Consider the following 57,671-nt stretch of genomic DNA (forward strand, 5'->3'; position numbering starts at 1 on the left):
AGCGGATTAATCGTGGCCATCTGTTATGCGAATATCGTCGGACGGTAAAAAATGCCCGCGCTAGAGGCATTAAAGTGTGTACTCATTTGATATTAGGGCTCCCAGGCGAAACGTCGATTGACTATTTTAATAGCTTACAAACTGTATTAGGCATTGGTGTAGATGGACTTAAATTACATCCTTTACATGTTGTTGAAGGCAGTACGATGGCGAAGCAATGGCGTTATAATGCTATGCCATTATTGACCCTTGAAGAGTATGCCGCTGAAGCTGCAAAACTTATTCGACATACTCCAAAAAATATTATCTTTCATCGGGTAACTGCTTATGCCAAAAAACCAATCTTACTCGCCCCAGATTGGTGTGCTTTTCGCTGGGATGGCTTGGTTGCGATCGTAAACGAGTTACGTGAATTTGGTGGGCAAGGCAGTGCATTAATCGCTAGCCAACCTAAAACCTCTTGGGGCGAGTGATCGCTGCGGGTCGATTATTGGCAATCAAATAGGTTCAACATTTAGGTCGATTTTTGTGATGTTATATAGGAGTGATAACTATTATCACTAAAAATTTGGCTGAAAAATTATCAATGTGAGGTATTTTTAAACATTGGTAATACCAGTTGAGTAGTTATGTTGAAAAAATGTGATATTTTGTCATTAAATAGCGGTTAAATATTAGCAAGCCTTGCATAGGGTATTTTACTCGGTATCATATTTATAACTTTATAGCGTTATATTTGATAGAGGTGCCTTAATGGCCACAACGCAGTTAGACTCAATATTGGATCTCAATACGCTTGAGCAATATATCAGTGCCATTGGAGCTGGAACGTTATTGAAAAGCGTCGTGTTATTCGAGCAGCTAATGCCTGAATATATCAGCAGCCTAGTGAAAGCGGGTGATGCAAATGATAAAGACACCTTATGTGCAGAAGCTCATAAATTTAAAGGTGCAGCAGGGTCTGTTGGCCTGAAACGCATTCAGCAATTTTCACAGTTATTACAACACGGTGAAGAAGCTAAATGGGAAACCGAACACAAGGTATGGCTTGCTGCAATCGTTGAGCATGCTGCCAAAGATTTACAACAGTTGAAAGTATACTTGGAAGCAAAAGCGTAATTTCCATTATGCTAGTCACTATCTGTTTAGATAAATACCTAGACGAGTGCTGAAAGTCATGCTGTTTAAGTGCCTCTTATTTAAGGGGCATTTTTTATGGGCCTTTATTTCGATTAGCCCATTGATGTCTTGTTTTTTTGGCTTATTTAATTCACTATTTGAATTAACATAGATAAGGGTAATCGTTTATATGAAAAATCTTCCTAGCCTTAAAAACCTTTATTATTTAGTTCATTTACATCAAGAACAAAATTTTAATCGCGCTGCCAAGATATGCTTTGTGAGCCAATCAACATTATCAAGTGGGATTCAAAACCTTGAAGAGCAACTGGGTTACCAGTTAATTGAACGCGATCATAAATCCTTTATGTTTACTGCTATTGGCGAAGAAGTGGTTGAGCGAGCTCGCAATATTTTAACCGATGTCGATGACTTAGTTGAGTTAGTTAAAAATCAAGGCGAACCCATGACTGGAGAGATCCGCTTAGGGTGTATTCCGACCATAGCGCCATTCTTACTCAGTCGAGTGGTTAAATTATGCCAGCAAGATTATCCCAAACTCAGCTTGTTATTAAAAGAAGATACCACTGAGCGTTTGTTGGATGCGTTAGCCAAAGGTGAGTTAGATCTATTGATATTGGCGTTACCCGTGGACACGAGTGGTTTTCATAGTATGAAAGTCGGTATTGACCCATTTAAAATGGTAATGCATAAAGAGGTATCGCAACAATTAGTGCAACCTATCGACTACCAAAAAATGCCTGATGAAAGTATTTTTTTACTCCAAGCTGAACATTGTATTACCGGACACGCAATAACAGCATGCCAATTGGGTGATAGTGCCAAAATTAATCCCTTTGCTGCCACGAGTCTGCATACTTTAGTACAGATGGTAAACAGTAAACTTGGTACTACATTTTTACCCCAAATGGCTATTGATACAGGGATTTTAACGGATACCGATCTGGTTGCTATCGATCCACCTGGCGAAGCCCCTTACCGTGATATCGGTTTAGTTTGGCGTCAAACTACCAGTCGTATTTCAACGTTCAGAACCTTAGGTTTGGCCATTCAGAAAAAGCTGTTAGCACAAGTGTTACCGAATAAGATCGGTTAGAGACTCATTTGGAGAATGTTGAAGCCTCAATAAATGGCAAGTCGTAATACTTGCCATTTTTGTTATTAACTGACTTCAACTAGTAGAGGGAGCTATTTTATTGGAGCAACACCATACACTTCAGTTGGATGCTTTTTACCCTTTAGCATAATAGGCCCTAAGTCAGTCAGTTGATACTGGCTATTTTGCTGTTCAAGTCGATGCACCACATCCCCTGAGAGCAACATTCTTTGACCGAGTGGGTTACATTGATCTTGCAGTCGAGCCAGAGTGTTTAATACATCACTAAAGAAGCTAATTTCTTGCTTATGAACACCAACTACTGCGGCGACAACTTGGCCACAGTGCGCTGCTGCTTTGAATTTGGGCACAAAACCATATTGCTGTTCAAAGTATTTTCTCTGCCACTGAAGTTGCTGACAAAACTCAAAATAAATATTCATGCAACGGTCATGTTTAATGCCTTGTTCTAACGGCCAGTGGATCAATACTGCATCACCCATATAGCGATAAATTTCCGCTTCATTATCGGTCACCGTATCTGCAAGCATACTAAAGCTGTCTTGAATCAAGCGGCTAAAGCGATAGTCACCTAACGTTTCTGCATGAGCGGTTGATGACACCATATCGATAAACAAGAACAATTGTTGCTCATAACGTGGCTTGTGATATTTACCCATGCCAATATTCAGTAATACTTTTGGGCCTACCAACAGCGACATTTGTTCAATAAAAGCTAAGCTGACCCGCACCACAACAAGATAAACCACTAATGCTTGGAATGATGGGCTGTAAATAATTTGCACCGTAAGCATTTGCCGCAATGTCACCATGTGATTCTCTATGGCCCACATGTTTAAAAATTGTGTCACATACGCTAAGGTCGTTGCCCCGAGTAATAGAAACAAGCCTTTAAATACGACTGAAAATAAATAAGGTAAACGACTGATGGCGCTAAAGTCAGCAATCAGGTTCGACATCCAATGCAAACAGCCAAATACAATGCCCATCATCACAGCAAGTGTGGCTAAATCGGCACTTCCAACTGCCCACTCAGGTAGTTGCGATGATTGTGAGTAACGAAAAAAAACGAAAGAAGCCATTGCTACACACCAGGCAAAAATAGCGAACAATAATTTTTGTGTTTGACGGCGTGCTTTCACGGAGAATGTGGTTGCCTAAATGACTTAGTATATAAGAGGGGTAGTCTATAGAAATTTTGCTTACTTGTGATATTTTATTTCTGATTTAGATCAATAGAAGTGAAGAAACTGCTGCAGTAGTACAAGTTTTTTCGATATTAATAATCATAGTCAGCGCTGTGATTGTGGCAGATTATGAGAATGCATTAGCTAAGATCTGTTGCGTAAAGTTAATTTTAAGGTAAAACCCTCGAGGATTGGATAATTGTATACTGCCATCTTCGGCGATGCTTTCTGTGAGTGCTTTGCTATTAGCCGCTTTTGGTCGTAATTGCAGTACCTCTCCATGACGGGCGCTAATTTTATCCACCTTGCCTAAGGCAATAAGCTCCATTATCTCTTCCCAATCTTGTTGTAACTGTCTGGCTTGATCTCTGTTGGGTTGCCACAGTATGGGGGTGCCTATACGTCTTTGCCCAACAGGAATACTCCGTTCACCTTCAACAGGAACCCATAACACTCTCTGCAATTTATGGTAAACCAGACTATTCTCCCAAGTCATGCCTTGAATATTCGTCAGTGGGGCCACTGTGACATAAGTCGTTTCTAGTGGTTTGCCGTTATGATCAATCGGGATCGTTTTCAGCTCAACGCCTAAATGCAGAAAGTCTTGTTCAGGTTTTGAGCCCGCAAGCGCACCTAATTCAGATTCAATAAGTTGACCTACCCAGCCTTTATCTCTTCGCAAAACCACCGGTACTTCTATTTTATTATCTCTGGCAATATCCGCTAAACAAATGCCTGCCATATTGTGGGCTCTTTGCATTAATTCATTGAGGTTTAAGGGCGATGATTTAGCCATTTGATGATAACTTACCTTTGAGAACGTGGGGGGGCGCTGGCGATTAATACTGACACGCTATGCTATCAAGTAATATTGATTGATAACAAGTTTAGTTAGTTGTACCTGGGTTGGTTGAAAAATAACCGCATTTTGTTTGGGTAAAGTTATTCGCTTAAAATCTTCTGTAGGATGCTGTTTTAAAATGAATTTTTTAACTACGACTGTTTTTATAATATACTTGTCCCAAGTTACACTCGTTTTTCCCCTACATTTCACACATACTTATCCACAGATTTAATGGATAAGTACAAGTTTATGGCTCTTTAACTGATTAAAAACCCCAAGTCAACGTAATAAAATGGCTTTTTTACGGGTTTAATTTAAAATAAGCCTTGTTATTTGTGTATAACTTAAGTTGCTAAATGAGTGATTAGCTATCTCAATTAGGCTTGTGTGTTTTTTGTACTATTGCAGCGATCTAGCATTTTTTGAATTTATTTAAAATTTTAAGTTACTGTTTATATGGAATTATAATATAATTCTCAGCAGTTTTATTCAAAAGGATATTAGTTGGTTTTTAGCCTGTTATTAAGGTTTACCAAAGTTTCGAACAGAGATATCCACAGATTTTGTGGATAATCCACAAAGTGGTTTTGTATAATTGTTGATAATTTTGATTTATTCACATTGTTATTCAATTATCCACAGTAAATAGAGGTTTGCCGATAGGCATGCTTTGTGAAACAATCAAACGATATAAAATTTGTTATTTTCGGAGTCCATGTGATTGATAGCGACGGCTTTCGCGCAAATGTGGGCATCATTATCTGTAATAAATTTGGACAAGTTATGTGGGCCAGACGTTTTGGCCAACATTCATGGCAGTTTCCACAAGGTGGGTTGGATGATGGCGAGTCTGCAGAAGAAGCCATGTATCGAGAACTTTACGAAGAAGTGGGGCTAAGACCTGAACATGTTCAAATTTTAACGTCCACGCGCTCTTGGTTACGTTACCGTTTACCTAAGCGTTTGGTACGCCAAGAAAGCAAACCTGTTTGCATTGGCCAAAAACAGAAATGGTTTTTACTACAATTGAAAGGTCACGATAATACCATTAACTTGAATTCTTCAGGTCATCCAGAGTTTGATGATTGGCGTTGGGTCAGTTATTGGTATCCTGTTCGTCAGGTAGTGTCTTTTAAACGCGACGTATATAGAAAGGTAATGAAAGAGTTCGCATCGACGACATTAGCGCTACAAACGCGCGAATTTAGTAAAAAACGAAGCAAACAACGGAGTTAACTGATTTCAAAGAGGATTGGAACAGTGTTAAATATGCTCAGGGATATTACTCAAGCTGTTGCGAGAGCCAACAGCCTTGAAAGTGCATTAACCATATTAGTGTCACAAACTCGATTAGCGATGGCTACCCATTGCTGTTCTATCTATATCCTTGAACAACAACATCTTGTGTTATCGGCCACCGAAGGGCTAGAAAAATCTGCTGTTGGCCGCGTCAGTATGCCACTATCTGAAGGGTTAGTTGGCTTAGTTGCCGAACGTGAAGAAGCCATTAACCTTGCTGATGCCCGTATTCACCCTCGCTTTAAATTATTCCCAGAAGCTGCAGAAGAAGAATATCGGGCATTTTTAGCTGTACCGATCATTTTTCAAAAACAGGTTGTCGGCGTTATTGTGGTGCAACAGCCCGAAGCGCGTCAGTTCAGTGAAAACGAAGAAGCATTTTTAATGACCTTGGCAGCGCAACTTGCTGTCGTTGTGCGAAGCTTAAAGCACAAGGCGGCCATTACCAATGTGCAGCAACAAGTTGTTTTCAGTGGTGAAACAGCGTCAAGCGGTATTGCGATTGCTCATGGTCTAGTGTTAGGTGGTTTGATTTCACTGGAACAGGCCGAGATCCGATGTACTGATGTTGATGTTGAAATTCTGCGCTTAAAATTAGCCGTACAGCGTTGTAAAGACATGCTGACGTCAATATCGCAACGTTTTGAACGCGAAAAATCTGCTGATGTTGCCTCTATATTTACTGCATTTCAATTACTGCTCGATGATTCGAGTCTCGGTGGCGAGTATGCCCGTGAAGTCGCATTAGGCTGGCAAGCTGAGTCTGCTGTCAGTCGGGTGTCTATTCGCTATATTGAGCAGTTTTTGGCGATGGAAGATCCTTACCTCAAAGAGCGCGCCAGTGATATTCGGGAGCTTGGGCAGAAATTGCTTCGACAACTGATAGAGCCTGGCCGACTGGAATTAGAACCGGATAAACCGGTTATATTGGTCGCAAAAGAAGTGGATGCCACTTTACTGGCAGAGTTTCCGCGGCAAAAGTTAGCTGGGATTGTCACCGAGCGTGGTGGGGTAAATGCTCATGCCGCTATTTTAGCGCGTGCGCTAGGTGTACCAGCTATTGTTGGCGTTGATGAAGTCTTATCCATCGATATTGATCAAAAGCTATTAGTATTAAATGCTAATCGTGGTCAGCTATTGGTATCGCCTTCACCCGCTGTGATAGAAGAGTACCAATTACTGATTGATGCTGATGTTGAAAAACAAAAGCAATTTTCTGCCGAGTTGGGTTTACCCTCTATTACCACCGATGGTGAGCGGATCCATTTGTATCTCAATGCAGGGTTACTCAGTGGTATCGCATCTGAAATAGCAGAATGTGCCGATGGTATTGGGTTGTATCGAACTGAAATCCTATTTATGTTGCATCAACGCTTTCCGAGTGAAAGTGAGCAAATCAATGTCTATCGCCAAGTATTAGATGCTGCAGGTGATAGACCTGTGGTGATGCGTACATTGGATGTGGGTGGTGACAAACCACTACCGTATTTTCCGATTAAAGAAGATAACCCATTTTTAGGCTGGCGCGGCATTCGGTTATCACTGGATCATCCTGAATTATTTTTAGTGCAATTACGGGCGATGCTACAAGCGGCAAGTCACGGTAATCAATTGCAAATATTACTGCCAATGGTCAGTAATTTAGATGAAATAGATCAAACCTTAAAATATTTGGATCAAGCATTTATTGAATTAAGCCAAGAGTTAAATACTATTTTGGTTAGGCCAAAAGTTGGTGTAATGCTTGAAGTACCAGCATTATTATACCAGTTACAAGATGTGGCGAAGCGAGTTGACTTTGTTTCTGTCGGTAGTAATGATTTAACGCAATATTTGCTGGCTGTCGATCGTAATAATCCGAGTGTGAGTTCGCTATTTGACAGTTATCACCCTGGTATTCTTAGAGCTCTTAAACGCGCGGTTGATGAGTGTAAACTGTATGATTTAGATGTGAGTGTGTGTGGTGAACTTGCTGGAGAACCCTACGGCGCCTTGCTTTTAGTTGCTATGGGGTATAACAAACTCAGTATGAACCAAGGCAGCTTAGCGAGGATTAATTTTTTACTTAGACGTGTCTCAAAACAACAGTTATCTGAATTGCTGGAGTCTATTTTACAGCAATCAAATGGTAATCAAGTTCGAGGTTTACTCGCTCATTTTTTACAACAGCATGATTTAGCAGACTTAATCAATATGGATTAGTCGTTTGATTTAATCGGCTTGATAACTCGCTGTTGTGGTTTTTGATAATATTGCCAAGTGTCGCTCTTAAGGATGTCATCGTGGATAGTTTACTGCAGGTCTTTTTAATATGTCTTTTGCTGGGATCCGTTGTGGGTTTTTTAGCCGGCCTTCTAGGTATTGGAGGGGGATTAATTATTGTGCCTGCTCTGTTGTATATCTTACCCTCAGTGGGCATTAGCTCGGTTCAACTCACTCACGTCGCTATCGCTACATCACTGGCGTCGATTATTTTAACGTCTATGTCTTCAGCTGCTGCCCATCATAAACGCGGTAATATTCCTTGGGCGTTATTTAAACCTATTTTACCCGGCATTGTGATTGGTTCTTTAGCGTCAGCATTTGTGTCTGAGCAAATTGCATCGGATGATTTACAGCAGGCCTTCGCCATTTTTGTCGTGTTAATGGCTGTACAAATGGCGTTTCCGTTTAAAGTGAAAACGGGAAGTAGTCTGCCTAATTTTGCCGTGCTATTTATCATCTCAATTTTGATAGCGCTAACCGCTGGGCTAATGGGGATTGGTGGTGGAGTACTGCTAGTTCCATTTTTGAGTTATTGCGGTTTACAAATGCGCCAAGCTGTTGGGTTTTCATCGGCCACCGGAATGCTTATTGCTGTATCCGGTACCATTGGTTATATCATCGCGGGATTTGATGTACCGAACTTACCCGAGGGCTCGGTGGGATACATCTATCTACCCGCATTAATCGGGATTATTATTAGCTCAATGTTGTGCGCGCCTATCGGTGTAAAAGCGGCAAGCTCTTGGCCCACGCCAGTGTTGAAAAAAATCTTTGCTTGCTTGCTTGTTGTTGTAGGATTGAAACTACTAACGAGTTAAGCCTAAACAATAACAAAAATGGCGTTGTTCAAGTATTTGAACAACGCCATTTTTGTTATGAGCGAAAGCAGATTATACGGCGAAAGGATATTTAATCGCGTCGTGATGCTGATAATCTTCTACACTAAAATCATCCAAGGTCACCCAAGTTTCAATGTCTTTTAAGGTTTTAATCTGTGGATTAATGATTAATTTAGGTGAGGCAAAAGGCTCACGTTTTAGCTGAATATCGCGCATGGGTTCAAGCTGATCTTCGTAAATATGAGCGTTGACAATTTTATGGTACGCCTTACCGGGTTTGTGGCCCGTTATTTGTGCCATTAATGCCAGCAATACGTAAACCTGTACCATATTGAAGTTCAATCCTAATGGAACATCACAACTTCTTTGGGTGCTATTGAGATACAAGGTATCACCAAGTAATGAAAAGTGATGCTCGTACATACATGGACGTAAGCAACCTAAGTCAAATGCGCCTGGATGATAGAAGGTTAAAATCTCACCGCGATTATCGATACCGTTAGTTAAGTCATCAACAATTTGTTGCAGTAAATCGACTTGGCCACCACCTGCTTTTGGAAAAGCACGCCCCAAGGCTCCATAAATCAGCCCCATATCGTCGTGACCTTTACGGTTTGGGTTATCTAACCAAGCTTGGTTTTCATTGGCATTGGCATCCCATGTTTTGGTGCCTAATGATCTAAAATCAGCAGCATTTTGATAACCGCGTAAATAGCCAAGGATTTCTGCAATGGCCGATTTCCAGAAACTTTTACGTGTAGTCACTAATGGAAATTGATTATTTGCAACGTCATAAACAAGATCGGCATTAATGACGGTGAGGCATTTTTTGTTAGTGCGAGCATTATTGACCCATTCGCCTTCATCGACAATACGCTGGCACAAATCTAGATATTGTTTCATCTGTTTAATCCTTTTTCCTTTTCGAGATTATACCCAAACCAAGGTTAATTAACACGTTCTAATCTGTAGAAAAAGACCCAATCTACGCTATGCTTCACAGTGTCAGCATAACTTGAATAAAGTATAAAGCAGACTTGTTACCGCTTGATACCTCGGAAATACCGAGTTAATATCAAGAAACAAGCGATTATTATAGTTTCAATGATTCAGATAGACTTATCTTATTGTTTTTTTTGGAGTGTTATATGGAACGTGCAATTAAAAACTTTTTAAGCCAAGAGTCTGCCGGTGGGATTTTATTGATGATCGCCGTGGCTTTGGCGATGATTCTTGCCAATTCACCATTAGCTGGGATATATCAAGATTTCTTAGCCACTGAAGTCCAGTTTAGGGTAGGTGATCTTGATATCGATAAGCCACTTTTACTGTGGATTAATGATGGTTTGATGGCATTGTTCTTTTTATTAATCGGCTTAGAAGTGAAGCGTGAATTACTGGAAGGAGCATTGTCTAGTGTCGCAAAAGCATCCTTACCCAGCTTTGCTGCTATTGGTGGCATGGTTTTTCCTGCGTTATTTTACTTAGCATTTAACTACTCTAACCCTGAAACTCAGGTTGGCTGGGCCATCCCTGCGGCAACTGACATTGCCTTTGCGCTAGGTATTATGGCACTACTGGGTAGTCGTGTTCCGGTGGCCTTAAAGGTATTTTTGCTGGCGTTAGCGATTATTGATGATCTTGGCGTGATTGTGATTATTGCGCTGTTCTACAGTACCGATTTATCAATGCTTAGTTTAGTGATTGCGGCGATATCAATCGTGCTAATGGTCGCTTTGAATAGAAAAGGGGTCAGTTCGATTCTACCTTATGGATTACTGGGCTTTATTTTGTGGGTTGCGGTATTGAAATCTGGCGTGCATGCGACTTTGGCCGGTGTGATTATCGCATTTTGTATCCCTTTACGTGCTAAAGATGGCTCTTCACCGTCTGAGCATTTGGAGCACAAGCTACACCCATGGAGCACCTTTATGATTCTGCCGGTGTTTGCTTTTGCTAATGCTGGTTTATCATTAACCAATATGTCATTGGATACATTTGCTGAACCTATCACCCTAGGTATCATCATGGGTCTGTTGTTAGGTAAGCCTATTGGAGTGCTGCTATTTAGTTATTTAGCAGTAAAACTTAAATTAGCTGAGTTACCACCAGGCATTGGCTGGAGGCATATCATCCCTGTTGCGGTTATGTGTGGTATTGGATTTACCATGTCGGTGTTTATTGCTTCACTAGCATTTGAGAATTCACCTGCTGCGTTTGGTGATTATGCAAGGCTCGGTATTTTAACTGGATCGTTATTTGCGGCAGTGATTGGTTATTTTTGGTTAGCCAAGGTACTGCCTAAAAATGGAGGGAAATCATGAAATTCAATACATTAACCTTGGGAATACTCGTGAGCAGTTTAGCTATTCCTGTATCGGCGGAATCATTTAATGTTTGTCTGGAATCATCTGACTCACCCACTTGCCAAAGTTATTTGGAAGGTGTTGTGGATGGAGCATTAATGTTTCAAGATGAACTGGCTAAGAAACGAATTGATCCTAATGATTATGAATCAAGAGCATTGAAATACCGAGCGGGGAAACGTTATCAAACGGCGAATGTGAATTATTGCTCTAGCCACATAATAGTAAAATCTGAAGTTGTCTCAGCACTTACTGAGCAGGTGTCGTTAAACAATGTTAGCAACAGTGATGAGCTGGAATCAGTGATCACGAGTTTAATGGATTGTCGCCGCAGTCAGTAATTTGGTCAATAGATTAACGCAGCCCTTGGGCTGCGTTTTTTATGCTTGATTTTTGGCTAATCATTCAGATGAATTAATCTAGTGGTTCAGGAACTGTTGATTTTTGATGATGAATGTAGCAACCGTTTGTTATGGCGGATTAGCTTTTTAGATCCTGTGTTTCCAAGATTTAGACTGCAGGGTTAAATCACCTGAACTTGAGATGGCAAACCACGCTAAAACAGCCCTCTGCCTTGCTCATTGCGTTGAGTTAACAGGTAGTAAATTTGCTATTGGAAGCACCAATTCGCCTTGTAGGAAAACGAGTGACAAGTTTGATGGTAGCTAAGACTATGATTTTTATTGTTGTATTGTCATATCTTATCCTTAGTTTAAGTTAAATAAACCACTAACGCGTTTTCTCTAACCCACGTTAACCACCTAAGATATACAGCCCAGCTACTATCAATTAATCAACAGCGCAGTTAAGTGTTTATTTGCTATAGTAGCTGTAGTGATTTTTGTAGGGTTAGTAATTGATATGCAGCATTTAAATTATAATCATTTATATTATTTTTGGATGGTACAAAAGAAAGGCTCTGTAACCAAAGCCGCTCAAGTATTATGTCTTGCACCTCAAACCATTACCGGGCAGATCCGTTCATTGGAGGAAAGGTTAAAGGGCGCTGTGTTTAAACGTGTAGGGCGCAATTTAGAGGCTACTGAGTTAGGAGAACTGGTCTTTCGTTATGCGGATAAGATGTTTAGTCTTAGCTATGAAATGCTTGATATCTTAAATTATCAAAAAGATGACTCCTTGTTGTTCGAGGTCGGTGTGGCGGATGCATTATCTAAAGCCCTCGTGAGCCGTGTGTTATTAACCGTTATTCCTGCCGATGGGTCTGTACATTTAGCCTGTTATGAGTCAACTCACGATAGCCTTATTGAACGTTTACGTGAGCATAAGCTGGATATCATTGTATCGGATTGTGCCGGCGGCTCGTTGAAGTATCCTGAGATTTTGTCGAAAAAGTTAGGCGAGTGTGGAGTGAGCTTTTTTTCTGCGGAATCTATCTCTACGCCTTTTCCTGCTTGTCTTGAGCAGAGTAAATTATTAATCCCAGGTAAACGAACCTCATTAGGACAACAGTTACACGGTTGGTTTGCGGAAAAAAATCTTAATGTCAGTATTCTGGGGGAATTTGACGATGCCGAAATGATGAAAGCATTTGGTTACTTTAATCGCGGTATTTTTGTCGCACCGTCTATTTATCGTCATGATATACTGTCACAAGGTATGGTATTGCTTGGTGAAACAACTGACATCAAAGAAGAATACCATGTGATGTTCGCTGAGCGAATGATCCAACATCCCGCGGTAAAATCATTATTAGCAACGGATTTTGGAGAATTATTTGCTGGACGAGATAAACAAGTACAAGATTTTGAGAACCGTATAAGCTAACTTGTGATACAGACATCAGGAGATTTGTGTTGGAATTAATGAATATAGCTCGTGTCCGCTGGGCATGTCGTCGCGGAATGTTAGAATTAGATATCTTGTTTCAACCTTTTGTCGAAACTCAATATGAAGCAATGACCGATGATGATAAAAATACCTTTATTCGTCTATTAGAGTGTGAAGACCCAGAGTTATTTGCTTGGTTTATGGGGCATGAACAATGCCAAGATCCATTGTTAGCCGATATGATAATAAAAGTCCGTGGAAGACCAGCACCTTAATTCAATAGCCGTTTCGTCGTCTAATACTAGCACTCATATGCAGCAATTTGCGTTGAGTGCTTCGTTTTTACAGCGTGCTGGGTTAACAGTATTTTTTGCCGTTATTTTAAGTAGCTTTTTGGCTTGGCCCAGTTATTCCTCCCTGATATACCACATTATCCAAACATTACTTTTTATTGTAGTAATGCTTATTTTTGTTTTTGAATGGCGCAGATTGTCTCATTGGCGTTGTTTATTTTCTTTGGGAAATAAGAGGGCTGGTACTCTATTATACGGTACTGGTGTACAAGCGAGTAATATCAGCCTAAGCAAAAAAGCCTTCATTTGCCCACTAGTGTGCATTATTTTTTTACAGGTGAGTAAATCTGGAGAGCAGCGGTTATTACTGGTGTGGAGTGATATGTTAGACGACACAGCGTATCGTGATCTGTGCCGTCTATTATTGAGCCATCAATGAGCTTATTTAAGCGTAAATCGTCCGATAATGATTAACGATTAGGTTGTAAGATAGTAGGTTTAGGATTGTCGACTTGTTCAGGATAATCAATATTATAGTGAAGTCCTCGACTCTCTTTTCGCTCCATCGCACATCGAATAATCAACTCTGCAACCTGGACTAAGTTACGCAACTCTAACAAATTGTTGCTGACACGGAAATTTGAATAATACTCTTCAATTTCTTGTTGCAGCATTAAACATCTTCTGAGCGCTCGCTCCAATCGTTTATCAGTTCTCACAATACCGACGTAATCCCACATAAATAACCGCAGTTCGTGCCAGTTGTGGGCAATGACCACTTCTTCATCTGAGTTACTGACTTGACTTTCATCCCACACAGGCAATGGACAAGGCATTGGGATTTTATGTAACAGTCCCTCTATATCCTGTGATGCTGCCCGTGCAAAGACTAAACACTCGAGTAACGAATTACTCGCCAATCGGTTAGCGCCGTGTAAGCCAGTGTAAGCCACTTCGCCAATAGCATATAAGCCATTAATGTCAGTTTGACCATGAAGATCAGTCATCACACCACCGCAGGTATAATGTGCTGCAGGCACTGCAGGGATCGGATCTTGAGTAATATCAATACCTAATTCTAGGCAACGTTGATAAATGGTGGGGAAATGTTTAATGATAAAATCAGCAGGTTTATGGCTGATGTCTAGATAAACACAGTCTGCGCCTAAGCGTTTCATTTCATAATCGATTGCGCGGGCGACAATATCACGAGGGGCAAGCTCTCCGCGTTCATCGAAGTCAGGCATAAAGCGGCTACCGTCTGGGCGGCGTAAATATGCCCCTTCACCACGTAATGCTTCGGTTAATAAGAAATTTCGCGCGTTAGGGTGAAATAAACACGTTGGGTGAAATTGATTAAATTCCATGTTTGCGATGCGGCAACCCGCACGCCAAGCCATAGCAATACCATCGCCACTGGCAATATCAGGGTTGGAAGTGTATTGATAAACTTTAGAACTGCCGCCGGTTGCTAAGGCCACAAATTTTGCCTTAACGGTTTCAACATGCTCCTCATCTCGATTCCACACATAAGCGCCAAGTACACGGTTACCCGGTCGATGTAATTTACGAGTGGTGATTAAGTCGATCGCATTGTAACGTTCTAATACTTGTATGTTTGGGTGAGCCATGGCTCGTTCTTGTAATGTGGTTTGTACTGCTTTACCGGTTGCATCAGCTGAGTGTAGAATTCGTCTATGGCTATGCCCGCCCTCACGGGTAAGGTGATAAGGTGCCGCGCTATTATCGACTCCTGCTAAGGTTTCTTCTTTATCAAATGCCACCCCACAATTAATTAACCATTGCATTGCGCTTTTGGCGTTTTCTGCGGTGTATGTCACAACCGATTTATCGCATAATCCGGCACCAGCGATTAACGTATCGTTGACATGTGACTCAATTGTGTCGCCTTCATCAAAAACGGAGGCTATTCCACCTTGAGCATATAGCGTGGACCCTTCTGATAACGGGCCTTTAGAAAGAAGAATTACTTTTGATTTTTCAGCAAGATGTAGCGCTAAAGTTAGTCCAGCAGCTCCGCTGCCGATGATCAAAATGTCACATTGGTGTTCAACTGCTTGTTTCATCAGGTATCATGGTGTGGCTTAGTGGTTTTATTATAGTAAATCAAATAACCTAAGTAGGGTACTTTTACAGCGGGTTTTATTGTGATTTTGCTTAGATATTTTATTGATAAGTGAAATAAATTAACTTTTTTTAATTCAAAATCGAACTTTCTTCATATTGGTAGGTCTACTTATATGAACAGGATTCGAGCGACTGAGAAATCAGTATTACAGATTAGGAGTAGTCGGCTCGGATGAGTGGACAATATAGTGATCAACAATTAGTTGAACGAGTACAGCAAGGCGATAAAAACGCATTTAACCTGTTAGTGCTAAAGTATCAAAATAAAGTGATGAGTTTGATTTCCAGGTATGTTCGCAATCAAGCGGACGTGGCGGATGTGACACAAGAAGCCTTTATTAAAGCTTACAGAGCCTTAGCAAACTTTCGTGGTGAAAGTGCATTTTATACTTGGTTGTACCGTATTGCGGTAAACACCGCAAAAAACCATCTTACATCGCAAGGGCGCAGAGCACCTGCAAACGATGTTGATATAGAAGATGCAGAATATTATGAAGGCAGTGATGCACTAAAAGAGTTTGCATCACCAGAGCAATTATTAATGAAAGATCAAATGAGTAAAGTGATCTTTAATACGCTCGACACTCTGCCTGAAGAATTAAAAATGGCCATATCGCTCAGAGAGCTAGACGGCATGAGTTATGAAGATATTGCCAATATAATGGATTGCCCAGTAGGCACAGTCAGATCGCGTATCTTTCGTGCTCGAGAAGCAATCGACAAACAGCTCCAGCCTTTGCTGGAAAAGTAACAGCCTTAACCTTAGATAGGTGAATAATGCTTAAATCAAGTCAAGAATGGGTATCTGCAGCAGTTGATGGTGAAGTCGATGATAAAACATTGGCACAGCTTTCTGCTGATGTTGATTCACATGATGAATGGCAACGCTATCATATGATAGGCGATGCAATGCGCGGCGAACTGCCTGCGACCATTGACTTAGACCTTTTTGCCAGCATCACTGCAGCGATTGAGCTTGAGCCAACAATTATCGCGCCTCAAGCCAAATCAACTGAAGTTGACCAACAGCGAACTACTGCTTCCAATGTAGTGCCATTTTTCAAGCAGTTTGGCCAATATGCTATTGCTGCAACTGTCGCTATGGTGGCGATTGTTGGTGTGCAAAATTATAACCAAAGCAATGATGCAGAATCGCCATTACCAGTGTTAATGACACGTCCTTTAGTGGGTAGTGTATCTCCGGTAAGTTATCAGACTGGTGCAGCACAAAATCAGCAAAGCTATTCCAACGAGCAAGTGATTGAACAGCGTCGCCGGATTAATGCTTATATTCAAGATCACATGTTGCAACAACGCTTAAATCCAGGTGTTGCTGTTGATAACAATAGCGTGCAAGATGCTACGGTAAATCCATAATAAATTGGAATAAACCTTATCTTACGTCTTACTTTGTTAGGAGTTAGCTTGCGCCTTATCCTGCTAGCACTATTAGCGTTAACCTTTCCAATACACGCTGAAGAAGATTTATCTGCTAAAGCTTGGCTTAATAACATGAGCCAAGCGATGCACGATAAACAATATAAAACCTCAATTATTCAGCTACAAGCTGACCATATTCGTCCGCTCGTCTATATTCATGGCATTGTCGACAACAAAGAAGTTGCTTTACTTGAGTACCTCAATGGCTCACCTAAAAATGCTGTACGAGTTGATAATCGAGTTACGTTTATAGAACATGACCAGCCGGCTTACAGTGTTTTGGCTCCTCGCATACAGGGTATTTGGCCTGCGGCGTTGGCGGGAGATTTAAATCAACTCGAAAAAGGCTATCAATTTGTTATTGGCGGTCGCGCTCGTATAGCTGGACGTCCAGGCCAGATGATCCGTTTATTGGCTAATGACGATAACCGTTATGATGCGCAAGTGTGGATCGATATGGATACCTACCTGCCATTACGTTTTGACACTCTCAATAAAGACAAACAATTGCTTGAACAAACCATGGTTATTGAACTTATTGAGTTAACTGAACCAGCAAATATTTTAATTGAAGCCGCCAAGCAAGAGTGGCCAGCAGTGATGAATCAAGCTGAACGCACTGATGGCAAAAATTGGCAATTTACTTGGTTACCTGAAGGTTTTGACGTGGTTGTTCGCGATCATCATCGTTTAATTGGTATTCATGAACCTGTTGAATATATTGCATTAACTGATGGTTTAGCTAATATTTCAGTGTATGTTGCCCGTGCAGGAGAAAACCCTATGCCTAATGAATTACTTATTCGTAATGGCTTATCAATGGTAGTGGTAAAAGTAGGTACTCTTGAGGTCGTGGCTATTGGTAAGGTGCCTTCAGAAACCTTAGATAAAATTGCTAATAGTTTAGTATTAAAGTAAACCTTATGCTTTATTGAACCATAAGCCGTGACAAGAGCTTCTTGTATCACGGCTTATGTGTTTTCAGGGCCAGCAGAGCGTTATCAATGATATAGCTTAGTGGTAAACTTGCTTAGTCATTGCGCCGCATTGTGCTAAAATTACTCCATTATTTATCGGTTGAGTGTGTAAAATGACGAGTAAAATATCCGAATCAACGGCACCGACTATGATGGAAGAAATTGCCCGAGTGGTTGATTATCAACAAGGTTGGGCAACAGTTGAAGTTGAGTTGAAAAGTGCCTGTAATCATTGCGCTAGCAGTGAGAATTGTGGCACATCAACCATTGCAAAAGCTTTTTCTGTTCAAACGCAACGTTTTTCATTGCCAAGTGATAAACCTTGCCATAAGGGGGATTTACTTAAAATAGGCTTACCTGAAAGCGTTATCATTAAAGCGGCTGCATTAGTGTATTTATTGCCGTTACTAGGATTGTTTCTATCTGCATTAGTGGGGCAAATGTTAGCCGCTGGCCTAGGATTGAGTACTAATGGTTTTGCTATGGTTTTTGGTGCATTAGGCGCATTGGTTGCTTGGTTTATTGGTAAACACTTCGCCGCGCAACTTGAAGCACAAGCTACACCCGTTATCATTGCCTATTTGGGGCAAGAAGTGGGCATTATTAGTGCGAGCCACTAGTTATTATTAAGGATAACTTATTAGCCTGTGGTGCATCTTGTACTGACTGATTGAGTCCGTAAACTCATTAGCCAATGCTTGAAAACAGCATCTTATGGCCAACAATTACACCAAAATAGATACTATTGTTTAATCTGATTGGTATTAACCCCCTAATCAGGTACAATTTGCCACCTCGATTTTCATCATATTTAGTAGTAGTCATTGCAGCATAATGAAACACATTAGAAACTTCTCGATTATTGCCCATATCGACCATGGTAAATCAACTTTATCCGATCGCCTGATCCAGGTATGTGGCGGCTTAACTGACCGTGAAATGGCTGCACAGGTTTTAGATTCAATGGATCTAGAACGTGAGCGTGGCATTACGATTAAAGCCCAAAGTGTCACCTTAGATTACCATGCAAAAGATGGTAACACTTATTTACTCAACTTCATTGATACCCCTGGACACGTAGACTTTTCTTATGAAGTTTCACGTTCTTTGGCAGCATGTGAAGGTGCATTATTAGTGGTTGATGCTGGTCAAGGCGTAGAAGCTCAGACATTAGCAAACTGTTATACTGCACTAGAAATGAATTTGGACGTTGTCCCAGTACTCAACAAAATTGACTTGCCTCAGGCTGAGCCCGATCGTGTCGCTGCAGAGATTGAAGACATCGTTGGTATTGATGCCATGGATGCGGTGCGCTGTTCTGCAAAGACTGGTATCGGTGTTGATTTAGTCCTTGAAGAAATTATTGCAAAAATTCCTCCTCCAGTAGGTGATGAATCTGCGCCTTTACAAGCCTTGATTATTGACTCATGGTTTGACGCTTACCTTGGTGTGGTGTCGTTAGTTCGTATTAAGAATGGCATTCTTAAAAAAGGCGAAAAATTCAAAGTGATGTCCACCGGACAAAACTATAACGCTGATCGTGTTGGTATTTTTACTCCAAAAGAAAAAGACAAAGCAGAGCTTCGAGCCGGTGAAGTGGGTTATGTTATTTCTGGTATTAAAGAAATTCATGGTGCACCAGTTGGCGATACGTTAACTCATGCAAAGCATGGCGCAGACAAACCATTACCCGGTTTTAAGCGAGTTAAGCCTCAGGTTTATGCTGGTGTATTCCCGATTTCGACTGATGAATATGAAAGCTTCCGCGATGCATTGAACAAGCTTAGCTTAAATGATGCATCACTGTTTTTTGAACCTGAAACATCTTCAGCGTTAGGCTTTGGTTTCCGCATTGGTTACCTCGGTTTACTGCACATGGAGATTGTTCAGGAGCGCTTAGAGCGTGAATATAATCTCGATTTGATCACTACAGCGCCGACAGTGGTTTACGAAGTTATCATGAATAACGGTGATACTATTTATGTTGATAATCCATCAGGATTACCTGCGCTGAATAACATCCAGGAAATTCGTGAACCGATTGTTGAAGCCAATATTTTAGTGCCTAAAGAATACCTAGGTAACGTGATTACCTTGTGTATTGAAAAGCGTGGTTCGCAAACCAACATGGTGTATCACGGTAATCAAGTGGCCGTGACCTATCATTTGCCTATGGCTGAAGTGGTAATGGACTTCTTCGACCGTCTTAAGTCTACGAGCCGGGGTTATGCTTCATTAGAGTATAACTTTATTCGCTTCGATCCAGCGGACATGGTACGCCTAGACATATTAATCAATGGCGACAGAGTTGATGCACTTGCGATGATTATTCACCGCAGTAATATTCGTCATCGCGGCTTGGCTTTGGTTGAGAAGATGAAAGAATTAATCCCTCGCCAGATGTTCGATATTGCGATTCAGGCTGCTGTTGGCAGTCAGATTATTGCTCGTTCAAGCATTAAAGCATTACGTAAAGATGTGACCGCCAAGTGTTATGGTGGTGACGTTTCACGTAAGAAGAAACTGCTTAACAAGCAGAAAGAAGGTAAAAAACGCATGAAGCAAGTGGGTAACGTTGAGGTGCCACAAGAGGCATTTTTAGCGGTACTGAAGCTAAACGATTAATAATAATTAATCGAGTTTATGTGCAGAATAACGCCGCATATTGCGGCGTTATCGTTATTTTTACTATATATTTTGTAACACTCAACTGGGTGAATGTTTATTCGTTAATCACCATACTGGATTGAGTTATTCTGAGCTTTGCTCAAGCCATATGGATCCAACACACCCAGCAGGAGATAAATCAGTAATGGCAGCCTATTTTTCGCTTATTTTAGTGCTCGTAACCTTGGTCAGCGGTCTTATTTGGTTAATTGATGTGGTTTTTTTCGCGCCTAAACGCCGTGAAAACTTATTAGCAGCACAAGCTAACTCAACCCAGTTAAGCGCAGACGCTATCGATAAAATCATTCGTGAGCCTGTGCTAGTTGAAACGGCGCATTCTATTTTTCCTGTCATCGCCTTTGTCATGATTCTGCGCTCATTTATTTATGAGCCATTTCAAATTCCTTCTGGCTCTATGATGCCGACACTCTTGGTCGGTGACTTTATTTTGGTTGAAAAGTTTAGTTACGGATTACGTGATCCGGTATGGCGCAGTAAGTTGGTTGAAACTGGTGAGCCTGAACGTGGTGACGTATTTGTATTCAAATATCCTGAAAATCCAAAGATTGACTACATAAAGCGTGTAGTTGGCCTACCAGGAGACAAAATTTTCTATCGAAATAAGCAGCTTATGATCCAAGAGGCATGTGATAGCCAAGTTGACTGTCCTGCGGCTAAAACGATTGAGCATGTCGAAATTAATCGTGGAGAGTTTAGCCATAATGGCGTGCCATTAATTCGTTCGACTGAACAACTTGGCGATGTTAAACACGATATATTAATCGATCCGTCACGACCTGATTTTAGACAGCACTTTTATCCTCAAGCAGGCCTTCCTGCCGGTGAGTTTGTTGTGCCTAAGGGAATGTATTTTGCCATGGGCGATAATCGTGATAACAGTACCGACAGCCGTTTTTGGGGCTTTGTACCGGAAGAGAATCTTGTAGGTAAAGCCGTAGCAATTTGGATTAGTTTTGAATTTGATCGTCAGCCGAGTGATATGTTACCTACATGGGTACCAACCGGTGTACGTTTTGATAGAGTAGGTGGAATACATTGATGGAACCCATTAAAAATTTGCCGCGTTTGTGCCGTACTTTAGGTTATGAATTTAATAATATTGAATTACTTATCCAGGCATTAACTCATCGTAGCGCAGCAAATAAACATAATGAGCGTTTAGAGTTTTTAGGTGATTCGATTTTATCGATAGTCATTTCAGATGCCTTATATCATCAGTTTCCAAAGGCAACTGAAGGCGATTTAAGTCGTATGCGTGCGACCTTAGTTAAAGGCGATACGCTGACTATCATCGCCAAAGAATTCAAATTAGGGGATTATTTATATCTCGGCCCTGGAGAACTTAAAAGCGGTGGATTTAGACGCGAATCGATTTTAGCTGATGCAGTAGAAGCTATTATTGGTGCTGTCTACCTCGATGCCGACATTGAAGTGTGCCGTAAGCTATTATTATCATGGTATCGAGAGCGTTTAGCTGAGATAAAGCCGGGTATTAATCAAAAAGATCCCAAGACTATTTTACAAGAATATTTGCAAGGTTTTAAAAAGCCATTGCCCGATTACCAAGTTGTCGCGGTAGAAGGCGAAGCGCATGATCAAACCTTTACTGTAGAATGTAGCATTAGTGAATTAGATAAAGTTGTCACCGGTGTGGCAAGTTCAAGAAGAAAAGCTGAACAGCTTGCCGCTGCTCAGGTATTGGAGTTACTGAATAAATGACCAAGAAAACAGACTTGCCAGCAGGTGATAATCAAGAACCTAGCTTAGATGAACTGCTAGCAAGGATGAACCAAGCAGCACCTGTCGCCACTGCCAAATACGATGTAACTTATTGTGGCATGGTGGCTATTGTTGGTCGCCCAAATGTGGGTAAATCAACGCTTTTGAACAAGCTACTTGGTCAAAAGGTGAGTATTACCTCGAAGAAACCGCAAACGACTCGTCACCGGATCATGGGTATCCATACCGATGGCCCAAGCCAAATTATATTTATTGATACCCCTGGTCTGCACATTGAAGAAAAACGTGCGATTAACCGCTTAATGAATCGTGCAGCTGCCAGTTCTTTAGCTGATGTTGCTATGGTTATTTTTGTGGTTGATGGCATGACATGGACTGCTGATGATGAGATGGTATTACAAAAGCTACAACATCGTAATGATGCTCGTAAAATCATCTTGGCTATCAATAAAGTCGATAATATTAAAGATAAAGAAGCATTATTTCCTTACCTCAATCAATTAGCACAAAAATTTGATTTTGATGAGATTTTGCCAATATCAGCCAGTAAAGGTACTAACGTACAACGCATTTTGGATATGGCGCGCGAGTCGTTACCTGAAGCACCATTTTACTTCCCTGAAGATTATGTGACAGATCGCTCACAACGTTTTATGGCATCTGAAATTGTTCGCGAAAAGCTGATGCGCTTTTTAGGCGACGAGCTTCCATATGATGCGACTGTAGAAATTGAACAGTTTAAAATGATGGAGAATGGTGTTTACCAAATTAATGCGTTAATTTTAGTCGAACGTGAAGGCCAAAAACGCATGGTTATTGGTAATAAAGGCGAACGTATTCGGACGATTGCGACTCAAGCCAGATTAGATATGGAAACCCTATTTGAGAATAAAGTTTTCCTTGAAGTATGGGTAAAAGTCAAATCAGGTTGGGCTGATGATGAACGTGCATTGAGAAGTTTAGGCTATGGCGATCACTAAATCGACTTTAGCGTTATTGATTGTTAGTTTATAGACATGGCCACTATGAAACGTGGCTATGTGCTTCATCATCGACAATTTCGCGAATCGAGCGTGATTGTTAATTTGCTAATTGAGGGCGAAGGGCGCGTTGATGCCATCACTCGAGTTGGCTCGGGTAAACGGTCGATTAAAAGCATATTACAACCTTTTCAACCACTCATAATCCAGTTTAGCACCAAATCTGAGTCCAAAAATTTAGGGTTAAAAAACATTACCCAAATTGAGTCTGCAGCGCCCGCGATGCCCTTAAGCGGTAATAGTCTTTATTCAGGTTTCTATTTAAATGAATTATTAGTTCGTCTATTGTCCGTGGAGCACCAAGCTGAAGGGATATTTTTAGATTACCACCGCGCATTACTCGCATTAGCTAAACAGTTTTGCTCAAGTCACCTGCGTTATTTCGAAATGGCACTGTTATTAGAGTTAGGTGCGCTGCCTTCTCTTGCCTATGATACACAAGGTGATTTACTCGATAATAATTGTCACTATCGATTTATTGCCCAGAGTGGCTTTATACCTATTTTAACAAGCCAAGAGAGTCATTTTACTCATGGCAAAGGCAGTTTATCGGGGGCCATGTTGCTAGCATTGGCATCGCAAGAGTTACAACCTGAACAGTTTAATCAAGCCAAAGGGTTAATGCGTTATTTACTTACGCCATTATTGGGTAATAAACCGTTATTAAGCAGACAGTTATTCACTAAAAAAACGGATTAGTATAATGTTTTTTTAGATTTAATACGTGAACCAAGCACGGTCTAAACCGTATATAAAGCTTGGTAAGCATAAGTCATTATTGTGTTATTTATTACGTTAAGGAGCTCGATGTGAGCGGAATACTATTAGGCATTAACATCGATCATATCGCGACATTGCGCCAAGCTCGCGGTACTCATTACCCCGATCCTGTTCACGCAGCGGCAGTAGCAGAACATGCTGGCGCCGATGGGATCACCATACATTTACGTGAAGATCGTCGCCATATTCAAGACCGCGATGTGTATTTATTGGCAAAAACATTGAAGACCAGAATGAACTTCGAGTTTGCCGTCACTGAAGAAATGATTGCCATCGCTTGTGATATAAAACCAGCCTATGCCTGTTTAGTCCCAGAGAAACGCGAAGAGCTCACAACTGAAGGTGGCCTTGATGTTGCTGGTCAGTTAGAGAAGATCCGCTCAGCCGTCACTCGTTTGGCTGCAGAAGGTATTAAAGTGTCATTGTTTATTGATGCCGACAAAACGCAAATTGATGCAGCAGTTTTATCTGGCGCACCTTACATTGAGATCCATACCGGTTGTTATGCTGATGCGATCACTGATGCTGAGCAGGCTGACGAGTTAGCGCGTATTACTGAAATGGCACAATATGCTCACAGTAAAGGTTTAGTGGTTAATGCGGGACACGGTTTGCATTATCACAATGTTAAGGCCATCGCGGCTATTCCTGAGCTTTATGAGCTTAATATAGGTCATGCTGTGATTGCCAGAGCCGCTATTGATGGTTTAGATACTGCCGTTAGAGATATGAAGCAACTCATGCTTGCAGGCCGCAGAGGCGAGTAATGGCAATTGTTGGTATCGGCACAGATATTGTTGAGATTGCCCGCATCGGTGAGCAAAGACAGCGCCTTGGTGATAGATTAGCCAAAAGAGTGCTTACAGAGTCTGAGCTTGCGACTTACTTGCAATCAAAGCAGCCTGAGCGATTTCTAGCTAAACGTTTTGCAGCCAAAGAAGCCGCTGCCAAAGCGTTAGGTACCGGAATAGGCAGAGGAGTGTCGTTTCAACATATTCATATCGATAATGATGCTAACGGTGCGCCTCTAATCCGCTTTACTGATGGTGCATTAGCAAGACTAGAACAGTTAAGCGGTCGCTGTGGGTTTATCAGTATTGCCGATGAACAACATTATGCAGTAGCCACTGTGGTATTAGAAAGTTGATGTCACAAAATTAAATGATTTATCAAAGGCGCATTAGCGCCTTTTTTTGTGGTCTTTTAAAATCGGCCTAATTGGAGTAAATTAACAAGATAACAACAATTAAAGAGACTTAAAATGAAATCTGCAGTAGAACAACTTTCAACTTACAAAAGTGTGCATTTAAATCCGCAAAATATTAAAACCCACTTTATTGGCGTTCCGATGATTATTTGGTCAGCATTTTTAATGCTGGGGACCATTCGTTTTGACTGGCAAGATTATCAAATCAGTGTAGCGATGATATTAACAGTGTTGGTGTTGGGCTATTACATGGCGCTTCACATGCGACTGGCGCTTGGTTTAGTGTTATTTATTCTGCCTGTGCTATACACCAGTGAGCAGGTTGTTCATACTTCACACCCGTTTATTATTGCCATCAGTATTTTTGTTATCGGCTGGGTGATGCAGTTTATTGGTCATCATTATGAAAAAGCTAAGCCTGCTTTTATGGATGATCTTAATCAACTTCTGATAGGGCCATTTTTTTTAATGGCAGAGCTATATTTTATGATGGGTTTAGAAAAAGACTTAGCGGCACAAATCACTCCCATTGCACGTGAAAAGCGCCGAGCATTAGAAGCTAAACTTTCCAACTAATGTGGATGAATTAATGGTCATAAAAAAGGCGCTATTAGCGCCTTTTTTATCGATTGGAGTTTACTCAGTATCTTCAATTAACTCTAAATTAGTCGGTAACACTCTGACAGTCTTAATCATGTTATCCGCCACATCGATGACTTCTATTTGGTAATCAACGATACGCAAACTGGTGTTTACAGCAGGGATATCTTCAAGAAACTCAATGATTAAACCGTTTAATGTTTTAGGACCATCTATGGGTAGGTTCCATTTCATTTCTTTATTCAGGTCTCGAATGTTAATCGTGGCATCAATTAAGAAACTACCATCTTGCTGAATATTAATGTCTTCACTGGCAGTGGTCATCATTGAGGTGGTGAAATCGCCAACAATCTCTTCCAGAATATCTTCTAATGTCACTAATCCCTGAATATCACCATACTCATCAACAACTAAGCCAATACGCTCTTTATTTTGTTGGAAATTAGTCAACTGGACGTTTAGTGGGGTGCCTTCTGGAATGAAGTACAACTCTTTTACTGCGCGTAATAATGACGATTTACTGAATTGCTGTTTTGATTGTAGGCGTAATGCATCACGCAAATGAATGAAGCCAACGGCATCATCAATATTATCGCGATACACCAATACTCTAGTATGAGGACTTTGAACCACGAGCTTATTAATTAATCTGAAATCATCATTAACGTTAATTGCGTAAATATCTGAACGTGAAATCATGATGTCTTCGACTGTGACTTTTTCTAAATCTAAAATTGACAGTAACATCTCTTGGTGACGCTGTGGGATTAAGGCTCCGGCTTCATGAACAACAGTGCGCAGCTCTTCTTGGCTTAATGCATCACTTGTTTTGACGGTTTTGATGCCCATCAAGCGTAAAAACAGCGACGTAATTAAATTGATTGCTTTAACAAAAGGCGACAATAAAATTAATAGCCAACCTAATAAAATACTAGATGGGAAGGCAATGCGCTCAGGATGTAAGGCGGCAAATGTTTTAGGAGTAACTTCAGCAAACACTAACACCACAATGGTGAGTACACCTGTAGCAATCGCAACACCCATATCACCAAACAAGCGCATACCAATAATAGTGGCAATGGCTGAGGCAAGGATGTTGACCAGGTTATTACCGATAAGGATAAGCCCAATAAGCCTATCAGGGCGATCGAGTAACTTTAAGGCTCGTATAGCGCCTTTATGGTCATTGGATGCAAGGTGTCGTAAGCGGTATCGGTTGAGGCTCATCATTGCGGTTTCTGAACCTGAAAAATAAGCAGAAATCACGATTAAAACCAAAAGGAAAATAAGGAGTGCGCTGGTAGATATAGCGTCCAAAAAAGGGGCCCCATGAAGTAGTGTGAAATTGGCCTAAAGGCCAAATTGTCATTAATTTAACGGCCATTATTTATTATTGGCCGTTAGAGTCAAGTTATCTCGGTTATTTTTAAATTGTATAGATTAGGCTATACACGTTAAAAATAATTAAAATTAGTTTAATATCAATTCCTTAACAATCCTTGCACCAAAATATGCAAGTGAAAGTAAACTCGCGCCAGATAAGCTGTAAATCACTGCGGTGCGGATCCTACAGCCGACAGTATATTGTTGCCACAACATAACAGCGTAAACCACCCAAGCGATTATTGATAATATGGCCTTGTGCCCTTTACCGTCACCGAACATATCTTCTAAAAAGATAAAGCCAGTTACCAGCGATAAACTCAGTAAAATAAATCCAATAATGATTAGATGATAAAGCTGTTTTTCTACCGTCATTAATGGCGGCATAGCAGGGCTCATCATCATCTGTTTTTTCTTCAGTTTATTCTGGATGAATAACAGTTGAATGGCGTACATAGCCGCTATCATCAATGCGCTGTAGGCCATTAATGATAATACTACATGGGCTAGGAGCTCCGGGTGTATTTCAAAGTGAGTAATAAACTGCGGTGGCACTAACCATAGAAGTGCTACAGAGATAATTGAACAGGCATACACAACGGGTACAACAATGATGACTTTAAGTCGAGGCATTGTGATGGTGAACGTTAATGCAATAATCCAGTTAACCAAGGAGATCACATTAGTTAAACTAAAGTTTTGTCCATCGACGGTAAACACTGCATTCGAAAGCGCAAACCCGTGCATGATGACGGCAATACCAGAAGCCACCATAACGGCCTTACGATTAGGCCCTTCAACATGAAAAAGTCGGCTCGTTACTAAAACCAATGCTAAACAATAAAAAAGCATGGCTGCCGCGGAAAAAATAACCATTTAGAATCAACCTATCTTAGTCGTTAATGCTGAAAAAACTGCGCCTGAGTAATGAACAATACTATTAAAGCATGACCTTTTCATTATTTGTATTAGATTAACATGATCACGGCCTAACATGGCAGTGACCTAAGACCCAAAATTTAACAGTTTCATCGCGTTTTCGATAATTATTTTGTACAAAATTGGCTAGTGTTTGAGTTCTTCACGTTGCAAGTATCGTAATTTAGAGTGGCTTGGGTATAATGGGCGCAATTATTGTTATGCTTAAAAGAGCCGCTCAATGTTTGAGAATTTATCTGACAGACTGTCACGCACACTAAAAAATATTAGTGGCCGTGGTCGCTTAACAGAAGACAACATTAAAGAAACTCTGCGTGAAGTGCGTATGGCGCTGCTTGAGGCGGATGTCGCTTTACCTGTTGTTAGAGACTTCGTTAACAGCGTAAAAGAACGCGCTGTGGGTCAAGAAGTGTCAAAAAGCTTAAGCCCAGGGCAAGCTTTTATCAAAATTGTTCAAAACGAACTTGAAAAAGCCATGGGCGAGGCGAATGAAGCCCTCGATCTCGCGGCCATTCCTCCAGCTGTAATCATGATGGCGGGTCTTCAAGGCGCAGGTAAAACGACCTCGGTTGCCAAATTAGGTAAGTTTTTACGCACACGCCATAAAAAATCGGTACTTGTGGTCAGTGCGGATGTTTATCGTCCTGCGGCAATCAAACAACTTGAAACATTAGCAACTGAAGTCGACGTTGAATTCTTTCCGTCTGATGTGAGCCAAAAGCCAGTTGATATTGCTAAAGCAGCAATCACTTATGCAAAATTAAAATTCATTGATGTGGTTATTGTCGATACAGCAGGTCGTCTGCATGTTGATGAAGCCATGATGGATGAAATCAAGCAGCTACATGCTACTGTAAACCCAATAGAGACATTATTTGTCGTCGATGCCATGACAGGGCAAGATGCGGCCAACACGGCTAAAGCATTTAATGAAGCTTTACCTTTAACGGGGGTTATCTTAACTAAAGTTGACGGTGATGCTCGCGGTGGTGCTGCTTTATCTATCCGCAGTATTACCGGTAAGCCGATTAAGTTTTTAGGTGTTGGTGAAAAAACCGATGCATTAGAGCCTTTCCACCCAGACCGAATTGCTTCGCGTATTCTCGGTATGGGTGACGTATTGTCATTAATTGAAGAAGTTGAACGCGGTGTCGATAAAGACAAAGCGATGAAACTGGCTTCAAAAGTAAAATCAGGTGGCAGTTTCGACCTAGAAGATTTTCGTGAGCAATTACAGCAAATGAAAAACATGGGTGGAATGATGAACATGCTTGAGAAGCTTCCTGGTGTGGGTCAATTACCACCAGAAGCATTAGCTCAGGTTCAAGACGGTAAGATGACTGGACAAATGGAAGCCATCATTAATTCGATGACCGCCAAAGAGCGTAAAAACCCAGATTTGATTAAAGGGTCGCGTAAACGTAGAATCGCTGGCGGTTCTGGGACTCAAATTCAAGATGTAAACCGCTTATTAAAGCAATTTACCCAAATGCAGAAAATGATGAAAAAGATGTCTGCAAAAGGTGGAATGAAGAAGATGATGCGTGGAATGGGTGGAATGTTACCGCCTGGAATGAAGTTTCCGGGCCGATAATATAAGCATCTTTCGAGTGCTAAATTAGTTAATTTTAAATTCAATCAGTTGGTTAGGTTATATTTTTGACTTTATTACAACAAAACGGGTGAGCTAAAAATCATCAGTTTTGGTTGCATTAGTTCAAAAGTCAGGTAAAATCTTCCGGCTTTCTTTCTGGGACTCTTTGCGAACACGGAGTTCCAGTTTTTATTTTTGCTTCTAGCAAATCATTAGAGGAATAAAACGCATGGTTACCATTCGTTTAGCTCGTGGCGGCGCAAAAAAGCGTCCATTTTACAATATCGTTGTTGCTGATAGCCGCAATGCTCGTGACGGTCGTTTCATCGAACGTGTAGGTTTTTTCAATCCATTGGCTCGTGGCCAAGAAGAAACATTACGTTTAGATCTTGATCGTGTTGAGCACTGGGTTGCTACTGGCGCTGCAACATCTGACCGTGTTGCAAAACTGATCAAAGACGCGCGTAAAGCTGTTGCTTAATTGCGTATAAGGTATAGATAGATGAGTAGTAACCAAGAGCTAGTTGTACTGGGAAAGTTAGGCTCCAGTCATGGTATTAAAGGTTGGCTAAAAATCACTTCCTATACCGATTCTGTTGAAGGTATTTTCGATTATTCGCCTTGGCTTATAAAAGAACAAGGCGTTTGGCGTGAAGTTAAGGTTGCTCAGTGGCGTTTTCAAGGTAAAGCTGTTGTGGCTGAACTTGAGGGTGTTGCTACCAGAGAAGATGCGCAAATGCTCACAAATTGTGAGATTGCTATCAAGTCTGAGCAAATGAAAGAATTGGATGACAGTGAATTCTATCATCGTGATCTTATCGGCTGCGAAGTGACCAATATAAACGGCTATAACATGGGTATTATTGAACAGATCGTGGAAACAGGATCAAACGATGTACTACTAGTTAAAGCTAATGCCAAAGATGCCTTCGGCAAAGCGGAACGTATGATCCCCTTTGTCCCTGAGCAGTTCATCAAACAGGTGGATTTGCAAGGGAAACAGATTTTAGTGGATTGGGATCCTGACTTCTAAGTCGAGGTACAACATATGTGGTTAGGGGTAATAACCCTGTTTCCAGAGATGTTTCGTGCTGTTACAGACTTTGGGGTTACGGGTCGAGCCGTGAAAAACGGCCTGCTTGAGTTGCAAACGTGGAATCCTCGTGATTTCACCCATGATAAACACAATACTGTAGACGATCGCCCTTATGGTGGTGGACCAGGTATGTTGATGATGGTGCAACCTTTGCGTGATGCTATCCATGCGGCAAAAGCTGCTGCAGGTGATAGGGCAAAAGTGATTTATCTGTCTCCTCAGGGACGCAAGCTGGATCAGCAAGGCGTTACTGAGTTAGCTAAATCAGAGAGTTTGATTTTAGTGTGTGGTCGATACGAAGGTGTTGATGAGCGCATTATTCAAACTGAAGTAGATGAAGAATGGTCTATCGGTGATTACGTACTTTCGGGTGGCGAGTTACCGGCAATGACATTAATCGATTCAGTGGCTCGTTTAGTACCTGGTGTACTTGGCAAGCAAGCGTCAGCAGAGCAAGATTCTTTCTCTGATGGCCTACTGGATTGTCCTCATTATACTCGCCCTGAACAATTGGATGGTCTTGACGTACCCGCAGTGCTGTTAAGCGGTGACCACGAAAAAATTAGACTCTGGCGTTTACAACAAAGTATCGGAAGAACTTTTTTGAGACGGCCAGAATTATTTGAAAATCTAGCTCTGACTGACGAACAATCGACTTTATTAGCGCAGTTCGTGAATGAAACGGACAAGTCCGCATAGTCAACGCTCAGTTATTACTAGGATGGAGTAATTATGAACAACATCATTAAAATGCTCAACGATGAGCAAATGAAAACAGATGTACCTGATTTTGGTGCTGGTGATACAGTAGTAGTTCAAGTACGTGTTAAAGAAGGTGAAAAAGAGCGTCTTCAGGCTTTTGAAGGTTTGGTCATCGCTAAGCGTAACCGTGGTCTGCATTCAGCATTCACAGTACGTAAAATCTCTAATGGTGAAGGTGTTGAGCGTGCTTTCCAGACGCATAGCCCGTTAATTGCTAGCATCGAAGTTAAGCGTCGCGGTCGTGTACGTCGTGCTAAACTGTACTATTTACGTGAGCGTTCAGGTAAGTCTGCACGTATCCGTGAAAAATTGGCAACTAAGTAATAGTTACCGATACAGAATAAAGATGCAGTGTTCGCACAAAAAACCGCCGAAAGGCGGTTTTTTGTTTGTAGCGCTTTAAAAAAGTAAAGATCAAAAACAGTTCCGGGTTAGCGATAAGAGTGACCTAACCATAATAAGATATAAGCGGATCCCGTAATTAATGTCGTTTAGATGTATCGTTTTGTATAAAAAATCATCGATTAAATGATTTTTAACTTTTTGTATAAATAACCCTTGCCCTAATGCCATGGCACAGGCATAGTTGCTTTTAACTTGTAATGGTGTAGCGTTACAGTGTTACTGAGTTTAGCCATCAGATATCTAGAATATTAATCTATTAGTGACCTTAGGTCTGTCGTCAAAAGAGAGTGATAAGTATGCAACAAGATACCATTAATAATGTGCACATTAGTTCAGAGCAAGTGCTAGTCACTCCTGCAGAGTTAAAGCAAGAACTACCATTATCAACTCATGCTTATCAATATATCCTTAATGCACGCAAGCAAGTATCAGATATTGTTCATAAACGGGATAATCGCGTGCTTGTGGTCACTGGACCTTGTTCTATTCATGATATTGCAGCAGCAAAAGAGTATGCATTAAAACTTAAAAAGTTACATGATGAGCTCAGCGATGACTTTTACATTTTAATGCGAGTTTATTTCGAAAAGCCTCGTACAACAGTGGGCTGGAAGGGCTTGATTAACGATCCTGACATGGATGAGTCATTTGATGTAGAGAAAGGTCTTAGAATGGCTCGTGAGCTGATGATTTGGCTTGCTGAGCTTGAACTACCCATTGCTACTGAGGCACTTGATCCGATAAGCCCGCAGTATATGTCTGAGTTAGTTACTTGGTCAGCTATTGGCGCAAGAACCACTGAATCTCAGACTCATCGTGAAATGGCTTCAGGTCTATCAATGCCTGTTGGTTTTAAAAATGGTACCGATGGCAAATTGGAGGTGGCTATTAATGCACTTAAATCTGCTGCTAGTAGTCATCGCTTTATGGGGATTAACCAAGAGGGCCAAGTGTCATTACTACAAACTGCTGGTAACCCTGATGGTCATATTATTTTACGTGGTGGCTTATCTCCAAATTATGACGCGCACAGTGTTGCTGAAAGTGAGGCTCAAATTCATAAAGCCAAGCTCAGTGCTCGGTTAGTTATTGACTGTAGTCACGGTAATTCATCAAAAGATCATTTACGTCAAAAAAACGTTTGTGAAGATGTATTTAATCAAATTGAAGCAGGTAATAAATCTATCATCGGTGTTATGCTTGAAAGTAACCTCAATCAAGGTAATCAGAGTTCAGATAAACCCTTAGCAGAGCTAAAATATGGTGTTTCTGTTACTGACGCCTGCATTGACTGGGAAACCACTGAAACTATTTTAAGACAAGGCGCTAACCAGTTGTCTGTAGTGTTACCAACACGTTTTGATTCGCTGCAGGTCGTCAACGGTTAATGGATAAACAGATGAATGAAAAAACCACAGCAGGCCTAGAGCATCTTCGTGATTTAATTGATGGCGTTGATCAACAATTACTGCATTTATTACGTAAACGCCTTGATTTAGTTGCACAAGTTGGCGCAGTAAAACATGCCGCTGGTGTGCCTATTTATGCTCCACAACGTGAAGCCTCCATGTTAGCAAAGCGGCGAAATGAAGCGCAAAGCATGAACATTTCACCACAGTTAATTGAAGATATATTACGCCGGCTTATGCGTGAATCTTATTTAAATGAGAAAGATGTTGGTTTCAAGCAGGTTAAACAAGATCTGGGTCATGTGGTGATAGTCGGTGGTCAGGGCAAACTTGGACAGCTATTTAGCCAGATGTTAGTTCTTTCTGGTTATGAAGTTAAAAGTATCGATAAAAATGATTGGCAAGAGGCCGCAGCTATTTTCTCTGGGGCTGGACTGGTGATTGTTACCGTGCCTATAAATGTGACTTGCGAGGTTATTCGCGAAAAATTAACTCAGTTACCTGACAATTGTATTTTAGCTGATCTTACTTCAATTAAAGAAGAGCCCGTAGCAGCAATGTTAGCAGCCCATAGCGGTCCAGTGGTCGGTCTACATCCGATGTTTGGTCCTGATGTTGGCAGTCTTGCTAAACAAGTGGTGGTAGTGTGTCATGGTCGTCATCAAGAGGCCTACCAGTGGTTGCTACAGCAGATTGAGATTTGGGGGGCTCGTATTGTCGAAGCTGAAGCCGAACGTCATGATAAAGCCATGCAACTAGTGCAAGCTATGCGTCACTTTTCAACCTTTGTATATGGTGTCAACCTGTGTAAAGAAGAAGCTGATATTGGAAATCTACTGCAATTTAGCTCACCTATTTATCGCTTAGAGTTGGCCATGGTTGGACGTTTATTTGCTCAAGATCCTGAGCTTTATGCCGATATCATATTTGCACAAGCTGGTAGTCAACATGCGATAAGTGATTATCTTGATAATTATCGTGATGCATTAACCATGTTGCAAACTGGAAATAGACAAGCCTTTGTTGAGCAATTTCAGCGAGTGGCAAAATGGTTTGGTGATTTTGCTCCTCAGTTCCAACACGAAAGTCGCGCCATGTTGCAATCTGTTAACGATATGAAAAGCAGTTAACTTGTATTTGGGGTACTAAACCGTTTTCAAATTTGTTTTACCCCATCATTATTGTTGTATTGAACAGTAGAAAACAAACAGATGCAGTGGTGTAGGGTTCGGTAAAATCACTTACTTTTATTTCTTTACTGTCTTTTTGTATTCCGAATCGAAGTGAATTGCTGTTAAATGAAGCATTATTAATTAATCTAAATATTGCGAAATAGTGACACAAAGCTTATGTTTAACTAGCACTGTAGTGTAATAAAACCGTGTTAGCTCAGTAAACGTAGTTGCATTTGGAGGATAACCCTATGTCGATGATGCCATCGAATACACTGCCTATTCAACAGGTTGAAGATAATTCCTTAGGGCATTTTCTTTATGGTTTAATGAGTGCCTTTCCATTGTTTTTTGTTCCCGTATTATTGAGCCTTTGGTTTAATTTGATCCAGAAAAATATTAATCCAGATTCTGTGCTAGGTAGTCATTTACGCTGGCAACGCATGAGTATTATCGGCCTGTGTCCATTTTTTATTGCCGGTTATTGGTTAAGTCCATTATGGTTAAGTTTACCAATGTACATCCTTGGTGTTAGTTGGTTTAGTTATCGTATTTTCAAAGGCTGGATCAGTCTTAATGATGGTCTTGCAGTTTAAGTAAAAGAAGCGACTAGTGAAGCAAAATGCCGAGATAATATCTCGGCATTTTTATTGTCTTGAGTGAAGGTCGGCTCACGATAAAATAGTTTGATAACCTTTAACTCATAGTAGATGTTTTATTTTATCTGGTATAAGTCGTGGAGCAACTCAGCATATGACAACTGCGTTTGATGGATAATAATGATGCCATCGGCTTTTAGCTGTTTTACGGCAATCGCATTAGTGCTCAGCAGTGCAGCATTACAGCTAAAACAAGTATTAACAATAACGGGTAAATGACTGCGTAGTTTAACTTCAACTAGCCCCGCTAAATCGAGGCTTAACTGCTCAGGATGAGTAAAACTTCGCACACCTGACTCACATAGGCCTAATTGTTGATTACCGTGGCTAAGGACCGTATCGGCGGCTTGTAGCCAATCGTCAACACTAGCCATGGTATTTCGCTCTAATATCACCGGCAAATTGACTGAACCAATTAAGGTTAACATGTCGGTGTTATACATTTGTTTACCGCTCAAAATCAACATGTCTGCTAATTGGCTTGCGATACTAAACTCTTGTTCATGATCTACTTGCATTATGCATACTAAACCGGCTTGCTCAATCACTTGTGCATGCTGTTTTAGCTCTTGTTCATTCAGTTGTTGCTTTAAATCGTTGAGCAAAATAGCTTGAAAACCTGATTCTTTGATAATCTTAGCTTGGGTGGCTAGTTCGGTATTATCTATCGGCAAATTAATTTGCTGTAATGCACTAAACTGTCCGGCACCTATTTGTAAATGTTGGCAAAATAACTGAGTGTCTTGTGATTTATAGTCGCGTGAATGCTTTGCTTGGCTATTGGGTAAAGACTTGATTGGTTGTTGTTTTGAACTGCCTGGTTCAATCAATAGCTGGGCTTGCGATAGCTGGGTTGGTTTAACCGTTTCACAGGGGTAGCAGCCTAATACTTTAATAAAACGGGTAAGGCGTTCTAGCTCTTTAATCGCTTGTTGAACTTCTGCTGTGGCTAAGTTGCCATCAATGTCGAGATAAAACATCTCTTCCCATGGCGTTCCTGGAATAGGGCGAGATTCTAATTTACTCATATTCAAATTATGCGCTTTAAGAACCAGTAATGCTTCTACCAATGCACCAGGCTTTTGTCCTGTTGCCATGATTAAGGTGGTTTTAGCGGGTAATTGAGACGGTACTGCAGAGGCTTTGCGGGCGACAACGATAAACCGACTTTGGTTAATCTTTTGGTTTGCTAAACCTTGTTCCATTGCAATCAGTTGATATAAGGCTCCGCCTTCTGCACTGCCTATTGCTGCGACAGTGTTACTCTTTGCTTCGATAACTTTTGTCATTGCCTCAGCACTACTGGAGCAATATTCAAGTTTAATATTAGGATGCTGGCTTAAATAACGACTACATTGGCTAATTGGCTGCGGATGCGCATAGATAGTTTCTATATCAGCTAGCTTACTGTCAGGTTTCGTGAGTAAACAGTGACTGACTTCAATGGTTGTTTCGCCGACAATCGATAGCGTTGTATGTTGCAGCACGTCATACACTTCATTGATAGATCCTGAAGAGGTATTTTCAATCGGCAGAAAGCCGTAATCAGCATGACCAGACTCGACGGCATTAACGATGTCATCAAAACTTTTACAGCCAAAATCGAGCATTTCTACTTGGCGACGAGAGCAGTAACGGCTAGCTGCTAAGTATGAATAAGAGCCTCTCGCTCCTAAATAAGCCACAGTATATTGTTGTTTTTGAGTGTCTGGATTTGCTCTGCCGTGAAGATAGGTTTGTTGAAATAACACTGAGTCTTCAATAATACTTTGATAAAGGGAGATGACAAAGTGAGCATCAAGACCTTGTTCTCGACCTTGTAGCACGAGTCTTTCGAGCAGTTCTTTTTCTCTTTGAGTGTCTCGTATTGGCCTAACATCAATTTCTTTGCTGCGAGCTACATTTAAGCTTAATTGGCGGCGTTTAGATAATAACTCTAATAGCGCTTTATCAAGAGCAGTGATCTGTTCGCGAGTTTGACTTAACGCGGGTGGTTTTTGCATATAGACCTCAATATAACGCTACATACTGGTGTATTGATTCATACAGCAGTGCTTATAAGACAAAAAAGCCTCCCATTTGGGAGGCTTTAGAATTTTCATTTTCGTTTTTACACAGAAAATCCGCCTCCAAGGGTGGGCTGAATAAAAAAGAAAATAAAAAGGCTGAATATATTTTTGTTCATGGGTTAAAACTAAAGCCCTAGCAGACTGCTGTCAATGTAATTTTATTCATTAATACAGACTTGCGTTAATTACAGACAAAAGAAAGCGCACCCGAGGGTGCGCTGGTGAGAGATAAATAACATCAAGCTGCGTTTTCCTCCTTATAGACATACTCAAATTCGCTTTCTGTGTCATTTGGTAATGATACATGGCGTTGAGCCTGGGGTTTATGGGTCAGGCGATTTAGCTGTTTTTCCAGCTTTTGTCCCATTGCAGTTATCGCTGCGTATAGGTTTTCACTTTTTGCCTGGGCGAATAAATCTCCACTAGGTAATCCAACTGATGCCTCTATTTTAAACAACTGCTTTTCTTGATTGATAATAATGTGCGGATTAATTAATTGAATATCATGTCGACTTAATTTTTCTAATCGTCCTTCGATACGTTCACGGATAAGAGCAGTGACTTCAAGTTGTTTGCTAGTGATTTTCAGCATATTTAGAACCTTCTTGTTGTTTGCTTAACTCCAGATTACCAAGATTAACCATAAGTATTGTGATCTTGATCACGTTTTAGATGGCAAAAAACATCGAACACAGCTTATTTGATCTCTTAGACATTTTTCAATAAAAAGCATTAAAATCTACTTGTGGTACGGTATAAATTGCGCCATATTTGAATAGATAAGTTGATGATATATTATTTATTTTGCTGGTATTTTAAACAAAACAGCCAAGCATCTGCCCTCAATCTCCGTAATCCGCTCAAAATGCTTATTTTGCTGAGCAAATATTTCCAACATTAAACACAATACTCTTAATGATGTGATTTAATTCATTTTTGATTGGCTTATAATCGACTTATAAGCAAATTTATAAGGGCTGTTATTAGTGAGTATAGAACAACAAAAAATAAAGGTATGGGATTTTCCAACCCGTTTTTTTCATTGGGCCATGGTGTCTTTAGTTGGCGGGTTATGGTGGACAGCTGAAATAGGAGAAATGCAGTGGCATCAGATACTAGCGTACCTGTTGATGACACTGATTATATTTAGATTAATTTGGGGCTTTATAGGAAGCGATACCGCTAAGTTTACACATTTTTTTGTTGCACCTAAAAAAGTTATTGCTTACGCAAAAGCACAACCCAAACCCAAGTCGATAGGCCATAATCCACTAGGTGGGTATATGGTCATTTTATTGTTAAGCATCATTATGCTGCAATTAATTAGCGGATTATTTGCTACCGATGATATTTTTACCGAAGGTCCATTGATGCATCTTGTATCGTCAGATACAGCAGGATGGTTAACTTGGTTACATAAAACCAATTTCAATATTATTTTAGCTATGGCCGCGATTCATATCATTGCGGTAGTTGTCCATGTCGCTAAAGGTGACAATATACTTAAAGCAATGTTAAGTGGTTATAAACTGGCTAGCAAGCAGATAACCCCACCTAGCTTACGTTCGCCTTGGATAGCGTTAATTATCGTATTAGCCATATTTGTCTGTGTATGGTGGTGGTTGCTTGAACCTGTAGTCAGTTATTTATAAATTTATATTAGGGTTTGTTGATTTTTTTAGTTTTTGCTGCGAATTGTTGGTATGTAGTTGAAGTTGTCAGTGATTAAGCCGGGTGCTTTGTTGTGTCGTCATTTGACATGAAAAGCCAATGCCCTAGTAGAAATGACCAACAAACATTACCCTAAGGTGTAGGTTAAAAGCGTGTTTTTCTGTGTTGAGCGAAATGCTGCTTAGATTGCTAGGTAGTGTTCCATTTGCTTCATTATCTCATGTTTATCTCGAACGAAATCCAACCAAAAACTCATCGATCACTCGTTAATCAGCAATGAAAAAGCCCATATGCATGGGCTTTACTCTTTTGGGTTACAGGTCTGAACGACTTATTGCTTGCTTAAACTAATCGATTTAAATCTTGTTCAGCTCCAAGTAACTTTAGTCTTTTTTGTAAACGTCGTGACAACCTTTACAACTTTTACCAGTGTTAGCAAAAGCTTGTTTAATACTGTTCTCATTACTTGTTTTAGCTGCAATAGCTAACGCTGCGGCATTATCTTGGAATGCAGTCATTTTGCTATCAAAGTCAGCCTTATCTTGCCAAATTTTTGCAAGAGCTTCAGTATCGCCTTTATCAGAACCGTCAATAAAACCTTCATGCGGTAGTTTTGATAGTGCGGCAACATTATCTGCACGAGAACTAAACACCGCTGCATCAAAAGGTTTTTTACCTTTTAGCATCGCGCCCATATCACCAAAGTTATAAGCAATTAAGCCGAAAGCAGCTTGACGGTATTCAATGGCATCAGCTGTTTCTTTGAAATTATTCGCAAATACAGCAGGAATCATCATTGCGGTAACCGCAACTGTTAGTAATATCTTTTTCATCGTTATCCTTCACTTTTTGTTGATGGTACCGGTTCCATAAGCACTAATACTCATTAGTCATGCTTAATATTAAGCTAGCGTGTTCTAACGTTTGCCACTTAGCCAAATATTTAGCGCTAAGTTTCAGTGTATTAGTCTTTATTCTACACAATTTTATTATCATTTTGCGATATGTTTTATTACATGTTTATCAACGGCTGTTTTTGCTAATTTGCGTAGTTCCTTGATACACTTGTAATGTCTAGGCATTACTATAAAGAGAAATACAATGCGTGCCAATTGGAATTTAGTGGTAGAAAAAATTTTAACTCATGCTAACGAAGATGATTTATCTGTGTTGTTTCAATTATTATTAACGGAAGAAGAGCGCAGCGCTGTTTCTGGGCGTTTACAGGTATTTCAAACCTTATTGGCGGGGGAATTAAGTCAAAGACAAATCGCAGCAGAGCATCAGGTCAGTATTGCAACCATTACACGTTGTTCAAATTATTTAAAAAATATGTCTGTAAAACAAAGAGATTCAGTCAAAAAATTAATTTTAGACTAGTTTCTTTTGTTAGAAATATTCTTTATTAATCATATTATCAGAGCTTTTTTGTTATCGATAACAGATAGCATTGCTGTTCAATGGTTGTTCATATCATTAATTGTAGAATTACCAAAATGACCAGCACAAATAAATAGTCTCATTAACTTACTGTGTCTGATTGGGGGAGGAGTACAGCTCATTGGTATTCGAATGGCTTTCATTATCTTGGATGTGCTTAGCTCAGATTGTAACGAGATAACTAATTTATCGCCCCAATTGAGCTGTTCTATTTTATCCAGTATTTACCAATACAGCTTATTGACTGATGCTTCTCGGGAGTCTGTGGTGACGATAGCTTGAGCGTCTCAAGATTAGGTAAACACCATAAGTGATTAAACACAACGCAAACAGTGTGCTGGAGTCTCTAGGGTAAAAGCGATAAAGGCTCACAGCGGTTAACACATAGATAAATGGCATCAATCCATAGAGTGTTTCAGGGATTAAGCCTGATTTTCTCTTACGTTTAGCATCAGTGCGACGGTTTTTGGACCTCAGGTTATAGATATGTGCACCATACAAATACACAACAACAGAGGCAATCAGGGCATAGTTAGGTTCAAGCAAAAAAATACTGACACAGCCTATAACCATGTAAGAGAAAGGTAATAATTCGTATAGCGGTTTAATTAACATAAGCACTCCGTCGCTACGTATTAATTATTATATTTGTTGTCAACTAGTGAGGATCGCACTCCAAATAATCCATAAAGGGAGTCGCAATAAATCTAACTAATTGATGCGAGTAAATTAATGCTACTAATTTAGTTAGTGTAACCTAAATAAAAAGGCACTGACTAGTTAATAGACAATGCCTTGAGGTTTTTCAATCTTTCTACTGACAAATAGACTTTAAACATAACACCAGATAAGGTCTATTGGTCAAATAATTTATGCGTGACGAATTAACGACAGCCGCAACCGCCATTACCATCACAGCCAGGTTTTTCTGAACCACATGATTCATGATTGTGGTCATGTCCGTGCTCATGGCTGCCACAACCGCCTTCAGCATGGATATGACCATGAGAAAGTTCTTCAGCTGTCGCTTCTCTTACTGCAATGACTTCAACACTAAAATGCAGTGACTGACCTGCTAATGGATGATTTCCATCAACAACAATAACATCGTCTTTGACTTCAATCACTTGAACTGGGCGTTGGCCCATTTCAGTTTCAGCGATAAAACGCATACCCGGAACAATGTCTTCGACATCACCAAATGCACTGACAGGAACTTCTTGCTTTAAGCCAGGATGATATTCGCCATAAGCCTGTTCAGCAGGGATTTTCGCCTCGATAGTTTCACCGACAGTTTTACCTTCTAAAACTGATTCAAGTCCAGGAATTAAATTTTCAGTACCATGTAAGTAAACCATAGGCTCACTTTCAAATGAACTTTCAACTAATAAACCTTGCTCATCAGATAAGCGGTAATGAATAGTGACCGCCGCATGTTTTGTAATTTTCATATCGCCTCCAATTGTGATGTGTGCATGATAGCGTATTTTGCTATCAAGCTGCGATGGCTAACATCAGTTTTTGCTTATTCAATCACAGCTTTTTGTATTTTGTCTTATGCTGCAGGTTTAATTACCTGAATCCTGAAAATAAATCAGTATGTTTGTCATAGCGTTGCAAAGGCTTCTCGTTTACTTTTCTGGTATCTCTATCGACAGTCGACTATCAGGGATTTAATCATTTTGTTAATTATATAGTACTGTATATATTATATTTTATTGTTTTTGTCTTTTCTGTTGACGTTTACGTTAAGGTGGAAAATCGCTATTGATTATCGTTACCAGTGGTGACTTGTAACGTTATGAAACCTCTTTACTCAGAAAATCAACTTAGCCTAAAAAATAACTTGTAAATAAACTGTAAGCAGGGGTTGACAACCTTAGGTAAAAAAAGTGATTCTGTTAGCCAAGGAAAATCAGATTGTTGAATCTGATTCAATAATTATCAGCAGTTAACATTTATTATAAAAAGAGAATCATCAAATGTTTACCCTCATGCTCGTTGTAATTACTACCATTACAACCACCACTATTACCATAGTGGGGGCGGGCTGATTACACCCTAAAAGATTTGTACAACAAGCCCGCTTCTAACATTTGAAGCGGGCTTTTTTGTTTTAATTCTAATCATTTGGTTTTAATTTAATGTTGTCACTCTATTAGTGACATGGAGATTGACATGAAAGTAATGAAATTTGGTGGAACATCACTAGCGAATTGGTCTCGTTTTTCTATGGCGGCAGACATTATTGCTGATACTGCATTAACGGAATCTGTTGCGACTGTACTTTCTGCTCCTGCCACTGTGACCAATGCGCTTTTAGAAATGGTCGATATTGCCGTTAATCAGCAAGATTACCAGCCAGTATTAGACCATATTAGTTCAGTCTATAGTGGACTCTTTTCAGATGCCGCAGCATCACTGATCACGTCTTCTCAGCATCAGTTGCTGGTTGAAAAACTAGCCGTACAAATGCAAGTTTGGCAAGACAAACTGTATGGGATTAAATTACTAGGTGAATGCCCTGACAGTGTCCGCGCTGAAATCGTAGTCACAGGTGAACGATTGTCGGCGGCATTAATGGAGCAAGTGATGTTGGCAAAAGGCATAACTTCAGCACAACTTGATCCTGTTGCGCTATTTTTAGCTCACGGACAGCCGTTGGAGTCTGTGGTTGATATCACAGTCAGTAAACTACGTTTTGCTTTACTTAAGCTTGAACAATGTCGCGTATGGGTTATGCCTGGTTTTACTGCTGCAGATGCTCATGGCAAAGTGGTGACATTAGGTCGTAATGGTTCTGATTATTCCGCTGCTGTGCTGGCGGCCTGTTTAGATGCCTCTAGTTGTGAGATTTGGACTGACGTTGATGGGGTTTATAATACTGACCCGCGAGTAGTTGTTGATGCAAAATTATTATCACAATTAAGCTATCAAGAGGCGATGGAATTATCTTATTTTGGTGCCAAAGTGTTGCACCCTAAAACTATTGCACCGATTGCTCAGTATCATATCCCTTGTTATATCAAAAACAGTTTTAATCCATCTGCCCCTGGCACGTTAGTGTCTAATGACGATGATAAAACTGGTTTACAAGTTAAAGCTATTTCAAACCTTGATAATCAAACCATGTTTAACGTTTCTGGTCCTGGTATGAAAGGCATGGTTGGCATGGCAAGCCGAACATTAGCGGTTATTTCTCGCAGTGGTATTTCAGTATCTCTAATTACTCAAAGCTCATCTGAGTACAGTATCAGTTTCTGTGTAGCCACTTCAGATGCCAATAAAGCGAAATGGGCATTAGAGCAAGAGTTTGAACTAGAAATTAAGAGTGAATTACTTGAACCAATAGAGTTACGTCATGACCTGTCGATTGTGTCTCTGATCGGCGATGGCATGAAAACCCACAAGGGAGTCGCGGCTAAGTTTTTTACCGCGTTAGCTAAAGCCAGCGTCAATATTGTTGCTATTGCGCAAGGTTCATCAGAGCGTTCTATTTCAACGGTTATCCAACAGAAGAAAACTAAACATGCCATTGGCGCATGTCATCAAGCCTTTTTTGATGTACAGCAGTATCTCGATGTATTTTTAGTTGGCAGCGGTAATGTGGGGGCGGGTTTATTAGAACAAATTAAGCAACAAGGCTCGATGCTAAAAGATCAGCACATTAGCATTCGTGTTTGTGGCATTGCTAACTCTCGTCAGATGATATTAAACAGTGAAGGTTTTGAGCTTACTGAATGGCAATCATTATTGGCCGAAAAAGGTCAACCATATGATTTAGCTAAGTTGCTGCAGTGGGGTCAAGAACAACAATTGCTTAACCCTGTGTTGGTTGATTGCACTTCGAGCGAGTTAGTGTCAGATCGTTATCTTGATGTCATGAATGCCGGCTTCCATGTTGTGACACCCAATAAAAAGTCTAATACTCGTGATTATGCTTACTATCAAGAACTGCGTAAAACCGCGTTAACTCAGCGCCGTCAATTTTTATATGAAACCACGGTTGGTGCTGGTTTGCCTGTCATCGATAACCTGAAAAAGCTCATGTACGCGGGAGATAAACTACATAAGTTTAACGGTATATTATCTGGGTCGTTATCGTATATCTTTGGCATGTTAGATGAAGGTATGAGCTTATCGCAAGCAACAGCCATTGCTCGTGATAAGTGTTTTACTGAACCCGATCCTCGCGATGATCTCAGCGGTATGGACGTTGCGCGTAAGGTATTAATTTTAGCCCGTGAAGTCGGTCTACCTCTAGAGCTTGAGGACATTCATGTCGAGTCGGTATTGCCTGTAGGTTTTGATGACTCTGGTGATGTAAATCAATTTATGGCTAATCTGCCTTCATTAGATGCAGAAATATCAGCCCGAGTCGCAGCAGCAAAAGCCGAAGGTAAAGTACTGCGTTATGTTGGCCAAATCGATGAAGGCCAATGCCATGTCAGAATTATTGAAGTGGATGCAACTAATCCGCTTTATAGTGTTAAAGGTGGCGAGAATGCCCTAGCATTTTATAGCCGTTATTATCAGCCGATCCCGTTCGTGTTAAGAGGTTATGGTGCAGGAACTGAAGTGACAGCAGCTGGCGCCTTTGCAGACGTGCTAAGAACCCTAAATTGGACTCGTGAGGTTGGATTATGAAGCAAACGTTAAAGGTAAGCCAAGACACGCTTACGGTTTATGCGCCTGCATCAATGGGCAACGTGGGGGTGGGATTTGATTTGCTTGGTGCTGCCTTAGCGCCAATCGATGGATCGTTACTGGGTGATAGGGTAATAATTAGTAGTGCGGTTAGCGGCATCAGTTATAGTCAGGTGGGTGAATGGGCGCATAAGCTACCCGCTGACGGCAAAGACAATATCGTTTATCAATGTGCGGAGTTCTTTTTAGATAAATTACAAAGACATGATGGAGTGACTATCTGCCTAGAAAAAAACCTTCCTGTAAGCAGTGGCTTAGGCTCAAGTGCAAGCTCTGTTGTTGCCGCATTATATGCTCTAAATGAACATTTTGGACTGCCGTTTGACCAGCAAGCTTTGTTAGCTTTGATGGGCGAATTTGAAGGTAAAATATCGGGTAGTGTGCATTACGACAATGTGGCACCTTGCTATTTAGGAGGCATGCAATTGATGCTTAACTCTGATAAGCAAGCATGTGCAACCATCCCGAGCTTTGACAATTGGTATTGGGTGGTCGCGTATCCTGGTATCTCGTTATCGACTGCCAAAATGCGCGCATTACTACCTCAACAATATGATAAATCGGTTGCGATTGATTTTGGTCGATACTTGAGTGCTTTTGTTCACGCAAGTTATCGGCAAGATGCAGCATTAGCGATTGAAATGCTAAAAGATGTTTTAGCTGAGCCTTATCGTGCCGCAGCGATTCCAGGTTATACGGATGCTCGGGCAGCATTAACTGACTTAGGCATGCTCACAACAGGTATCTCTGGCAGTGGTCCAACACTGTTTAGTGTAACTGACGATTTAGCCACTGCAGAAAAAGCCAAAGTTTGGTTAATGGAGCATTATATCTCTGAGCCAGGTGGCTTTGCTCATATTTGTAAATTAGATCAACTCGGCACGCGCTGCGTGTAACGTTTAATTTTTCGCATTACTTATATTGAAATTTAAAAGGCAGTCGCAATGGAATTATATAACTTAAAACACCCATCGCAGGTAGTAAACTTCAGTCAAGCCGTCCAGCTTGGCTTAGGTAAAGACAGAGGATTATTTTTCCCAACATCGATTCCGGTGCTAGCCGATATGGATGCATTATTGGCATTACCTTTTGCTGAGCGCAGTAAAAAAGTGTTGGGTGCATGGTTAGCCGATGAGCTGGGGCAGGACAGTGTAGATACACTGGTTGATAAAGCATTTACCTTTGATGTGCCACTCGTTAAGGTTGACGATAAGCGTGCTTGTTTAGAGCTTTTTCATGGTCCAACCTTAGCATTCAAAGATTTTGGTGCTCGATTTATGGCGCAATGCATCGGCTTACTTGCTGAAAACAAAAAACTGACTATTTTAACGGCGACATCCGGTGATACTGGTGCCGCAGTAGCGGATGCATTTTACGGTTTAGATAACGTCAACGTGATGGTGTTGTATCCCAAAGGTAAAATCAGTGAACTGCAAGAAAAAATGTTTACTACTTTAGGTCAAAATATCCATACGGTGGCGGTAACCTCTGACTTTGATGCGTGTCAGCATCTTGTAAAACAAGCATTTGATGACAGCAATATTCGCGAAGATTTAGCCTTAAATTCGGCGAACTCAATTAATATTAGCCGTTTGTTAGCCCAGATCTGTTATTACTTCGAAGCGGTAGCGCAAGCCAAGCAAGCTGGACAAGATGATATTGTATTGTCCGTACCCAGTGGTAACTTTGGTAATTTAACCGCAGGTTTATTTGCTAAAGCCATGGGCCTCCCCATTAAACGCTTTATTGCCGCCACTAACAGTAATGATACTGTACCGCGTTACCTTGTCGACGGAGAATGGCAGCCGCATAAAACAGTGGCAACCATGTCAAATGCTATGGATGTGTCTGAACCGAGTAACTGGCCTCGTGTTGAGGCTATTTGCGCGCAGATGGGGTGGCCGCTATCATTGGTTACTGGTGTTGCACTTTCAGAGTTTGATACTCGTGCCGCATTGCTTCAGTTATATCAGGCTGGCTATCAATCTGAGCCACATGCCGCTATCGCAGCCCATGCATTAACTATAGGTCTGGAGAGTAACGAAACCGGTATATTTCTTGGTACTGCCCATCCTGCTAAGTTTAAGGATGTGGTTGACCGTGAGTTATCGATTAATTTGTCCTTGCCTCCTGAATTGGCTGCAGTTGCACAAAAAGATATCTTGTCAGCGCAGTTACCAGCAGACTTTGAACAGCTTAAGTCACATATGTTTGCAGTATTAAAATAGTTTTTTGCAATATCTAGCACCTTATATCGATCAAATCGCTACAAGGTGTTTTTTATATTTCAATAATATGATCTTAATCATACCCCAAAAGCTTTATACCAGTGTAGATTAGTAAATAGTGCATTTTTGACTATTATTTAAACATTATCGTTTGGTAAATAGATTACGGGAGAAGACTATGTTGCAACGTTTAATGCACGACCATAAGCATATTGCTATTTTGTTGAATATTCTTTCCAATAAATTGACTCGATTGGCAGATGGCCAAGGAGTCAATTTTAATCTGGTTAGAGATATTGTTGAGTACATGCAGAGTTATGCAGAACACAGCCATCATCCTTTGGAAGACATTATTTTCGATTACTATAGTAATAAAACCGGCCAGGCAAATAGTGGCCAGTTGTATAATGAACATCATCGTTTAGCTGAAGCATCTAGCGCGTTAGTTTATAGCTTGAACATGATCTTATCTGATGTGGTGATTTCACGAGATCAACTTGTTAAAGATCTGCAAGAATATATCGAACTTCAAGAGAAGCATATGCAGTACGAAGAGCGGGATGTGTTTCCGAATTTTGTTAACGTGTTTGATGAAAAGGATTGGCAAAAAGTCACCGTATTATGTGAAAAACGCTTAATTGAAGACCCATTATTCAATGACAGCAATAAAACGGTTTTTGAAGATTTACGTGCCTATATTGAGCATGCAGACAATAAATAAAATGTTTTACTTTGATGAAGAGATATTGAAAGTTATCAATGCCTAATCTGACACGATTTTGTTAAACAAAAAGAGCGCATTAAGCGCTCTTTTAATTGATTTTATCGTTAGGCTTTAATGGTGATATAACCCAATTAAAGCACTAGTGTGTTAACATCAAAATCGAATGAATCATCAATATCTTGCAGTTCCCTAAGCAAACGCTGTTTATCCTTAATGGCTTCAATCTCACGCCATTTGCGTTTTTTAGGCGAACTTTTTGAGCGGCTTGGTCTTTCAACAACTTCGTCTAGCGCACCACCATAGTCTAATCGATCCATGGTAACCTCCCTTTTATTATGATGTCTCTGCAGATAAGTATCATATAACAGCTATAGGATGCAACACTTGTGTTTCATTAGTGTTACATGTCAGCTGTTTTTTTATGCTTCATATTGATGTTTTTAGCTAGTGATTAACGATGTTAATAAATGATCAATAAATACATATCCTGAACATAAAAAAACACCCTCAAGACTATTGAGGGTGTTTTGATACAAAGGCTTTGTGGGCGAGCGTTAATTTGCCTCAGGCGTTAAAGGTTTCCCTGACGATAAAGGTTGATCAACGCATTACTTGATGAGTCTAATTGTGTTGCCGCTTCTTTAGCACCAATACGCTCCAACACATCATTACCTAGCTGCTTGCCGAGCTCCACTCCCCATTGATCAAATGAGTTGATTTGCCATATTGCACCTTGAACAAATGTTTTATGTTCATATAGCGCAATCAACGCGCCTAAGGTCGTTGGCGTCAGTTTATTCATTAATAAAGTATTACTGGGTTTGTTACCTGACATGACCTTATGTTTAGCAATAAGCGGTATTTGAGCCGCGTCTAATGAACTATTACTCAGTTCTGCTAGTGCTTCATCATAAGTTCGGCCTTGCATTAACGCTTGAGTTTGTCCAAAGCAGTTTGATGCAAGTTGGTCATGATGCTCACCTAACGGATTATGGCTCTGAAGTGGCATGATAAAGTCCGCAGGGATCAGTGATGTTCCTTGATGCAGTAACTGGTGGTAAGCATGTTGTCCATTAGTACCTTCACCGCCCCAAATAACAGGACCCGTGCTGTAATCAACATCACTACCGTCTAAGGTGACAGATTTTCCATTACTTTCCATATCTAATTGCTGGAAATAAGCAGGCAGACCGCGTAGATAATGATCATAAGTCAAAATGACGTGTGCTTGAGCACCATGGAAGTTGCCGTACAACACCGATAGCATTGCCATGATCACTGGCATATTCTGTTCGACAGGTGAAGTGGAAAAATGCTCATCCATTTGATGTGCGCCATCCAGCAAGGCTTTAAAGTTATCCATGCCAATAAGTAGCGCAATAGGTAAACCAATCGCTGACCATAAAGAGTAGCGGCCGCCGACCCAGTCCCACATTGGGAATATGTTGCTAGCGTCCATGCCAAACTCTGTTGCTTTAGTCACATTTGATGTCACGGCAACAAAGTGCTTAGCGACATCTTGTTGGCCTGCACCTTGGGCTAAAAACCAGTCTTTAGCGCTCAGAGTATTAGTGAGTGTCTCTTGGGTACTGAATGATTTCGATGACATCACAAACAAGGTTGTTTCAGCGTTGAGATTTTTTAGCTTTTCACAAATAGAGGTCGCATCAACATTGGCAACAAAATGACAGTTAAGTCCTTCTTGCCAATAGGGTCTTAGCGCTTGTGATACAATTTTGGGGCCAAGGAATGAACCTCCAATACCAATACTCACAATGTCAGTAATCGCTTTACCTGTATAACCTTTCCACTCCCCAGATTGAACAGAGCCAACAAATTTAGCCATTTTAGCTAATGTTTGTTGTATTTCAGGAACGATGTTCGCCCCTTCAGCCATGATAGTTTGAGTTGATTTACTGCGCAGTGCAGTATGTAATACCGAGCGTTGTTCAGTGTTGTTAATCACATCACCATTAAACATCGCGGTAATTTTATCACTCAGTTTTGCTTCTTTAGCGAGAGAGAATAGCAGCTTAAGTGTTTCATCGTTCACACGGTTTTTAGAATAATCTAAAAACAGACCACAAGCTGCAACGCTCATTTGTTCAAAACGTTGTGGGTTTTGGGCAAATAATTCGCGCATGTGAGGTAGTTGACTTGAATGCGTTTGTAGCGCTTTCCAAGTCGTGCTTTGAGTCAGTGTAGTCACGAGTAAAGCCTCCAACTAGCTTAATTTTGTCTTTAGCATAACTTCTAGTTTGCCTTGATCGATGGCAAAGTTACGAATCCCTTCAGCTAATTTATCCACAGCCATTGGATCTTCATTAAATGCCCAGCGGAACTGTGCTTCAGTGAGTGCTGCCGGAGCCGAATGTGTTGCTGCAGTTGCCACTAACTTTTCGCTGATTTCAATATCAGTATTCGCTAGCTCTTCTAGTAACGCAGGGCCAATTGTTAGACGATCACAACCAGCAAGCTCAATAATTTCACCGATATTTCTGAAACTGGCACCCATTACAACAGTGTTATAGCCGTGCTGCTTGTAGTAGTTATATATCTCAGTAACAGAGACTACTCCAGGATCGGTTTGTGCGGTGTAATCTTGACCTGTGTCTTTTTTATACCAATCTAAGATGCGACCAACAAAAGGTGAAATCAAGTATACACCAGCTTCGGCACAAGCTCTTGCTTGAGCAAAGCTAAATAGTAATGTTAGATTGCAGTTTATCCCTTCTTGTTCAAGTTCTTTTGCAGCGCAAATACCTTCCCAAGTTGAAGCTAGTTTTATCAGAATACGCGATTTGTCTATACCAGCGTCTTGGTATAATTTGATTAGCTTGTGCGCTTTGTCAATTGAGCCTTGTTTGTCAAATGATAAGCGTGCATCGACTTCCGTTGAGATACGGCCTGGTACTAGCTTTAAAATTTCAACGCCAATATTGACAGCCAGTTTATCACCAGCATCTTCGATCTGTTGTTCAACATTTTGGCTTTGGGTTTTTGCCCATTCAATCGCATTTTCGATAAGAAAAGCGTATTCAGGGATTTGTGAGGCTTTCAAGATTAGCGACGGGTTAGTTGTGGCATCTTCAGGCTGATAACGCTTAATTGCCTCTATGTCGCCAGTATCAGCAACGATGGTAGTGAATGATTTGAGTTGCGCGAGTGCATTGGCCATGGAAATTTCCTCTCGATAAGCAATGAAAATAGATCAATGCCTTTATTAGAAGCGATTTTAGGGATTATTCCAACTTTATTTGTAAAAAAATTACCAAATTTTCCGTTATTTTCGCTTATTTAAAGCCATTATTGTCGTTAAATAGACAGAATTGGTTAGTTTATACGGTGCAGAGTTCCAATTCTATTACCTGAATGTCAGTGTCAGCCACTGTTGTAAGGCTTATTAGGTTGTTCTTAAAATAAAAAAGCCGCTGCAAGCAGCGACTTTTAAAGTATAGCGTATCAATATTACAATTAACGTAATACTGCGCGTTTTTCGGTACCCGTCACGATAGCTTCGATACGACGGTTAACACGGTTAGCTTCAGCTGAGCTACCTTGCATAACAGGTTGAGTGATACCGTAACCAACAGCATTGATTCTGCTTTTGCTAATGCCATACTTTGTGTTCAGTGCATTTGCAACCGCTACAGCACGACGCTCAGAAAGCTTCATGTTGTATTCTGCTTTACCTACGTTAGACGCATGGCCTCCGATAGATACAGTATGTTGTGGGTATTTGTTCATGAAATCTGCTAGTTTTTCTAAATCAGCAAATGAGCCGGCACGGATCTCTGCTGAGTCATTAGCAAACAAAATACCACCTAAGTCATGCTTAGTGGTGATGTTTTCATAAACAGTACAACCTGTAGCATCAACTTTGTGTGTTGAAGGAGTATTTGGACATTTGTCCATGTCGTCATTAACACCATCTTTGTCTGCATCACCAGGTGTTACAGCAACAATTGGAGCCACTATTGGAGCAGCCACTGGAGCAGGAGCGCTAGTACCGAAACGATAACTTAGAGCTAGCCCCCAATAGTTACTTTCCATTTTTAAGTTGTTTAATGCGTCAGCGTCTAAATTTTCGTAACGACGATATTTCGCTTCTAACTTAAGATTGTCAGTAAAGTTATAACCAACACCAGCACCAGCAAATAAACCAACCCCAGAATCACTTAATTTCTGGCCATTCACTGTTTGTTGGTTTTCTAATAGGTAGCTATAAGTACCTATTTCTGATGATAGGCTCCACTTGTCTGCAAGTGGATAAAAACCAACAACACCTAAACTAACACCGGTAGCACCGACATCGTAGCTCTTATTATCGTAATTAGTCCATTCTGCGCGGCCAAGGTCACGATAACCTAATTCAATTCCGATGTATTCGTTAAATAAATAGCCACCAAATACGTCCCAAGCATATGGGTCATCTTCACCACACACTTTCATGGTTTTTTGGTCACAGTTTGGTTCATAGTTATTGACGCCTAAACCACCACCAACGTACCAAGGTGTTAATTCTTGAGCAGCAGATGCAGCGAAAGGCAACATAGATGTGAGTAATACTACTTTTAATGTGTTCTTCATCATATTTTTATAGTCCATTGTTATTTTACTCCACCAAATATGCATGTAACGGAGTTGTTATCTTCATGCATTGCTGACGCTTAATGTGGTGTTCCTTTGTATTTTAGTCAGCGGCGCAAGTATGGGTGGTAATTAGATGTTTTTCCATAGTAAAAAAGATTAATTTTTGGTAATGGTTTGTAAAATGCCAGTGCAATAAAATTGAAGTGACATAAAAAAAGTAAGTAAAATCATAAGCTAAGTGTGATTGTTTTATTTTAGCATTGATTGGGGAGTAATTGTGAATATATTCCTGTTTTTAAATGTTTTTGCTTTTTATGCCCCTAATGAGCATATTTGGGAAGTGAAAATAAAAATACGCCCAGAAGGCGTATTTTTGGTCTAATAATAAGTTAGTTTAACGAGTCCATACCCAGTTTTCGATTTCTTCTGGATCCACACCATTGGCTTTGATGTAGTTCTTATGGTCAACTAATCGTTGCAACATATCTGTGGTGATGGTCACATGTTGTGTTTCATCAATCACACCTTGCTGGAATAATTTGTAAGCCATATCGATCACTAAGTGATAGCGAGATGTACCGTTACGCACTCCCATATCAAATGGTGTCGTCGTTGAACCTTCTTCTTCATAACCTTTAATACGGAAACGACGGTTACCTTTATAATCAAAGACCAATTTCTTGATAGTATTTGGATAACCATGGTAATTAAATACCACACCTTTATCTTGGGTAAATACTTCATCCATCATCCAAGGTTTGCTTTGAAATTCAAGGCTGCCTAAACCGCTACTGTGAAGTTCTGACACGCTGACAAAACGGATACGTACTCTTGGTAGTATTTCACGAATGAGAACTAAAGAAGCCATACATTCTTGAGTTGCATAATCACCACAACCAGCTAGTACCACATCAGGGTTGGTATCTGAGGCGAAATCCCATACCATCATGCCATCTTTAGCTTGTTGACGAGCTTCAGCTAAAGATAACCATTGAGGTAAAGATTTTTTACCCGCAACAATAATATTCAGTTTGTCTCTGTCAGCATAAGCTTTTTCGGTATATACCAAGGTGCTGTTTGCATCTGCTGGCAAGTAAGCAGAGATAATTTCTGGGTGCTTCTCTAACATCGCGCCTAGGAATGATGGGTTCTGATGAGAGTAACCGTTGTGATCTTGACGTTCTAATAACGATGACAATACTACGTTACATGCTGGAATTGGCTTACGGAAATGGATCCCTTGGCTGGCATGGACATATTTACAGTATTGGTCAGCCATTGATGACACTACCTGAGAAAAAGATTCATAAGTAGGGAACATACCGTGACGGCCGGTTACTGTGTAGCCATGTAACATACCAAATAACAAGTTTTCAGATAACAACTCAATCACGCGGCCATCGCGCGACATATCTTGGTCCCAGCTTTCTATAGGCCATTGCCATGAACGATCTGTTTCTTCAAATACAGCTTGTAACTGATTTGAATAAGTTTCATCTGGACTGAAAATACGCAGGTTGCGTTGATCGCGGTTCAGTTTGAATGCATCTCGCATCCATTCTCCCATTTTCAACATTGAAAAACCACGATGGCCACGAGGTGTTTCAGCACCATAACCCAGTTTGCTTAAATCTGGATTGGTTAAAGCGCGAACGACTTCACCGCCATAACTTAAACGTTGGCGACCACAGCATAAATCCTTTGGTGGCATTAATGACATGATGTCTTTATCAAATATCAGTTCGCCGCTTTCAGTCGTTTGTACTAGCTCATCAAACTTATAACTGGCTAACCATGTATTGAGAGCTTCTAAATGGCCTTTATCTTTAGCACAGTTGCTGACAATCACTTGATGAGATTCACAGTTACCGGCTAATTTTTTGCCATCATATTCAGCTGTACCCGTCCAACCTTTAGCTGTTCTCATTAAAATAACTGGCCAGCGGGGTTTGACAACGTCTTCACCGGAACGAGCACGACGTTGAATGTCAGTGATCATTTCATAAGACAAGTCCATTGCCGCTGTCATTTGTTCAAAGATGTCCGTTTCCATTTCATCATCAACGATGATGGGGTGATAACCAAGGCCACGGAATTCGAGATCCAGTTCTTCATGGCTCATGCGGCCCATACGGGTTGGACCTGAGATCTTATAACCGTTAATATGGACGATTGGAAGAACCGCACCGTTATGCTCAGGAGAGACTAAGCGGTTAGCATACCAAGATGCCGCTAATGGGCCGGTTTCCGCTTCACCGTCACCGATCAAACAAGCGGCAATAAGATTTGGGTTATCTAATACAGAGCCCCAAGCGACAGAAAGTGAATAACCAAGCTCACCACCTTCTAATATTTGGCCAGGAGCTTCTGGGTTTGCATGTGATGGATAGCCGTAGGCTGCTGAGAATTTTTTACAGATATCTTCGATACCGGTTTCTGTGAATGGAATGGTCTCAGGATAGAAATGACTAAGTGAACCTTCAACAAATAAGTTAGCTTGCACAGCTGGGAAACCGTGGCCAGGACCAACAAGGTAAATGAATTCACGCTTATGCTTAACAATAAGACGGTTAACGTTCGCGTAGACAAAGTTAATACCAGGACATGTTCCCCAGTGACCGAGTAGACGAGGTTTGATATCTGTATGTTGTAACGGACGCTTAAAAAGTACGTTTTGCTTCAGATAAATCTGCGATGTCGCAAGGAAGTTCGTTGCTCTTACGTATTTTTTTAGCGCGATGATTTCATTTGGGTTAGTCATAGTGACCTCTATTAAAAGTGAAAAACTTATTTAACCTTCTTTGAGAACACTGTATCTGTAATTTAGTTACAATAATGTGGCCTTTATCTAATTTCTGAGTAATGAGGTTTGGTTTCGATCGCATTTATTGTTGATTTGTCGCTAATTACTTGAAATTTAATAACGATTCAAATGCTTTTTAAACATAGAGCATTAATAGTAGAAATGATAAAGTGTGACTGAGATCACTTGTTAATTTTTGTTTTGTTGATGTTATGGCAACGTTTCATTTACTTAATCGATGTGTATGCTAGGTAACGTAGCTTTAGCATTCGTAGTCCTGAGTGATCAATACCTATTAATCCACGACCATAACCTTTTATAATGGCGACTTTATATAGGTACTTTTATTAGTATTACCGTTTTACACATAGCAGCTTGCACATGACGTGCTTGGTCTGTGCCTTATGTGTTTTATATTCAGTGCAATGGCCTGATACAGAAAAATAACCTTATAACGGGGAAGATTAGACAATATGGCAATGTTAGAGACGATTGTTAATTTCATGAATAGCCTGCTTTGGGGCAAATTATTGGTTTATGGGTTGGTGGGAGCAGGGTTATTTTTTACTATTCGTCTTGGTTTTATTCAAATTACCCATTTTGTGCACGGTATTAAAGTACTCGCGATTAGCCGCCGTCCAGGTAAGCATGGCTTATCATCATTTCAAGTTTTTTGTACCAGTATGGCTGCACGTGTCGGAGCTGGTAATATGGCTGGTGTCGCGGTTGCAATTGGAACAGCAGGGCCAGGTGCCGTGTTTTGGATGTGGGCTATAGCAGTATTGGGTATGGCTACTGCGATGATAGAGTCGACTCTTGCTCAGGTTTATAAAGTCAAAGATGGTGATGGTCAATACCGTGGCGGTCCAGCTTATTATATGGAGAAAGGCCTTGGTCAGCGTTGGATGGGCGTGGTTTTTTCTATCTTCCTAATTTTAGCATTTGGTCTTGTATTTAATGCTGTTCAAGCCAATACCATTACAGGTGCAATGACTCAAGTTTTTGGTTTTGAACCACTATATATCGGTATTGGTATTGTTATCTGCAGTGCGTTTGTCATTGTAGGTGGCCTTAAAAAAGTTGCTAAAGCATCTGAGCTCATTGTACCTGTCATGGCGATTGCTTATATTGCTATAGCATTTGTTGTTGTTGGGATGAATATTGAGAAGTTACCTGACATATTCATGTTAGTTATTAACAGTGCATTTGGTTGGCAAGAAGCCGCTGCTGGTGGTGTTGCTTATAGTGTTGCTCAAGCAATGCAAGCCGGTATTGCTCGAGGATTATTTTCAAACGAAGCCGGTATGGGAAGTGCAGCAAACGTGGCTGCCAGCGCATCTCCAAATCCTAATCACCCTGCATCGCAAGGTTTTGTGCAAATGATGGGTGTATTTGTCGATACTATTGTTATTTGTACTGCAACGGCTGCAATTATTTTATTGTCTGGTGATGCAGCATCTAGCTCAGATGGCATTGCGAAAACGATTAGTGCACTTACCAGCCATGTGGGTGATTGGGGGGGAGCATTTATTGCCTTTGCCATTTTACTTTTCTGCTTTACGTCTATTATTGCGAACTATTCTTACGCAGAAACTAATGTCATGTTCTTGTCTGGTAATAGTAAAAAAGCTTTGCCTATATTTCGCGTAGTTGTTTTAGGTATGGTGATGTTCGGTTCACTGGCTAAAATCAGTCTAGTATGGGATTTAGCCGATGTATCAATGGGATTAATGGCTATTGTTAACATTGTGGCCTTATTGTTGTTGTCTGGCCTAGCGATTCGAGTTATTAACGACTATCGGGAACAGATTGATGCGGGTATCGATCCAGTATTTGATACCAGTAAATTTCCAGAGTTAGCCGATCAATTAGAAGAAAAAATTTGGCCTAATTCTTCAGAGCCTATAAAGAAATAAACTCGGGTATAGAGTGTTTAATCGAATAGCTCAATCGAAAAAACCATGCTAATGCGGCATGGTTTTTTTATATCAGTTCAGTATGATGACGTTATGATTTTATCCGGAGCTTACTTATGTTGGTTTTAGTTTCACCTGCGAAAACATTAGATTTTGAACATTCACCTATTTCTAATACCCATACTCAGCCGCGCTTTTTAAAACAAAGCCAAGCGTTGATTGATGTTTGCCGTGAATTAACTCCCATGGATATTGCCAGCTTGATGAAGGTGAGTGATAAAATAGCAGGGCTGAATGCCGCTCGGTTTGCTGATTGGCAGCCACCGTTTACCTTAGATAATGC

General features: G+C 40.6%; 55 protein-coding genes and 1 other annotated feature (2 of these 56 running past the window's edge). Of the genes, 39 read left to right on the top strand and 16 right to left on the bottom strand.

Going from position 1 to position 57,671, the window contains the following annotated elements; translation table 11 throughout:
* The 3 genes from H5114_RS06845 to oxyR form a co-directional block, all read left to right on the top strand.
* Positions 1-473, top strand: the final stretch of a protein-coding gene (locus H5114_RS06845; protein ID WP_182722522.1) for a TIGR01212 family radical SAM protein. 505 nt of this gene lie to the left of the window's left edge; the window shows 473 of its 978 coding nt (coding positions 506-978); its start codon lies off the left edge, out of view; its stop codon occupies positions 471-473.
* Positions 474-753: 280 nt separating this feature from the next.
* Entirely contained in the window at positions 754-1,119 is a 366-nt protein-coding gene (locus tag H5114_RS06850) for an Hpt domain-containing protein (RefSeq protein ID WP_124017091.1), read from the top strand.
* Between the two features lie 190 nt (positions 1,120-1,309).
* Entirely contained in the window at positions 1,310-2,236 is a 927-nt protein-coding gene (gene oxyR / locus H5114_RS06855) for a hydrogen peroxide-inducible genes transcriptional activator OxyR (protein WP_124017092.1), read from the top strand.
* A 92-nt stretch (positions 2,237-2,328) separates the two neighbouring features.
* On the opposite strand, the gene H5114_RS06860 is transcribed toward oxyR, so the two are convergent.
* Positions 2,329-3,339: an adenylate/guanylate cyclase domain-containing protein gene (locus H5114_RS06860; RefSeq protein WP_220487645.1), complete on the bottom strand. Its 1,011-nt coding sequence runs from the start codon at positions 3,337-3,339 to the stop codon at positions 2,329-2,331.
* 232 nt (positions 3,340-3,571) lie between these two features.
* The gene (gene mutH, locus H5114_RS06865) at positions 3,572-4,240 is read right to left on the bottom strand and encodes a DNA mismatch repair endonuclease MutH (RefSeq protein WP_182722523.1); all 669 of its coding nucleotides are present in this window, start codon (positions 4,238-4,240) and stop codon (positions 3,572-3,574) included.
* Positions 4,241-5,005: 765 nt separating this feature from the next.
* On the opposite strand from mutH, the gene rppH reads away from it, so the two are divergent.
* The 3 genes from rppH to H5114_RS06880 all read left to right on the top strand — a co-directional run bounded on the left by rppH (position 5,006) and on the right by H5114_RS06880 (position 8,670).
* The gene (gene rppH / locus H5114_RS06870; RefSeq protein WP_124017220.1) at positions 5,006-5,524 is read left to right on the top strand and encodes an RNA pyrophosphohydrolase; all 519 of its coding nucleotides are present in this window, start codon (positions 5,006-5,008) and stop codon (positions 5,522-5,524) included.
* A 24-nt stretch (positions 5,525-5,548) separates the two neighbouring features.
* Positions 5,549-7,789, top strand: coding sequence for a phosphoenolpyruvate--protein phosphotransferase (ptsP, locus tag H5114_RS06875; protein ID WP_182698324.1), 2,241 nt, complete (start codon positions 5,549-5,551; stop codon positions 7,787-7,789).
* 80 nt (positions 7,790-7,869) lie between these two features.
* On the top strand, positions 7,870-8,670 hold the full coding sequence (locus H5114_RS06880) for a sulfite exporter TauE/SafE family protein (RefSeq protein ID WP_124017096.1): 801 nt from the start codon (positions 7,870-7,872) through the stop codon (positions 8,668-8,670).
* Positions 8,671-8,742: 72 nt separating this feature from the next.
* On the opposite strand, the gene H5114_RS06885 is transcribed toward H5114_RS06880, so the two are convergent.
* Entirely contained in the window at positions 8,743-9,594 is an 852-nt protein-coding gene (locus H5114_RS06885; protein ID WP_124017097.1) for a thymidylate synthase, read from the bottom strand.
* A gap of 245 nt (positions 9,595-9,839) precedes the next feature.
* On the opposite strand from H5114_RS06885, the gene nhaA reads away from it, so the two are divergent.
* From nhaA to H5114_RS06910, 5 genes are all read left to right on the top strand, one after another.
* On the top strand, positions 9,840-11,015 hold the full coding sequence (nhaA, locus tag H5114_RS06890; RefSeq protein WP_124017098.1) for a Na+/H+ antiporter NhaA: 1,176 nt from the start codon (positions 9,840-9,842) through the stop codon (positions 11,013-11,015).
* On the top strand, positions 11,012-11,398 hold the full coding sequence (locus H5114_RS06895; protein ID WP_124017099.1) for a hypothetical protein: 387 nt from the start codon (positions 11,012-11,014) through the stop codon (positions 11,396-11,398). The genes nhaA and H5114_RS06895 overlap by 4 nt, the downstream gene beginning before the upstream one ends.
* A gap of 520 nt (positions 11,399-11,918) precedes the next feature.
* Entirely contained in the window at positions 11,919-12,842 is a 924-nt protein-coding gene (gene nhaR / locus H5114_RS06900; RefSeq protein ID WP_182698327.1) for a transcriptional activator NhaR, read from the top strand.
* Positions 12,843-12,871: 29 nt separating this feature from the next.
* Entirely contained in the window at positions 12,872-13,120 is a 249-nt protein-coding gene (locus tag H5114_RS06905; RefSeq protein WP_124017101.1) for a succinate dehydrogenase assembly factor 2, read from the top strand.
* A 37-nt stretch (positions 13,121-13,157) separates the two neighbouring features.
* Positions 13,158-13,577, top strand: a complete 420-nt coding sequence (locus H5114_RS06910) for a protein YgfX (RefSeq protein WP_182698328.1) — start codon at positions 13,158-13,160, stop codon at positions 13,575-13,577.
* Positions 13,578-13,608: 31 nt separating this feature from the next.
* Here H5114_RS06910 and nadB read toward each other — a convergent pair whose 3' ends face one another.
* Positions 13,609-15,225, bottom strand: a complete 1,617-nt coding sequence (nadB, locus tag H5114_RS06915; protein ID WP_182698329.1) for an L-aspartate oxidase — start codon at positions 15,223-15,225, stop codon at positions 13,609-13,611.
* A 233-nt stretch (positions 15,226-15,458) separates the two neighbouring features.
* On the opposite strand from nadB, the gene rpoE reads away from it, so the two are divergent.
* The 12 genes from rpoE to H5114_RS06975 all read left to right on the top strand — a co-directional run bounded on the left by rpoE (position 15,459) and on the right by H5114_RS06975 (position 25,734).
* On the top strand, positions 15,459-16,037 hold the full coding sequence (rpoE, locus tag H5114_RS06920) for an RNA polymerase sigma factor RpoE (protein WP_124017104.1): 579 nt from the start codon (positions 15,459-15,461) through the stop codon (positions 16,035-16,037).
* Positions 16,038-16,063: 26 nt separating this feature from the next.
* Positions 16,064-16,663, top strand: coding sequence for a sigma-E factor negative regulatory protein (locus H5114_RS06925; RefSeq protein ID WP_124017105.1), 600 nt, complete (start codon positions 16,064-16,066; stop codon positions 16,661-16,663).
* 48 nt (positions 16,664-16,711) lie between these two features.
* Entirely contained in the window at positions 16,712-17,644 is a 933-nt protein-coding gene (locus H5114_RS06930; protein ID WP_182722524.1) for a MucB/RseB C-terminal domain-containing protein, read from the top strand.
* 208 nt (positions 17,645-17,852) lie between these two features.
* Complete coding sequence (locus H5114_RS06935; protein WP_165870133.1) at positions 17,853-18,323, top strand: SoxR reducing system RseC family protein; 471 nt, start codon at positions 17,853-17,855, stop codon at positions 18,321-18,323.
* Positions 18,324-18,537: 214 nt separating this feature from the next.
* Positions 18,538-20,328: a translation elongation factor 4 gene (gene lepA / locus H5114_RS06940; protein ID WP_124017108.1), complete on the top strand. Its 1,791-nt coding sequence runs from the start codon at positions 18,538-18,540 to the stop codon at positions 20,326-20,328.
* Between the two features lie 187 nt (positions 20,329-20,515).
* Complete coding sequence (lepB, locus tag H5114_RS06945; RefSeq protein WP_182722525.1) at positions 20,516-21,430, top strand: signal peptidase I; 915 nt, start codon at positions 20,516-20,518, stop codon at positions 21,428-21,430.
* Entirely contained in the window at positions 21,430-22,110 is a 681-nt protein-coding gene (gene rnc / locus H5114_RS06950; protein WP_124017110.1) for a ribonuclease III, read from the top strand. Before lepB ends, rnc begins: the two co-directional genes overlap by 1 nt.
* Positions 22,107-23,111: a GTPase Era gene (gene era, locus H5114_RS06955; protein ID WP_182722526.1), complete on the top strand. Its 1,005-nt coding sequence runs from the start codon at positions 22,107-22,109 to the stop codon at positions 23,109-23,111. Before rnc ends, era begins: the two co-directional genes overlap by 4 nt.
* A 45-nt stretch (positions 23,112-23,156) precedes the next feature.
* Positions 23,157-23,870, top strand: a complete 714-nt coding sequence (recO, locus tag H5114_RS06960; protein WP_165870134.1) for a DNA repair protein RecO — start codon at positions 23,157-23,159, stop codon at positions 23,868-23,870.
* 110 nt (positions 23,871-23,980) lie between these two features.
* Positions 23,981-24,718, top strand: coding sequence for a pyridoxine 5'-phosphate synthase (gene pdxJ / locus H5114_RS06965; RefSeq protein WP_124017113.1), 738 nt, complete (start codon positions 23,981-23,983; stop codon positions 24,716-24,718).
* Positions 24,718-25,098 carry a holo-ACP synthase gene (acpS, locus tag H5114_RS06970; RefSeq protein WP_124017114.1) on the top strand — a complete coding sequence of 127 codons (381 nt, stop codon included), beginning with the start codon at positions 24,718-24,720 and terminating at the stop codon, positions 25,096-25,098. The genes pdxJ and acpS overlap by 1 nt, the downstream gene beginning before the upstream one ends.
* A 114-nt stretch (positions 25,099-25,212) precedes the next feature.
* On the top strand, positions 25,213-25,734 hold the full coding sequence (locus H5114_RS06975; RefSeq protein ID WP_182722527.1) for a DUF962 domain-containing protein: 522 nt from the start codon (positions 25,213-25,215) through the stop codon (positions 25,732-25,734).
* Positions 25,735-25,794: 60 nt separating this feature from the next.
* Here the strand turns inward: H5114_RS06975 and H5114_RS06980 are convergent, their stop codons facing one another.
* Together H5114_RS06980 and H5114_RS06985 are read right to left on the bottom strand one after the other, a co-directional pair.
* On the bottom strand, positions 25,795-27,075 hold the full coding sequence (locus H5114_RS06980) for an HlyC/CorC family transporter (protein WP_124017116.1): 1,281 nt from the start codon (positions 27,073-27,075) through the stop codon (positions 25,795-25,797).
* A gap of 153 nt (positions 27,076-27,228) precedes the next feature.
* Positions 27,229-28,017, bottom strand: a complete 789-nt coding sequence (locus H5114_RS06985) for an inner membrane protein YpjD (protein ID WP_124017117.1) — start codon at positions 28,015-28,017, stop codon at positions 27,229-27,231.
* Between the two features lie 283 nt (positions 28,018-28,300).
* On the opposite strand from H5114_RS06985, the gene ffh reads away from it, so the two are divergent.
* From ffh to H5114_RS07025, 8 genes are all read left to right on the top strand, one after another.
* Positions 28,301-29,674, top strand: coding sequence for a signal recognition particle protein (gene ffh, locus H5114_RS06990; protein WP_124017118.1), 1,374 nt, complete (start codon positions 28,301-28,303; stop codon positions 29,672-29,674).
* Between the two features lie 229 nt (positions 29,675-29,903).
* The gene (gene rpsP, locus H5114_RS06995) at positions 29,904-30,155 is read left to right on the top strand and encodes a 30S ribosomal protein S16 (RefSeq protein WP_124017119.1); all 252 of its coding nucleotides are present in this window, start codon (positions 29,904-29,906) and stop codon (positions 30,153-30,155) included.
* 21 nt (positions 30,156-30,176) lie between these two features.
* Entirely contained in the window at positions 30,177-30,707 is a 531-nt protein-coding gene (gene rimM / locus H5114_RS07000) for a ribosome maturation factor RimM (RefSeq protein WP_182722528.1), read from the top strand.
* Positions 30,708-30,722: 15 nt separating this feature from the next.
* Complete coding sequence (gene trmD, locus H5114_RS07005) at positions 30,723-31,469, top strand: tRNA (guanosine(37)-N1)-methyltransferase TrmD (RefSeq protein ID WP_124017121.1); 747 nt, start codon at positions 30,723-30,725, stop codon at positions 31,467-31,469.
* Between the two features lie 33 nt (positions 31,470-31,502).
* Positions 31,503-31,856: a 50S ribosomal protein L19 gene (gene rplS / locus H5114_RS07010; protein WP_011638365.1), complete on the top strand. Its 354-nt coding sequence runs from the start codon at positions 31,503-31,505 to the stop codon at positions 31,854-31,856.
* 377 nt (positions 31,857-32,233) lie between these two features.
* Positions 32,234-33,325: a 3-deoxy-7-phosphoheptulonate synthase gene (locus H5114_RS07015; RefSeq protein WP_124017122.1), complete on the top strand. Its 1,092-nt coding sequence runs from the start codon at positions 32,234-32,236 to the stop codon at positions 33,323-33,325.
* 11 nt (positions 33,326-33,336) lie between these two features.
* Entirely contained in the window at positions 33,337-34,476 is a 1,140-nt protein-coding gene (gene tyrA / locus H5114_RS07020) for a bifunctional chorismate mutase/prephenate dehydrogenase (protein ID WP_124017123.1), read from the top strand.
* A gap of 293 nt (positions 34,477-34,769) precedes the next feature.
* On the top strand, positions 34,770-35,114 hold the full coding sequence (locus H5114_RS07025; protein WP_124017124.1) for a hypothetical protein: 345 nt from the start codon (positions 34,770-34,772) through the stop codon (positions 35,112-35,114).
* A gap of 119 nt (positions 35,115-35,233) precedes the next feature.
* On the opposite strand, the gene pheA is transcribed toward H5114_RS07025, so the two are convergent.
* Together pheA and hpf are read right to left on the bottom strand one after the other, a co-directional pair.
* Positions 35,234-37,180: a prephenate dehydratase gene (gene pheA / locus H5114_RS07030; RefSeq protein ID WP_124017125.1), complete on the bottom strand. Its 1,947-nt coding sequence runs from the start codon at positions 37,178-37,180 to the stop codon at positions 35,234-35,236.
* Between the two features lie 58 nt (positions 37,181-37,238).
* Positions 37,239-37,360 (bottom strand) — a sequence feature (Phe leader region).
* 124 nt (positions 37,361-37,484) lie between these two features.
* On the bottom strand, positions 37,485-37,838 hold the full coding sequence (gene hpf / locus H5114_RS07035; RefSeq protein WP_124017126.1) for a ribosome hibernation-promoting factor, HPF/YfiA family: 354 nt from the start codon (positions 37,836-37,838) through the stop codon (positions 37,485-37,487).
* A gap of 394 nt (positions 37,839-38,232) precedes the next feature.
* Here hpf and H5114_RS07040 point away from each other — a divergent pair, with 394 nt between their 5' ends.
* Positions 38,233-38,898, top strand: a complete 666-nt coding sequence (locus tag H5114_RS07040; RefSeq protein WP_182722529.1) for a cytochrome b/b6 domain-containing protein — start codon at positions 38,233-38,235, stop codon at positions 38,896-38,898.
* Positions 38,899-39,300: 402 nt separating this feature from the next.
* Here the strand turns inward: H5114_RS07040 and H5114_RS07045 are convergent, their stop codons facing one another.
* Entirely contained in the window at positions 39,301-39,750 is a 450-nt protein-coding gene (locus tag H5114_RS07045) for a cytochrome c (RefSeq protein WP_124017128.1), read from the bottom strand.
* Positions 39,751-40,018: 268 nt separating this feature from the next.
* Here H5114_RS07045 and trpR point away from each other — a divergent pair, with 268 nt between their 5' ends.
* On the top strand, positions 40,019-40,297 hold the full coding sequence (gene trpR, locus H5114_RS07050; RefSeq protein ID WP_182722530.1) for a trp operon repressor: 279 nt from the start codon (positions 40,019-40,021) through the stop codon (positions 40,295-40,297).
* A 297-nt stretch (positions 40,298-40,594) separates the two neighbouring features.
* Here trpR and H5114_RS07055 read toward each other — a convergent pair whose 3' ends face one another.
* Positions 40,595-40,972: a hypothetical protein gene (locus H5114_RS07055; RefSeq protein WP_124017130.1), complete on the bottom strand. Its 378-nt coding sequence runs from the start codon at positions 40,970-40,972 to the stop codon at positions 40,595-40,597.
* A gap of 269 nt (positions 40,973-41,241) precedes the next feature.
* Complete coding sequence (gene slyD / locus H5114_RS07060) at positions 41,242-41,808, bottom strand: peptidylprolyl isomerase (protein ID WP_182722531.1); 567 nt, start codon at positions 41,806-41,808, stop codon at positions 41,242-41,244.
* A 727-nt stretch (positions 41,809-42,535) separates the two neighbouring features.
* Here slyD and thrA point away from each other — a divergent pair.
* The 4 genes from thrA (at position 42,536) to H5114_RS07080 (ending at position 48,013) form a co-directional block, all read left to right on the top strand.
* A complete protein-coding gene (gene thrA / locus H5114_RS07065) occupies positions 42,536-45,004 on the top strand; it encodes a bifunctional aspartate kinase/homoserine dehydrogenase I (protein ID WP_182722532.1) in 2,469 nt (822 codons plus the stop codon).
* On the top strand, positions 45,001-45,960 hold the full coding sequence (gene thrB, locus H5114_RS07070; protein ID WP_182722533.1) for a homoserine kinase: 960 nt from the start codon (positions 45,001-45,003) through the stop codon (positions 45,958-45,960). The genes thrA and thrB overlap by 4 nt, the downstream gene beginning before the upstream one ends.
* 48 nt (positions 45,961-46,008) lie before the next feature.
* The gene (gene thrC / locus H5114_RS07075) at positions 46,009-47,292 is read left to right on the top strand and encodes a threonine synthase (protein WP_182722534.1); all 1,284 of its coding nucleotides are present in this window, start codon (positions 46,009-46,011) and stop codon (positions 47,290-47,292) included.
* A 178-nt stretch (positions 47,293-47,470) separates the two neighbouring features.
* Positions 47,471-48,013 (top strand): hemerythrin domain-containing protein, encoded by a 543-nt coding sequence (locus H5114_RS07080; protein ID WP_124017135.1) that lies wholly within the window; start codon positions 47,471-47,473, stop codon positions 48,011-48,013.
* A 134-nt stretch (positions 48,014-48,147) separates the two neighbouring features.
* Here the strand turns inward: H5114_RS07080 and H5114_RS07085 are convergent, their stop codons facing one another.
* The 5 genes from H5114_RS07085 to H5114_RS07105 all read right to left on the bottom strand — a co-directional run bounded on the left by H5114_RS07085 (position 48,148) and on the right by H5114_RS07105 (position 55,370).
* Entirely contained in the window at positions 48,148-48,333 is a 186-nt protein-coding gene (locus tag H5114_RS07085) for a DUF3545 family protein (protein ID WP_124017136.1), read from the bottom strand.
* Positions 48,334-48,587: 254 nt separating this feature from the next.
* A complete protein-coding gene (pgi, locus tag H5114_RS07090) occupies positions 48,588-50,225 on the bottom strand; it encodes a glucose-6-phosphate isomerase (RefSeq protein ID WP_182722535.1) in 1,638 nt (545 codons plus the stop codon).
* 15 nt (positions 50,226-50,240) lie between these two features.
* A complete protein-coding gene (gene tal, locus H5114_RS07095) occupies positions 50,241-51,194 on the bottom strand; it encodes a transaldolase (RefSeq protein WP_124017138.1) in 954 nt (317 codons plus the stop codon).
* 296 nt (positions 51,195-51,490) lie between these two features.
* Complete coding sequence (locus tag H5114_RS07100; protein WP_259395255.1) at positions 51,491-52,624, bottom strand: OmpA family protein; 1,134 nt, start codon at positions 52,622-52,624, stop codon at positions 51,491-51,493.
* A 379-nt stretch (positions 52,625-53,003) separates the two neighbouring features.
* On the bottom strand, positions 53,004-55,370 hold the full coding sequence (locus H5114_RS07105; RefSeq protein ID WP_124017140.1) for a phosphoketolase family protein: 2,367 nt from the start codon (positions 55,368-55,370) through the stop codon (positions 53,004-53,006).
* Positions 55,371-55,891: 521 nt separating this feature from the next.
* On the opposite strand from H5114_RS07105, the gene H5114_RS07110 reads away from it, so the two are divergent.
* Together H5114_RS07110 and yaaA are read left to right on the top strand one after the other, a co-directional pair.
* Positions 55,892-57,328: a sodium:alanine symporter family protein gene (locus H5114_RS07110; RefSeq protein ID WP_124017221.1), complete on the top strand. Its 1,437-nt coding sequence runs from the start codon at positions 55,892-55,894 to the stop codon at positions 57,326-57,328.
* 116 nt (positions 57,329-57,444) lie between these two features.
* A protein-coding gene (yaaA, locus tag H5114_RS07115) for a peroxide stress protein YaaA (protein WP_124017141.1) crosses the window boundary here: on the top strand, positions 57,445-57,671 show its 5' portion. The gene runs 550 nt beyond the window's last position; 227 of the gene's 777 nt are visible here — the first part of the coding sequence; it begins with the start codon at positions 57,445-57,447; its stop codon lies off the right edge, out of view.

The sequence above is a fragment of the Shewanella sp. SR43-8 genome (assembly GCF_014163775.1).
In the GTDB taxonomy this organism is placed as follows: domain Bacteria; phylum Pseudomonadota; class Gammaproteobacteria; order Enterobacterales; family Shewanellaceae; genus Shewanella; species Shewanella vesiculosa.

What these genes read in the sequence shown, in the direction of transcription:
- H5114_RS06925 (WP_124017105.1), top strand. Translation starts at nt 16,064, where the DNA reads ATGCTTAAATCAAGTCAAGAATGGGTATCTGCAGCAGTTGATGGTGAA.
- thrA (WP_182722532.1), top strand. Translation starts at nt 42,536, where the DNA reads ATGAAAGTAATGAAATTTGGTGGAACATCACTAGCGAATTGGTCTCGT.
- rplS (WP_011638365.1), top strand. Translation starts at nt 31,503, where the DNA reads ATGAACAACATCATTAAAATGCTCAACGATGAGCAAATGAAAACAGAT.
- era (WP_182722526.1), top strand. Translation starts at nt 22,107, where the DNA reads ATGACCAAGAAAACAGACTTGCCAGCAGGTGATAATCAAGAACCTAGC.
- oxyR (WP_124017092.1), top strand. Translation starts at nt 1,310, where the DNA reads ATGAAAAATCTTCCTAGCCTTAAAAACCTTTATTATTTAGTTCATTTA.
- H5114_RS07025 (WP_124017124.1), top strand. Translation starts at nt 34,770, where the DNA reads ATGTCGATGATGCCATCGAATACACTGCCTATTCAACAGGTTGAAGAT.
- H5114_RS06860 (WP_220487645.1), bottom strand. Translation starts at nt 3,339, where the DNA reads ATGGCTTCTTTCGTTTTTTTTCGTTACTCACAATCATCGCAACTACCT.
- thrC (WP_182722534.1), top strand. Translation starts at nt 46,009, where the DNA reads ATGGAATTATATAACTTAAAACACCCATCGCAGGTAGTAAACTTCAGT.
- H5114_RS07015 (WP_124017122.1), top strand. Translation starts at nt 32,234, where the DNA reads ATGCAACAAGATACCATTAATAATGTGCACATTAGTTCAGAGCAAGTG.
- rimM (WP_182722528.1), top strand. Translation starts at nt 30,177, where the DNA reads ATGAGTAGTAACCAAGAGCTAGTTGTACTGGGAAAGTTAGGCTCCAGT.
- acpS (WP_124017114.1), top strand. Translation starts at nt 24,718, where the DNA reads ATGGCAATTGTTGGTATCGGCACAGATATTGTTGAGATTGCCCGCATC.
- H5114_RS07085 (WP_124017136.1), bottom strand. Translation starts at nt 48,333, where the DNA reads ATGGATCGATTAGACTATGGTGGTGCGCTAGACGAAGTTGTTGAAAGA.
- lepB (WP_182722525.1), top strand. Translation starts at nt 20,516, where the DNA reads ATGGCAGCCTATTTTTCGCTTATTTTAGTGCTCGTAACCTTGGTCAGC.
- trpR (WP_182722530.1), top strand. Translation starts at nt 40,019, where the DNA reads ATGCGTGCCAATTGGAATTTAGTGGTAGAAAAAATTTTAACTCATGCT.
- thrB (WP_182722533.1), top strand. Translation starts at nt 45,001, where the DNA reads ATGAAGCAAACGTTAAAGGTAAGCCAAGACACGCTTACGGTTTATGCG.
- H5114_RS06975 (WP_182722527.1), top strand. Translation starts at nt 25,213, where the DNA reads ATGAAATCTGCAGTAGAACAACTTTCAACTTACAAAAGTGTGCATTTA.
- tyrA (WP_124017123.1), top strand. Translation starts at nt 33,337, where the DNA reads ATGAATGAAAAAACCACAGCAGGCCTAGAGCATCTTCGTGATTTAATT.
- hpf (WP_124017126.1), bottom strand. Translation starts at nt 37,838, where the DNA reads ATGCTGAAAATCACTAGCAAACAACTTGAAGTCACTGCTCTTATCCGT.
- slyD (WP_182722531.1), bottom strand. Translation starts at nt 41,808, where the DNA reads ATGAAAATTACAAAACATGCGGCGGTCACTATTCATTACCGCTTATCT.
- rpoE (WP_124017104.1), top strand. Translation starts at nt 15,459, where the DNA reads ATGAGTGGACAATATAGTGATCAACAATTAGTTGAACGAGTACAGCAA.
- H5114_RS06885 (WP_124017097.1), bottom strand. Translation starts at nt 9,594, where the DNA reads ATGAAACAATATCTAGATTTGTGCCAGCGTATTGTCGATGAAGGCGAA.
- nadB (WP_182698329.1), bottom strand. Translation starts at nt 15,225, where the DNA reads ATGAAACAAGCAGTTGAACACCAATGTGACATTTTGATCATCGGCAGC.
- H5114_RS06895 (WP_124017099.1), top strand. Translation starts at nt 11,012, where the DNA reads ATGAAATTCAATACATTAACCTTGGGAATACTCGTGAGCAGTTTAGCT.
- rpsP (WP_124017119.1), top strand. Translation starts at nt 29,904, where the DNA reads ATGGTTACCATTCGTTTAGCTCGTGGCGGCGCAAAAAAGCGTCCATTT.
- H5114_RS07110 (WP_124017221.1), top strand. Translation starts at nt 55,892, where the DNA reads ATGTTAGAGACGATTGTTAATTTCATGAATAGCCTGCTTTGGGGCAAA.
- lepA (WP_124017108.1), top strand. Translation starts at nt 18,538, where the DNA reads ATGAAACACATTAGAAACTTCTCGATTATTGCCCATATCGACCATGGT.
- pheA (WP_124017125.1), bottom strand. Translation starts at nt 37,180, where the DNA reads ATGCAAAAACCACCCGCGTTAAGTCAAACTCGCGAACAGATCACTGCT.
- H5114_RS07055 (WP_124017130.1), bottom strand. Translation starts at nt 40,972, where the DNA reads ATGTTAATTAAACCGCTATACGAATTATTACCTTTCTCTTACATGGTT.
- ffh (WP_124017118.1), top strand. Translation starts at nt 28,301, where the DNA reads ATGTTTGAGAATTTATCTGACAGACTGTCACGCACACTAAAAAATATT.
- mutH (WP_182722523.1), bottom strand. Translation starts at nt 4,240, where the DNA reads ATGGCTAAATCATCGCCCTTAAACCTCAATGAATTAATGCAAAGAGCC.
- tal (WP_124017138.1), bottom strand. Translation starts at nt 51,194, where the DNA reads ATGGCCAATGCACTCGCGCAACTCAAATCATTCACTACCATCGTTGCT.
- H5114_RS07105 (WP_124017140.1), bottom strand. Translation starts at nt 55,370, where the DNA reads ATGACTAACCCAAATGAAATCATCGCGCTAAAAAAATACGTAAGAGCA.
- nhaA (WP_124017098.1), top strand. Translation starts at nt 9,840, where the DNA reads ATGGAACGTGCAATTAAAAACTTTTTAAGCCAAGAGTCTGCCGGTGGG.
- H5114_RS06935 (WP_165870133.1), top strand. Translation starts at nt 17,853, where the DNA reads ATGATGGAAGAAATTGCCCGAGTGGTTGATTATCAACAAGGTTGGGCA.
- H5114_RS06850 (WP_124017091.1), top strand. Translation starts at nt 754, where the DNA reads ATGGCCACAACGCAGTTAGACTCAATATTGGATCTCAATACGCTTGAG.
- H5114_RS06985 (WP_124017117.1), bottom strand. Translation starts at nt 28,017, where the DNA reads ATGGTTATTTTTTCCGCGGCAGCCATGCTTTTTTATTGTTTAGCATTG.
- rnc (WP_124017110.1), top strand. Translation starts at nt 21,430, where the DNA reads ATGGAACCCATTAAAAATTTGCCGCGTTTGTGCCGTACTTTAGGTTAT.
- H5114_RS07100 (WP_259395255.1), bottom strand. Translation starts at nt 52,624, where the DNA reads ATGGACTATAAAAATATGATGAAGAACACATTAAAAGTAGTATTACTC.
- H5114_RS07080 (WP_124017135.1), top strand. Translation starts at nt 47,471, where the DNA reads ATGTTGCAACGTTTAATGCACGACCATAAGCATATTGCTATTTTGTTG.
- trmD (WP_124017121.1), top strand. Translation starts at nt 30,723, where the DNA reads ATGTGGTTAGGGGTAATAACCCTGTTTCCAGAGATGTTTCGTGCTGTT.
- nhaR (WP_182698327.1), top strand. Translation starts at nt 11,919, where the DNA reads ATGCAGCATTTAAATTATAATCATTTATATTATTTTTGGATGGTACAA.
- H5114_RS06910 (WP_182698328.1), top strand. Translation starts at nt 13,158, where the DNA reads ATGCAGCAATTTGCGTTGAGTGCTTCGTTTTTACAGCGTGCTGGGTTA.
- recO (WP_165870134.1), top strand. Translation starts at nt 23,157, where the DNA reads ATGAAACGTGGCTATGTGCTTCATCATCGACAATTTCGCGAATCGAGC.
- H5114_RS07045 (WP_124017128.1), bottom strand. Translation starts at nt 39,750, where the DNA reads ATGAAAAAGATATTACTAACAGTTGCGGTTACCGCAATGATGATTCCT.